Raw genomic sequence first — 55767 nt, 5'->3', positions numbered from 1 at the left:
CGTCACCATCCGCCGCGTCACGCCGCTGGTGCGCCCGGTCGCCGCCAACCAGTAAATACAGTTGCCCCTCTCCATCCGTGGAGAGGGGCAACTGGCTTTCTCCCTCTTCTCCGCTGCGGGGTCCGCAGGGGAGAAGAGAGTCGAGGCTCTACTCGCCGACCTTCTTCGCCGCCTTTTCGATGACGTCGGCGACTTTTTCCGGTTGGGATGCGAAGACGGCGTGGCTGGCCCTGATCTCGGTCACATCGCTGCCGGCTCGTTTTGCCATGTCGCGCTCGAGATCCGGGTTGATCGCGCGATCCTGGGTGGCGACGATCGACCAGCTCGGCTTCGTCCGCCATGCCGGCTCTGCGATCTTGGCCGCGAAGGCCTGTTTCGCGGCGAAGACCTGAGACTTTGCCAGGAAGTCGGCCTCGGCTTTTGGAAGGTCGGCCGCAAAGTCCGCCGCGAAGGCGCCGGGGTCGAGATAGAGATATTTTCCGTCCTTTGTTTCCTTGATGTCCATGCTGCCGGCCGGCTTCGAACTGGCGAGGCGCAGCAGGCTTTCGCCCTTGTCGGGCTGAAAAGCCGCGACATAGACGAGACCGGCGACACCCGGATCGTTGCCGGCTTCGGTGATGACCATGCCGCCGTAGCTGTGACCGACGAGGAGCGCCGGTCCTTCCTGGAGGTCGAGAACCCGCTTCGTCGCCGCCACATCGTCGTCGAGCGAGGTGAGGGGGTCCTGGACGATGGTGACGTTGAAGCCGCGCTTTTCGAGGATCTCGGTCGCCTTGCGCCAGCCCGAGCCATCTGCCAGTGCGCCGTGGACGATCACGATATTCTTGAGGGCGGTAGCCTCGGCCGCGAATGCGATTCCGGCGGTGGCGAAGGCAATGGCTGCGATGAAAGTCAGATGCTTGTTCATGGGGTTACTCCTTGTGGTCGATGTTGAAGAGCGGGATGTGGAACCGTCTCGGGTTCAGCCGAAGGTGAAGGCGTAGGCCTGGACGCCGGGATCGAGGAAGCGGACTTCGAAGTTGCGGGCGGCGACGGTGCCGGACTGGCGGACGAGCTGATAAAGCCTGGTCGCAGTCACCGTGCCGTTGCCGTCGGCATCGATGTCGGAGCCGTGATCGGGTCCTGGCGGCTTGCCGTCGATCGTTACCTGGAAGCGGATCGGTCTGGCGCTCGCGCCGGGTCCGAGAACGAGATGCAGGTCGCGGGCGCTGAAGCGATAGGCGATCGTGCCGCCCGGCTGGTCGAGTGTCGCTTGGTCCTTGCCGACGGTCCAGGTGCCCGAAAGGCCCCATGCGTTGAGGCCGGGCGCGGCGATCGAATAGGTTTCGGACGTATCGGGCTGCAGTCCTTCGGGCGACACGAAATTCTCCGCCTGCCCATAGCCGAGATAGGTCTCGCCGGAGCGGATATTGCCGAGGTCGGGAGCCGCTTCCACGCCCTTGGCATCCGGTGCGACGGGAGCGGCGGCCGCCATTTGACTGCCGGCCTCGCGCAGCAGATCCTGGATGGCTTTTTCGGTCCGGCCGTAATTGCCTTCGCCGAAATGGTGATAGCGGATCTGGCCCTTGGCATCGATCAGATAGGCGGCCGGCCAATAGCTGTTCTCAAAGGCGCGCCAGATTTTGTAATCATTGTCGATCGCAACGGGATAGCCGATCTGGAAGTCGCTGACCGCCTTCTGGACGTTGTCGACCTTCTTCTCGAAGGCAAATTCCGGAGCGTGGACGCCGATAACGACGAGGCCCTGATCCGCGTATTTTTCTGCCCAGGCCCTGACGTAGGGAATCGTGCGGATGCAGTTGATGCAGGAATAGGTCCAGAAGTCGACGAGCACCACCTTGCCCCGCAATTGCTCCGTGGTCAGAGGCTTCGAATTCAACCATTCGACCGCGCCGTCAAGTGAAGGCGCATAACCTTCCATGGGCAGATCGCTGCGGAAGGGCTTCTTCGCATCGGCAGCGACGACCGTCGCGTCGCTGCTTGCCAACTCGGAGGGCGCGCCGCTGAGGGGTTTGGCATGCAGCCTGTCCAGCACGGCCTGTTCCAGCGATGCGGTGCTGGCATAGGAAAGGCGCGCCAGCAGGCTGGTGTCGAGACCGAGCGCGATGACGGCAACGCCGGCGAGAACAGCGGCGCCGAGAAGCTGGCGAATGCGGTCGCCGAAGCCGAGCGAGCGTTTCATGGCGGCGAAGATCTTGCCACCGAGGAGCAGGGCGACGGCTAGCGAGGTCGCAGCACCGCCGGCATAGGCGATCAGGAGGAAGGTGGTCTGCAGATTGGCGCCCTGCAATGCCGCGCCCGTCAGGACGAGGCCGAGGATCGGCCCGGCGCAGGGCGCCCAGAGGAGGCCTGTGGCGACGCCGAGAATGAGGGCGCTCCTGACCGTCGGCGCGGCGCGGCCCGCGCTGTTCGCATTCACGAGGTTGTTGCCGAGGTCGACGATCGGCCGGGCAAGCGTGCTTGCAAAGCGCGGCGAAAGCAGGCTCGCACCGAAGAGCGCGAGCATGACGATGGCGGCGAGGCGGCCGTATTCGTTGGCGCGAATGGCCCAGCTGCCGCCGACGGCGGCAAGGGTAGCGACCAGCGCAAAGGTCGCGGCCATGCCGGCCAGCATCGGCAGCGTGCTCCTTATGAACGGCTGTCCGGCGCGGGCGAAAACGAAGGGGAGGATGGGCAGGATGCATGGGCTGAGGATGGTCAGCACGCCTCCGAGATAAGCAATGATCAGAAGTGTCATCATCGTTTCCTTTGAAACCGATTGATCGGGCTCTGGACGGCGATGGGCCCGAACCAGCAACGGCGGCGACAAGGCCGGGCTGACGTATCTCCGATGTGTCCGGTTTTCGGGAAAATGTACCGTACTATTGCAATGGGGCGCGGGTGATACAGAGCGATACAAACTTCCGGCGCGGCCGCGAAAACGGCGGCGGCGGTGCGATTGCTTGGTCGGGAGGTCCGATTGTATCAGAGTGTATCCAGGTGGGCGTACGCTACATTCCCATTCAAAAACGACGGGTCATGACATACCGGTGATACAAGCGGAACGTTTTCTGCCGACTGTGATCCATGCGACAGGAGAGACTGATGTCAGAGCAAATCAACCACAACCGCCGCCGCTTCTTCGGTATGACAGCCATCGCGCTTGCTGCGGTAGAATTTGGCGTGGCCGACGCGGCCGCTGCCCAGACCGCGCCGGCTTCGCCGGCAACCTTGCCTGACGTGAAGAGGGGAACCAATACCTCCTTCGAAGCGCTGAAGCAGATCAAAACCGATGTGCTGGACATCGGTTATGCCGAGGCGGGCAGGGCGGATGGACCGGTCGTGCTGCTGCTGCATGGCTGGCCCTATGACATCTATAGTTTCGTCGATGTCGCGCCGCTGCTGGCGTCCGCCGGCTATCGGGTGATCGTGCCTTATCTGCGCGGCTATGGCACGACCCGTTTCCTCGACGACAAGACGTCTCGCAACGGCCAGCCCTCGGCTCTTGCCGCCGATATGATCGCCTTGCTCGATGCATTGAAGATCGAAAAAGCCGTCATCGCCGGCTATGACTGGGGCGGGCGGACCGCCAACATCATGGCTGCTCTCTGGCCGGAGCGCTGCAAGGCGATGGTTTCGGTCAGCGGCTACCTGATCGGCAGCCAGGAGGCCAACAAGAAGCCGCTGCCGCCAAAGGCGGAGCTTGCCTGGTGGTATCAGTTCTATTTTGCCACCGAACGCGGCCGCTTGGGATATGCGAGCAATACCCACGATTTCGCGAAGCTCATCTGGCAAACGGCCTCGCCGAAGTGGAATTTCGACGATGCGACATTCGACAGATCCGCCGCCGCTTTCGACAATCCCGACCATGTCGATATCGTCATTCATAACTACCGCTGGCGCCTGGGGCTTGTCGAAGGCGAGGCCAAGTATAATGCCTATGAGAAAAAGCTAGCCGTCCTGCCGATGATTTCGGTGCCGACGATCACCATGGAAGGCGATGCGAATGGCGCGCCGCATCCGGAGCCTTCCGCCTATGCCGCAAAGTTCTCCGGCAAATATGAACACCGTACGATCGGCGGCGGCATCGGCCACAATCTGCCGCAGGAAGCGCCGCAGGCCTTTGCACAGGCGGTCATCGACGTCGATCGCTTCTGATCGGGTCACAAGCCTGGGAGTTCGTTGCTCCGGCCGGCGGAATATGCGTAGGTCGCGTCAAACGCTTCGACATCATGAGCGAGGCGGTGGGCGCGGCCAATCGTTGAGGGATAGGCACATATGGATCATGTCGATCACATTCTGATCGTCGACGACGATCGCGAAATCCGCGAGCTGGTCTCCGGCTATCTGCAGAAGAATGGGCTGAGAACCAGCGTCGCCGCGGACGGGCGCCAAATGCGCAGTTTTCTCGACGCCAATGCCGTCGATCTGATCGTGCTCGACGTGATGATGCCCGGCGATGACGGGCTGGTGCTGTGCCGTGAACTCCGCTCCGGCCGGCACAAGGCGATCCCGATCCTGATGCTGACGGCGCGCACGGACGAGATGGACAGGATCCTCGGGCTGGAGATGGGCGCGGACGACTATCTTGCCAAGCCCTTCGCCGCGCGTGAACTGCTCGCCCGAATCAAGGCGGTGCTGCGGCGCACGCGCATGCTGCCGCCAAACCTGCAGATCAGCGAAGCGGGACAGCTGCTCACGTTCGGCGAGTGGCGGCTCGACACGGTCGCCCGGCATCTGCTCGACAAGGACGGGACCGCGATTGCGCTGAGCGGAGCCGAATACCGCCTGCTTCGCGTCTTCATCGACCATCCCCAGCGTGTCCTGAACCGCGATCAGCTTCTGAGTCTGACGCAGGGTCGCGACGCCGAACTCTTCGACCGCTCGATCGATCTTTTGGTCAGCCGGCTGCGTCAGCGGCTGGGCGACGATGCGCGCGAACCGACCTATATCAAAACCGTGCGCAGCGAAGGTTACGTCTTCTCGGTTCCGGTCGAAATCTCGGAGCTGCGCCAATGAGGGCTGCGATCGCTATGCTGCCGGGCTTGATGTGGCCGAAAACCCTGCGATCGAGGATATTTCTTATCCTGCTGATCGGCCTGGCTTTCGCCTACGGGCTTTCCTTCAGCGTTCTCTACATGGAGCGTTACATGTCGGCCAAGGCGGTGATGCTCGGCACGCTGGAGAACGACGTCGCGACATCGATAGCCGTTCTCGACCGGCTTCCGTCGGCCGAGCGCGGCGATCTTGTGGACTGGCTGAGCCGCGGCAACTACCGCTTCGAACTCGGCCCCGGCTTAGCCGGCGTACCCGACGGCTCAGCCAAGGGCAGGGAGATCGCGGGAAAGATAGAGGCGGCTGCGGGGCACCGATTCCCGATCCGCATCGAACGGATTCCGGGCGAGGTGAACCGGCTGCAGGCGCATCTCACACTGAGCGACGGCAGCCCGCTCACCATCGATGTGACGCCGAGGGGCGTCATGCCGATCGCCGCATGGCTGCCTTATGTCCTTGCCGTCCAGATGCTCCTCCTCATCCTGTGTTCCTGGTTTGCGGTGCGCCTGGCGATCCGGCCGCTCGGAAGGCTGGCGGCTGCCGCCGATGCGCTCGATCCCGATAAGGACGGTCCCGCCTTGAGCGAGGCCGGGCCGAGCGAGGTCGCGCATGCGGCAAGGGCGTTCAACGCGATGCGGGAGAGGATTGCCCATTACCTCGAAGAGCGGGTGCAGATACTGGCGGCGATCTCGCACGATCTGCAGACGCCGATCACCCGCATGCGGCTGCGCGCCGAAATGGCGGAGGATTCGCCGGAGAAGGACAAGCTGGTGAATGATCTCGGCGAGATCCAGCGCCTGGTGCAGGACGGCATAGCCTATGCGCGGAGCGCCCACGGCAATGGCGAAAAGAACGCCCGCATCGATCTCGCCTCGTTCATCGACAGCATAGCCTATGACTATCAGGACACCGGAAAGGCCGTCACGGTCGTCGGGTTGGTTCAGGGCGCGGCCTTCACCAAGCCGCACGCGCTTCGCCGCATCCTGTCGAACTTCATCGACAATGCGTTGAAATTTGCAGGCGCCGCCGAAATCAGTGTCGAACGCAACGCGGAAGACGACATCGTCATATCGGTCATGGATCGCGGGCCGGGCATCCCCGATGAAATGCTCGAAGCCGCGATGCAGCCTTTCTTCCGGCTGGAGCAGTCCCGCAACCGGGAGACCGGCGGCACCGGACTCGGCCTTGCGATCGCCCAGCAGCTGACGGCCAAGATCGGCGGATCGCTGAAGCTCTACAATCGTGTCGGCGGCGGGCTGGCGGCGGAAGTCACCATTCGGTGACGGGCGCCGGAAATTTCCCGCGGTTTTTGTATGTCAAAATGTCCTGGATATCCGTTGCTACGCTTTGTGACATTTCGGGCCCGTTTCGGAAACATGCCGGATATATCCATCGGTCAAACCACACTCCGTTCAACCCGATCGCCTGAGGTGATCCGGTCGCGAACGGCGACCATTACAAGGAGTGTACCCATGACCAAGATCGACAAGGTTCTCTATACCGGCAAGACCCGCACCACCGGCGGGCGCGACGGGTCTTCGCAAAGCGATGACGGACAGCTCGACATCAAACTCTCGTCTCCCGGCAGCACGCGGCCCGGCACCAATCCCGAACAGCTTTTCGCCGCCGGCTGGTCGGCCTGCTTCATCGGCGCGATGGGCATTGCGGCCGGCAAGCTGAAGATCAGGCTTCCCGCGGAAACTGCGGTGAATGCCGAAGTCGATCTCGGGACGACGGACGGCGATTATTTTCTGCAGGCCCGTCTCAAGGTCAGCCTGCCCGGCATCGAGCCGGATGTCGCCAAGGCGCTTGTCGACGAGGCGCACCGGACCTGCCCGTATTCGAAGGCCACGCGTGGCAACATCCACGTCGAGCTGATCGTTGCCTGACCGGACGATCATCCTTGTGATGGAGGATTTGATGAGACTGATGATCATCTGCATTCTGGGAGCGACGGTCTTCGCCGCGCCCTGTATCTACGACTTAAACTCGCGGGAGCCTTCGCCGCTGGCCGGCCTCGTGACGGCGGTTTCCCCTTCACGCCAATAAGGAGAAAGTCAGTGAAACTCTACCAGAACGAAATTTCCTCTGCGACTTCGAGAGTCCGGATTGCGCTGGCGCTCAAGGGACTGACGGCCGAGGCGCTGCCAGTGAGCATTCTCGGAGAGGACGCGGAAAGCCGGCAGTCCGCCTATCGCACCGTCAATCCGCAGGGGCTGGTGCCAGCCTTGCTGACGGATAACGGCGTCCTCATCACCCAGTCGCTGGCGATCGTCGAATATCTCGATGAGGTTCAGCCCGAGCCGCCGCTACTGCCCGATACGGCTGAAGACAGGGCGCAGGCCCGCTCGATTGCGCTTGCAATCGCTGCCGAGATCCACGCGCTGCTGCCGCCGCGGATCGGCCTGCATCTCAAGGCAGCCTTTCAGGCGGATGCCGATGCTGTCGCTGCTTGGAGCCGTCACTGGGTCGGTGAGGGGATGGCCGCGGTCGAGGCTATTATTGCCGGCCGCAGGCAAGGGGCTTTTGCCGTCGGCGACCGGCCTGGTATTGCCGATATCTTCCTCTTCCCGCAGGCGATCAGCGCCCGCCGCATGGGCTTCGATCTCTCCCGGTGGCCGAATATCGCCGAGATTGTCGGCAGGTTGGAAGCCATACCGGCTTTCCAGGAGAATGCACCGGCGCCGAGGAAATGATCCGGTTGGCGAAGACGCAGCCACAAAGGGCTGCGCTGCTTCAGCTTTTCGTTGTTTCGTTCTCCACTCCACGTCATCCTCGGCCTTGCGCAGCCTTGTGCCGAGGATCTGCTGCCTTTTCGACCGAAAGCAGATGCTCGGGGTAAGCCCGAGCATGCCGCAAAGTCCTGTTACCGGTTGACCCTCGCCTGCAAATGCGGGGGGTAACGATCGCCTTCGACCTTAATGGTGGCCAGCGCGCTTTCGATCCTGGCAAGATCATCGGCGGTCAGTTCGACTTCGGCAGCTCCGATATTCTCTTCGAGGCGGTGCAGCTTGGTGGTGCCGGGAATCGGCACGATCCACGGCTTCTGCGTCAGAAGCCAGGCCAATGCCACCTGAGCAGACGTCGCCTTCTTTCGTGCGGCGATCTTCGCCAGCAGATCGACGAGCGCCTGGTTGGCTTTTCGCGCCTCCTGAGAAAAGCGCGGCACGATGTTGCGGAAATCCTTGCTGTCAAAGGTGGTTGTCTCGTTAATCGCACCGGTAAGGAAGCCCTTGCCGAGCGGGCTGAACGGAACGAAACCGATGCCAAGCTCTTCGAGCGTTGGCAGGATTTCCTGCTCCGGCTCGCGCCACCACAGCGAGTATTCGCTCTGCAGCGCCGTCACCGGCTGGACCGCATGAGCGCGGCGGATCGTCTGGGCGCCCGCTTCCGAAAGGCCGAAATGCTTCACCTTGCCCTCTGATATCAACGCCTTGACCGTGCCGGCGACATCCTCGATCGGAACATCGGGGTCGACGCGATGCTGGTAGAAGAGGTCGATGACGTCGGTCTTCAGGCGCTTCAGCGCCTGATCGGCGACCGTGCGGATATGCTCGGGCCGGCTGTTCATGCCGCTCTGGCCGCCATTGGCGTCGAAACTGAAGCCGAATTTCGTGGTGATCACCACCTCGCTTCGGAAAGGCGCGAGCGCCTCTCCCAGAAGCTCTTCGTTCTTGTAGGGGCCATAGGCCTCGGCGCTGTCGAAGAAGGTGACGCCGCGTTCGTAGGCCCGGCGGATCAGCTTGACCGCTTCCTGGACGTCCGTCGCCGGCCCATAACCATAACTCAGCCCCATGCATCCAAGGCCTAGGGCCGAGACTTGAAGGCCGCTCTTTCCGAGTTCTCGCGTCTGCATCGGTATTTCCTTTCAGCCTTGATATTCGGTGTCCGTAACATGCTCCATCCAGTCGACCGCCTTGCCGTCGAGTTGTTCCTGGATGGCGATATGGGTCATTGCCGTCGTTGGCGATGCGCCGTGCCAGTGACGTTCGCCCGGTGCGAAGCGAACGACATCTCCGGGACGGATTTCCTCGATCGGACCGTCCTGGCGCTGAACGCGGCCGCAGCCGGCAGTGACGATCAAGGTCTGGCCGAGGGGATGGGTGTGCCAGGCGGTGCGGGCGCCGGGCTCGAAGGTGACGCTGGCGCCGGCAGCGCGGGCAGGGTCGGTGGCCGTAAACAGGGGATCGATACGCACTCTGCCGGTGAACCAGTCTGCCGGCCCCTGGGCCGAAGGTTGCGAGCCGTTTCGTTTGATATCCATAGTCGTTCTCTCGAATGTCGGATGAGACCGTTTCGGCGGACACAGTCAGCGCCGGTGAACGTATTCATTCCCGGCGAACATGTTCACCTGGGATGCCGGGATATTTAGCGCGTGCGCGCAATTTCGATTAGATGGTATAAACGGCAAGAACCTATGAGAGAGATTCATGAATGCCACGTTCGTCCGTCGACGACCTCATCGCCTTTCTTGCGGTTGCGCGGGAACAGAGCTTCACCAAGGCAGCAGCGAAGCTCGGCGTATCGCAGTCGGCACTCAGCCACACCATCCGGGGGCTGGAGGCGAGGCTTGGATTGCGGTTGCTTACCCGCACGACGCGTAGCGTCTCACCGACAGAGGCCGGCGAACGCCTGCTTGTCTCGATCGGCCCCCGCTTCGACGAGATCGAGAGCTCGCTGACTGCGTTGAGCGCATTCCGGGATAAGCCGGCGGGCACGATCCGCATCAATGCCGGCGAGCATGCGGCCAATTCTGTTCTCTGGCCCGCTCTGGAGAGGTTCCTGCCTGAATATCCCGATGTCAGGATCGAGATCATCGTCGATTATGGTCTGACCGACATCGTCGCCGAGCGTTACGATGCGGGGGTGCGGCTGGGTGAACAGGTGGCGAAAGACATGGTCGCGGTGCGCATCGGCCCTGACATGCGCATGGCGGTGGTCGGCGCTCCCACCTATTTCGACGGCAGGCCGAAGCCTCTGACACCCCATGACCTCACGGATCACAATTGCATCAATCTGCGTCTCCCGACCTATGGCGGTGTTTACGTCTGGGAGTTCGAGAAGGACGGGCGTGAGCTGAATGTTCGGGTCGAAGGGCAATTGGTCTTCAACAATATCGCGCTCAGACTGAAGGCGACGCTTGCTGGCGCGGGGCTCGCCTATCTGCCAGAGGACGCCGTGCGGGCGCATCTTGAGAATGGGCAGTTGGTGCGCGTGCTTGAAGACTGGTGTCCGCCGTTTCCCGGCTATCATCTCTATTATCCCAGCCGCCGGCATGCATCGGCAGCCTTTGCGGTCATCGTCGATGCGCTTCGATATCGGGGGTAGAGACTTCTATTTCGCCCTATAGAAGACGCGCTGAAGCGGCGCGAATTCATCCAGCGCCAGCCGTTTGACATTCCATCCTTCGCCACTAATTCAAAGTGAAACTGAAGGAAACAATGAATGAATACTGCTATTCCTGCCGCGAAAGCTCGGACCGGAGTGTCCGGTTTGGACACAATTCTGGCAGGCGGCCTTTCCGCAGGCCATGTGTTTCTCCTCGAGGGGAATCCAGGAGCTGGAAAGACCACCATTGCATTGCAGTTTCTGATCGAGGGTGCGCGCCTTGGCGAGCGGGGACTCTACATCACGCTCTCGGAAACAGAGAGTGAATTGCGAGCCGGAGCCGCGTCGCACGGCATGGTCATCGATGGTAATATCGAAGTCTTCGAGGTCGTGCCTCCCGAGAGCCTGCTGGATGCCGATCAGCAGCAGAGCCTGCTTTACTCGTCAGATCTGGAACTTGGGGAGACGACCAGAGAAATCTTCGCCGCTTTCGAAAGGGTGAAGCCCAGCCGGGTGGTTCTCGACAGCCTGTCGGAGATAAGGCTGCTGGCGCAAAGCTCGTTGCGATACCGCCGGCAGATCCTCGCCCTCAAGCATTATTTCGCGCGGCAGGGGGCGACGGTGCTTCTGCTCGACGACCTGACATCAGACGTACTCGATAAGACTGTCCACAGCGTCGTGCACGGCGTTATCCATCTCGAGGAACTGACGCCCGGCTACGGCTCCGAACGGCGACGTTTGAGAATCATGAAATATCGCGGGCAAGCCTTCCGCGGCGGCTACCACGACTTCACGATCCAGACCGGCGGCCTCGTCGTATTCCCGCGTCTCGTTGCTTCCGAGCACAGGACGAGTTACTCCCGCGACAACGTTTCGAGCGACATTGCGGAGCTCGACCTTCTCTTGGGTGGCGGACTGGAGAGCGGCTCCAGTACGTTGATCCTCGGGCCCGCCGGCACCGGAAAAAGCACCTTCTCATTTCAGTTCCTGGCAGCAGCGATCGGGCGTGGAGAGAAGGCGGCGGCCTTCGTTTTCGATGAGGAGCTTGGGCTGCTTTTCGGACGGCTCAAGGCGCTCGGAATGGATCTCGAGGCGATGGTGGACGCAGGTCTCGTCCACATCGAACAGGTGGACGCCGCCGAGTTGTCGCCCGGCGAATTTGCGCACCGCGTGCGCGATTGCGTCGATAAATCCGGCGCCAAGACCGTCATCATCGACAGCATCAACGGATATCAGGCTGCGATGCCCGATGAAAATTCGTTGATCCTCCACATGCACGAGCTGCTGCAATATTTGAACAGGCAAGGCACAAACACCTTCCTGACGGTGGCTCAGCACGGGCTTGTCGGTGACATGAAAGCTCCCGTCGACGTCACCTATCTTGCTGATACGGTTATTCTGCTGCGTTATTTCGAGGCGGCGGGACGGGTCCGCCGCGCAGTCTCGGTGATCAAGAAAAGGACCGGCTTCCACGAGGATACAATCCGGGAATATCGCATCGAGGCGTCGGGCCTGACATTTGGAGGGCCACTTATCGGATTTCAGGGAGTGCTGCGCGGCGTTCCGGAGTTTGTTTCAGACACGACATCCCTGATGTCGCGCGATAGCGGGGATGGCGGCAATTCCTAGTTCCGGCAAACCAAAGGCGCTGATCTACGCACCCGCCGGTCGCGATGCTCTGGTGGCGATATCCCTGGTGAACGAAGCCGGAGCGACAGCGGTTACCGCCCCCGACCTCCCGATGTTCGCGGCTCTGCTCGATGACGACGTGGCGTTCGGCGTGCTGACGGAAGAGGCGGTTCGTTCAAGCGATTTGAAACCGGTCGCGGCCTGGATATCGGCGCAGCCGAGCTGGTCGGACCTGCCTTTTATCGTGCTCACCACGCGGGGCGGCGGGCCGGAACGAAATCCGGCCGCTGCCAGCCTTTCCGAGGTCCTCGCCAACGTTACCTTTCTGGAACGGCCTTTCCACGCGATATCCTTCATCAGTATCGCCAGGACCGCGTTAAGGGGGCGTCTGCGCCAATACCAGGCGCGCGCCCAGCTCGAGGCCCTCAGCGAAGGTGAGCGGCGGCTGCAAACGGCACTCGCCGCGGGCCGTCTCGGAGCCTGGGAACTGGAATTGTCGTCGATGCGGTTGTCCGCGTCCGATACCTGCAAGGCCATCTTCGGCCGAGGTGCGGACGAGGAATTTGCGTATGGCGACCTGATCGCCAGCATTCATCCCGACGATCGCGGCCTCGTTCAGGCAAGCCTGGACCTGACGATCGAGATTGGCCGCGAGTATTCGGTCGAACACAGGACGATCTGGCCCGACGGATCGCTTCACTGGGCGGAGATGCATGCGCAGCTCTATGCCGATAGATATGGTTCGGCGAAGAAGCTGGTTGGCGTTTCCTCCGATGCCACAGCCCGCAAGACCAGCGAGGAGAACCTCCGACGGCTCAATGAGGGCCTTGAAGAGCGGGTGAGAGAACGGACCGGCGAGGTGCATGCTGCCCACCAGAGTCTGCTTGAACAGGTCGCTCAACGGGAAAGGGCCGAGGAGCAGCTTCGTCACTCGCAAAAGATGGAAGCGATCGGCCAGCTGACCGGTGGCGTCGCGCATGATTTCAACAATCTGCTGATGGTCGTTCTCGGCAATCTCGAACTGCTCGGCAAGCATGTGACAGGAGACCCGAAGGCGACCCGCCTGGTCGATGGCGCGCTTCAGGGCGCACGCCGCGGGGCCGCCCTGACCCAGCGTCTGCTGGCTTTCGCCAGACGGCAGGATCTGCAAGTGAAGCCGGTCGATCTGGCCGAGCTGGTATCCGGCATGAACGATCTGTTGCGTCGCTCGGTGGGATCCTCCGTCAGCATTGAAACCGCGCTCGCGCCGGCGCTGCGGCCGGCATTGGCCGATGCCAACCAGGTCGAACTGGCGCTGCTCAACCTTGCCGTCAATGCGCGCGATGCCATGCCGGATGGAGGAGCTCTGTCGATTTCGCTGCGTGAAGAACAAGTCGCGGGTGGCGGCGATCTGGGCGAGGGGACCTACCTTGTTCTCAGCGTGACCGACAAGGGCACCGGAATGGATGCAGAGACGCTGAAGAAGGCCATCGATCCTTTCTTTTCGACAAAGGAACTCGGAAAGGGCACGGGCCTCGGGCTATCGATGATCCACGGCCTTGCCGTGCAGCTCAACGGCGCGCTGCGCCTGACGAGCAAGCCCGACGTGGGAACGACTGCCGAATTGTGGCTTCCCGCGACCGAACGGCGCCCTGAACAACCGGCCGAAACCGATCTACCTCTCGCGCAATCAACATCGAGGCTGAGGATCCTTCTGGTCGACGATGATACCTTGATCGCCATGAGCTCGGTCGAGATGCTTGAAGATCTCGGCCACGATGTCGTCGAAGCAAACTCCGGCTCACAGGCGCTGGAGGTGATCAGAAGCGGCGGGCATTTCGACGTGATGATTACCGACTATTCGATGCCTGGCATGACCGGTGCGCAGCTGGCCCAGGCGGTACGGGCCATTCGACCGGCGCTGCCGATCGTGCTGGCAACGGGCTATGCCGATCTTCCCGCCGGCGCAGAGGTCAATCTTCCCAGATTGGGAAAACCGTATAACCAGGACCAGCTTGTCAGAGAAATTCACAAGGCGATCGCAAGTGAGACGGACCTGCCCCTCAGATCGGCTAGCTAACGCCGAGCTTCAAGACCGACAATCTCAGCAATGAAATCGGCGATGGCGGCGGTGTCGTCGAGATCGAAGACGGGCAGGGCCGTATCGGTGACGGGATGATCGGCGGCGATCGCCGCGATGTGAGGATCGTCCGGCGCGAGCGGTGTACGATTTGCGGCTTCCAGGCGGCGGGCTTCGATTTTCGGGATCGGCTCGCGCTTGTAGCCCTCGATCAGCACGAGATCGCAGGGGGCGAGACGGGCGAGGATCTCCTCGAACGCGGGCTCCGGCGCGCCGCGCAGCTCGTGCATGATGGCGTAACGGGTGCCGGAGACGATCGTGACCTCATGTGCGCCGGCCTGGCGATGGCGGTAACTGTCGGCGCCGACCTTGTCGATATCGAAATCATGATGGGCATGCTTGATCGTCGAGATCTTGTAGCCGCGGCGGGTGAATTCCGTCACCAGCCGGACGGCGAGCCCCGTTTTGCCGGAGTTCTTCCAGCCGGCGATGCCGAAGACTTTCGGTGCGGTCATGTGCGAAGGGCCTCCAGCCAGCGTTGCGCCTCGACGAGATCATCAGGCGTGTTGATGTTGAAGAAGGGATCGAGCAGGCTGGCGCGGGTAGGATGCAGCGGGAAGGCTACTTCCTTAACGTCATGTCGTAAGAGGAAATCGCGCACACGGCGCTTTTCGTCGGTGGCAATCCAGGATTCGAGGTCGGCAGCCAGCGTCACCGGCCACAGACCGAAGACGGGATGGCTGCGGCCTTCGGAGGCGGCGATGGCGATCTGCGACGGGCGCTCGAGCGTTGCTGCCAGTCGGGCGACGAGATCGGCCGGGAAGAAGGGGCAATCGACCGAAACGGTGGCGACGTGGGTGACTGAGGGGATCGCGGCTGCATGGGTCATTGCGGCATGAATTCCGGCCATCGGCCCGGCCTTGCCGGAAATACGGTCCGGAACGACGGGCACGTCTTCCTCGGCGGCATCGGCGTTGACGGCAATGGACGAGACCTGCGGCGACAGGCGGGAAAGCACATGGCGGAGCAGGCTTTCGGCGCCGAGCATTACGCTTGCCTTGTCACGGCCCATGCGCTGCGAGCGGCCGCCGGCGAGCACCACACCTGCGATGTCGGACTTTGTGAGCGAAAATTCTGCCATCATCCTGCCTCGGCGCTTTCGTCACACCGGCACGCGCGGCTCGGATTCCTGCGCGATCGGCGATAGGTGGCGCTTGGCCTCACGATAGAACGTATAGAGGCCGGAAGCGATAACGATCGCAGCGCCGAGCAGCGTCCAACCGTCAGGCACTTCGGCAAAGAAGAAGAAACCAAGCAACGAGGAGAAGATCAGGCTGGTATAGCGGAAGGGCGCGACGAAGGAGATTTCGCCGGTGCGCATGGCGAGGATCACCGACTGGTAGCCGACGAGCACCAGCACCGAGGCGAGCAGGAGATGGCCGAGCGAGGTGGCGCTGACAGGATGCCAGCCGCCGAGCACGGGGATGAGAAGCGCGCCGAAGAAGGAGATCGAGATTGCGGTGATGACGGTGATCATCAGCGCGGGAATCTCGGGATCGATCGAGCGGGTGGCGAGATCGCGGCCGGCCGTCGTCAGCACCGCTGCGACACAGAGAAGGGCGGCGGCGGTGAAGCCTTCGGGGCCGGGGCGGATGATGATCATGACGCCGACGAGGCCGACGACAATCGCCGACCAGCGCCGCCAGCCGACGGGTTCCCGGAAGAAGAGCGCGGCGCCGAAGGTGACGACCAACGGCAGCGATTGCAGGATGGCCGAGGCATTGGCGATCGGCATCATGCCGAGCGCGGTGATGTAGGTGACGGCCGAGAACATCTCGCAAATGATGCGGAGGATGATGATCGGTTGCAACACAACGCGCCAGGAGCACAGAGCGCCCATTTTCCTGGCGATCAGATAGACGAGCAGGCTGGTGAAGAGGCCACGCAGAGACATGATCTCGCCGGCGTTCATAGAGGCGACCACTGATTTGGAGAGAGCGTCGCTCGCGGAAAAGCCGGCCATCGCCATACTCATATAGATGGCGCCCTGAGTGTTGCGTGACCGCGGCATGACGAGATTCCTTTACCTGTGCGTCCCTTCTTAGTCGGGAAGGTGGATGAAAGGAGTGAGATGAATGCCACACCCGATATAAATCGACGATGCAACGCACAATAGTGCTGACCTAAGCGTAAGCACGCGAGGGGAAGTTATTGCAACCCGCTCTTTTACAATGGGAATTTCGATATTCGCTCGACGGTAATCGCGCCTTTGGCCTGATTCGCCATGGAGATGCTGTCGTCTCTCTTGTTCGCGCGCAGGAAACGGGTGGCTGCCCCGCCGGATGTCTGAGATTTGAGGTGCCTCGACAACTGAGGAGAAATCGACATGGCACTTCTGAACGACAAGGCCGCGATCATCACCGGCGCAAGCTCCGGCATCGGCCGCGCGGCGGCGAAGGTATTTGCGCGGGAAGGCGCAAAGCTGGTTATCACAGGAAGGCGGCAGGAGGCGCTCGACGCCGTCGTGGCCGAAATCGAGGCCGAGGGCGGACAGGCCGTTGCGGTGTCCGGCGATATCAGGGACGAGACGCTGCAGATAAGCCTCGTCGAAACGGCTCTTGGGCGTTTCGGCAAGCTCGATATCGCCTTCAACAATGCCGGCGGACTTGGCGAAATGGGGCCGGTCGCCGGGCTGTCGCTGGATGGCTGGCGCGAGACGATCGAGACCAATCTCACCGCCTCCTTCCTTGGCGCCAAGCACCAGTCGGCAGCGATGGGCGAGGGCGGCGGATCGCTGATCTTCACCTCCACCTTCGTCGGCTATACCGCCGGCATGCCGGGCATGGGAGCGTATGCGGCGAGCAAGGCGGGATTGATCGGCCTCGTGCAGGTTCTTGCCGCCGAACTCGCGTCGCGGAAGATCCGCGTCAATGCCCTGCTGCCCGGCGGCACCGATACGCCGGCCGCCATCACCAATGCACCTGACGCGACTGAGGAATTGCTTGCTTTTGTCAACGGGCTGCATGCGCTGAAACGTATGGCGCAGCCGGAAGAGATCGCCAATGCGGCGTTGTTCCTGGCCTCCGACCTGTCGAGTTTTGTGACGGGGACGGCGATGCTCGCCGATGGCGGCGTTTCGATCAGTCGGACGTAAGCGAAGGCGGAAATCTGATGAGGATGAGTCACCCGCCCTCGTCCTTCGAGGCCCCTTTCGGGGCACCTCAGGATGAGGGCTGATCGTGGTGCCTGCCGCGTAGCAACATTGCGGGTGTGAATTGCGCCTGCGCCTCCTGCTGAGCTGGGCGGCCATCTATCTCCGACCTCATCCTGAGGTGCCCCCGAAAGGGGCCTCGAAGGACGGGTTCGGCCACTGTCGCTCCTAGGCTCAGGACATGATTAACCCGCCATCGACATTGATCGTCTGGCCGGTGATATAAGCGGCGTCGTCGCTGGCGAGGAAGGTGACCAGGCCGGCGACGTCTTCGCCGCTGCCGGCCCGCTTCATCGGGATGCCCTCGACCCATTCCTTCATCAGTTCGCCAGGGGCGTAATTGCCGAGGAGCTTGCCCCAGGCCTGGTCGTTATAGGCCCACATGTCGGTTTCGATGATGCCTGGGCAGAAGGCGTTGACGGTGATTTTTTCGGTGGCGACTTCCTTTGCCAGGCTCTGGGTGATGCCGACGACGCCCATTTTCGAGGCGGCGTAGTGCGGGGTGTAGATGAAGCCGTCGCGGGCCTGGCCGGAGGCGGTGTTGATGATGCGGCCGCCGCGCTTGTGCTTGCGCATTCTGGCAATGGCCTCCTGGGCGCAGAGGAAGACGCCCTTGGTGTTGACGGCCATGACCTTGTCCCATTCGGTTTCGGTCATGTCCTCGATGCGGGCGATGGTGATGACGCCGGCATTCTGGATCGAGACATCGACCGCCCCGAATTCCTTTTCGGCGGCATCGTAGAGCGCCTTGACGCTCGCCTTGTCTGTGACATCGCCGATGAAGGAGATCGCCTTGCCGCCTTCGGCCCGGATCGCTTCGGCAACGCCGTGGACCAGATCCTCGTTCGCCGAGACGACGAGATTGGCGCCCTCGCGCGCAAAGCGCCTTGCGATGGCGGCGCCGATGCCGCGGCTGGCCCCGGTGATGACGACAGTCTTGTTTTCGAAGCGTTTCATGCTCTTTCCTTTCGGGTGTCCGTCGAGGGACGCAAATTCGGCTCAATGAATTCGCGTTGCCTTTGAGCGCCAATGACGACGCCGTGGCCTCAGCTCGTTCGATCAGCGCGAAGGGCGGGCGGACGGCGATATCGCGCCGTCTTGCCCGTTGGTCCCTTCAGCGCCTCGATCTCAGCCAGGGAGGAAGCGAGATCGGTTCATGTTCCAGGTGCCGGCAACGAGCTTGTCATCCGCATCACCAGCAGCAGAAACCGCCATCGACGAGAAGATCGACGCCGGTGACGAAACTTGCTGCATTCGACAGCAAGAACACCGCCGGACCGACCATCTCGTCGACCGTTGCCATGCGTTGCATCGGTGTTTGCTCCTCGAAAAGCTTGGTCTGGTGGACCATCTCCGCACGGGTGTTCATCGGCGTTGCCGTATAGCCGGGGGAGATGGTGTTGACGCGAATGCCGCGGCCGACCCATTCCATCGCCATAGACTTCGACATATGGATCACGCCCGCCTTGGAGGCGTTGTAATGCGCCTGGCTGAGGCCCCGGTTGACGATCACGCCCGACATGGAGGCGATGTTGACGATGGAGCCGCGTCCATTCTTCAGCATGGCGCGGGCCTCGGCCTGGCAGGAAAGAAAGATGCCTTTCAGGTTGATATCCATCAACGTCTGGTATTGATCTTCCTCCATATCTTCTGCCGGGTTGGCGTTGGCGATGCCTGCAGCGTTGACGGCCAGCGTCAAGGCGCCGAGATCGGCTTCGGTTCGTGCGACGGCGTCTGCCAGCGAAGATTTGTTCGTCACATCGGCCGCGATCTCGATGGAGCGACGGCCGGCGGCGCGAATATATTCAGATGTCTTCGCCTGTCCGTCGTCGGTTCGACGATCGAGCAGCGCCACGTCAGCGCCGCATTGCGCAAGGCCGATGGCAATGCGTTGCCCGATGCCGCTGCCGGCTCCGGTGACGATGGCAACCTGGCCGCTGAGGTCGAAAAGCTTCGGGGCGTTCAGAGTGATGTCAGACACCGCTCTTCCTTTCTCTGTCTGTTTAGATGGTCGCTAACTCCATGACCGAGACGTCATTTGCCTGGTCACGGTCGAGGATGCCTGCCTGCTTGCCCTGGGCAAGCACGAGAATGCGATTGGAAATTCCGAGGACCTCCTCGAGGTCCGAGCTTACGACGATGACGGCCACACCCTGTTTTGCAAGGTTGACGATGATGTCGTAGATGCCCGCGCGGGCGCCGACGTCGATGCCTCGCGTCGGTTCGTCGAGCACGACGACCTTAGGCTCGCGCAAGAGCCACTTGGCGATTACGACCTTCTGCTGGTTGCCGCCGGAAAGATCGGAGGCGAATTGCTCGGCGCGGCCCTTGACGCCGAACTTGGCAACTGCCTTTTCCGCGAAGGAGCGTTTGAGGCGCGGGGTAATCCAGCCGCCACCGAGTTTATCCAGATTGGCATAGACAATGTTTTCGCTGATCCGGTGCCCGACAATCAGGCCTTGCTCCTTGCGGTCTTCCGGAACCATCACGATGCCCTTGGCGATCGCGTCGGCCGGATCCCGCAGCCTGAGTTCTTCGCCTTCGAGCTTGATCGAACCCGCGCTGATCGGGTCTGCTCCCGAAATCGCCCGCACCAGTTCGGTGCGGCCGGCGCCGACCAGGCCAGCGATTCCGAGAATTTCTCCGGCCCGCACCTCGAAAGTAACGTCGCGGAACGAGTTATCAGGCGAGCTCAGCCCTGATACCTCAAGGACCGGACGGTCGGTCGGAACCGGCAGCGTAGGGAACAGGCGATCAAGCGGGCGTCCGACCATGCTCTCGACAATCGTTCGCACCGGCGTGGCGCTGTCTGAGAATTCCTGCACCCGCTCCCCATCGCGAAGAACGACGATCCGGTCGGTGATTTGCTTGATCTCTTCCATGCGGTGGGAAATGTAGACGATGCCCACACCTTCCGAGCGAAGCTTGCGAACCTGTTCGAACAGAGCTTCCGTCTCCGCGCCGCCAAGGGCGGCGGTCGGTTCATCGAGGATCAGCAGCCTGGCGTTGAGAGCCAGCGCCTTGGCGATCTCGATGAGCTGTTGATTTGCGGTGGAAAGGCCGGCGACCATCCGTGTTGCCGGTATATGAAGGTTCAAACGCGCGAGCTGGTCCTGGGCCCGGCGAACCATCTGAGCCCGGTCGACGACGCCGTTCTTCATCGGCCAGCGTCCGATGAAGACGTTTTCCGCGATCGACAGCTGCGGCAGAAGCTGCAGTTCCTGATGGATCAGCACAACGCCCTTGTCGATCGCTTCGCGTGGGGTGGCCGGGGCATAAGGCTGCCCCAGCCATGTCATCGATCCCTCGGATGGTGTGCGGGAGCCGGCAATGATGCCCGAGAGCGTCGACTTGCCCGCTCCGTTTTCACCGAGAAGTGCCACCACTTCACCGGGATAGACGTCCAGGCTGACATTCTTCAGAACCTGGAGCGGCCCATACCACTTGGATATGCCCCTCAGGGAAAGGACTGGATCAGTCACGGCACACCTCCTCAAGACCTCGGCTTCATTACGGGTGGTTGGCGATGAAGCCTGCGACGTTTTCCTTGGTTGTCAGCGTGGCATCCAAGAGCTGTACCGGCGGTACCTTTTCACCGGCGACAAGCTTGGCGGCGTTTTCGACCGCATCGCGGCCCATTTTCTGCGTCTGCTGGGTTGCCGTCACGTTGAAGACGCCCTTGCTGAGCGCTTCGAGAGCCGCAGTGTCGCCATCGAAGCCGCCGACCACGATCTTCTGCGAGGGATTTGCGACCTTGATTGCCTGAGCGGCGCCAAGTGCGAGGCCATCGGCCTGTGCGAAGACGATCGAGACATCGGGATTTGCCTGCAGCATATTCTGCATGATCTGGAAGCCTTCGTCCTGGCTCCAGATGTTGGAATATTGTTCGGCGACAACCTTCACATCCGGATAGGCCTTGAGGGATTCGCCGCAGCCCTTCGAGCGATCGACTTCCGGCGTCGTGCCCTTCTGGCCATGGATGATGACCATCTTCCCCTTGCCGCCGGCTTCCTTCAGGATGTAGTCGCACACCGCCTTGGCAGACGCGACGGAATCGGTTGCGAGGAATGTATCGCCCGGCGCGCCTTCGGCGTTGCGGTCGACGTTGACGACCGGAATGCCGGCGTTCTTCGCGAGCTTGACCGGAACGGTCGCCGCTGCCGCACCTGCCGGAATGTAGATCAGCGCGTCGATTTTCTGGGTCAGAAGATCCTGGATCTGGTTGACCTGCGTCGGCCCGTCACCCTTTGCGTCGACGGTGATGACTTCGATGCCGCGCTTCTTGGCTTCGGCCTCGACCGATTGCTTGATCTGGTTGAAGAAGTTTGCCTGAAGGTTGGCAACGGCCAGGCCAAGCTTCTTCAGTTCCGCGGCGTGTACGGGACCGAGCATGAGGCCGAGCAGTGCAGCGGACGCGAGCATGGTGCGCGCAATTTTCATTGTAGTTCCTCCGTTGTTTGATGGACCCTAGGGTATGTCCTCCCCCTTGGGTTATTGATCCGCCCCGAGTTTCCGAGACGGAATTCCGTGTCCGCCAACGCGGCGGAGCATGCGCGTCAGGCGCGACGCCGACGAATGGTCTCCGCGCCGACCGCGAGCACGATGACGATCCCGATGATCACCTGCTGCAGGAAGGGTGAGACGTTGAGAAGGTTGAGGCCGTTGCGAAGCACACCGATGATCAGGACGCCGATCAGCGTTCCCCCGATACCGCCCGCGCCGCCGGAGAGCGAAGTGCCGCCGATGACAACGGCAGCGATGGTGTCCAGTTCATAGCCGAGGCCGCTGGACGGCTGGACGGAATCCAGTCGAGCGGCGAGCACGATGCCTGCAAGTCCCGCAAGGACGGCGCTCACGACATAGACTGATATCGTCACCAGCGGCACGTTGATGCCGGCCAGGCGCGCGACTTCAGGGTTGCCACCCACCGCATAGAGCATGCGGCCTTCGGAGCGGAAGTGCAGGAAGAGCCACGCCGCAAGAACGACCGCGAGCATGAGGAAGACCGTGGCGGTCATGACGCCGAAATGGCGATCGATTGCCAGCATCATGAACCAGTCGGGGAAGCCGACGATCTGCTGGCCGTCGGTGATCATGTTCGCGACGCCGCGCGCCGCCGACATCATCGCAAGCGTAGCGATGAAGGCTGGAACCCTGAACTGCGTCACCAGAAGCCCGACGATCAGGCCCGAAATGGCCGATGCGATCAGCGCGAAGGCGATCCCGACAGGCAGCGGCAGACCAGCGACGTTGGCGGTCCAGCCCATGACCATCATCGCCAGGGCGAGGGCGGAGCCGACGGACAGATCGATGCCGCCGATCAGGATGACGAACGTCATTCCAACTGCCATGATGCCGAGGACGGTGATCTGGTCGAGAATATTGAGGCCGTTTCGAACCGAAAGAAACGTGTCTGTGCTGAAGCTCAGAAAGATGCACAGCGCGAGCAATCCCACCAGCGGACCGGTAGCTCCCTTGAGCTTTCCGAGCCAAGCGCCGGACGAAAGCCTGTGTTCATTGATATCGAGCGCCACCATTGCTCCTCCCTATGCCTAGGCTTGTATCCGATATTTGTGCAAGCGAGAATAATTATTCACTCATGCTGGAAAATTCATTAACAACTTGCTTTCCGGCTGTCAACTCTATTTGTACCGACATATCCTCATGGGCGCCTCGTTTGGAGGCTTGACTAATCGGTGTGTTGTGCAAAAATATTGATAAGTGAATATTTATGCACCAAGAGGAACCCTATGGATACGACAGAACTTGAGCGCATCGCCCGCGAGATCCGATTGCGCGATCTCCAGGCGGTCTTTGAAGCGGGCGCCGGCCATATTGGCGGCGAGATGTCGGTCATCGACATTTTGACGGCGCTCTATTTTCGTGTGCTGAATGTCTGGCCGGATCAGCCGAAGCATCCCGACCGCGACAGGTTCGTCCTTTCAAAGGGACATACGGCCTGCGCTCTCTATGTGACGCTCGCAAAACGCGGCTTCATCCCGGAGGACGAGATTTCCACCTTCCTGCAGCCGCATTCGAGGCTGAACGGGCATCCGAACTGCAACAAGGTTCCTGGCGTCGAAACCAATACCGGGCCGCTCGGCCACGGCCTTCCGGTCGCGGTGGGAATGGCAAAGGCCGCCAAACTCTCGGGCGCTCGATATCACACTTATGTCGTCACCGGCGACGGTGAGATGCAGGAAGGCTCCAACTGGGAAGCGATCATGGCGGCAGCCCAGTTCAAGCTCGATAACCTGACTTTGATCATCGATCACAACAGGTTTCAGCAGGGTGCCGCGCTTGCCGAAACCAACGATCTCGCGCCGCTTCGGCCCAAGCTCGAAGCCTTCGGCTGGGAGGTCACCGAGATCGACGGCAACGCCATGGGCGAAATCGTTCCGGCTCTCGAACATCGGGGTTCGGGGGCGCACTGCATCGTCGCCCATACCAACAAGGGCCACGGAATCTCCTTCATGCAGGACCGGGTCGAGTGGCACCATAAGGTGCCGAGCAAGGAACAATACGAAATCGCATTGGCAGAATTGTCGGAGGCACTGTAATGAACCCGCCAGTAAACCCACCCAAGCTTCACGATTGCCGCGACGCATTCGCCTCCACGCTCGAGCGGCTGGCAGCTGAAAACGAAATGATCGTTGCCGTCTGCAACGACTCTGTCGGTTCCTCCAAGCTCGGCGGCTTCAAGGCGAAGTTTGGAGAGCGCCTCGTCAATGTCGGCATCGCCGAGCAGAACATGGTCGGCGTCGGAGCAGGCCTCGCCAATGGCGGACGGCTGCCCTTCGTGTGCGGCGCCGCGCCGTTTCTCACTGGCCGGTCGCTGGAGCAGATCAAGGCCGATATTTCCTACTCGAATGCCAACGTAAAGCTGGTGGGCATCTCTTCCGGAATGGCCTATGGCGAACTGGGGCCGACTCATCACTCGATCGAAGACTTCGCCTGGACGCGGGTCCTGCCCAATCTTCCTGTTATTGCGCCTTGCGACCGGATCGAAACCGCCGCTGCCGTTGCCTGGGCAGCGACCTACAACGGTCCCTGCTTCCTGCGCCTGTCACGGGTCGGTGTGCCCGACCTTCTTCCGGAGGGCCACAGGTTCGAACTTGGCAAAGCCAATCTCCTGCGCCAAGGTTCCGACGTCACGCTGATCGCCAATGGCACCTTGACCCATCGCATCGTGAAGGCTGCCGAGATTCTCGGCGAACGCGGCATCGATGCCAGGGTGCTCAATCTCGCAACGGTTCGTCCGATCGACGAGGAGGCCATCATCGACGCGGCTAGGGAAACCGGAGCGATCGTCACGGCTGAAGAGCATTCGATCTTTGGCGGGCTCGGCTCCGCGGTCGCCGAAGTGGTGGTCGATAATGCCCCGGTGCCGATGAAACGTCTCGGCGTTCCCGGCGTCTACGCCCCGACCGGTTCGGCAGAGTTCCTGCTCGACGAATACGGCATGTCGCCATCCGCAATCGCCGACGCTGCACAGGCGCTGATCAAGCGCAAATAACTGGTGATCGTGTGAAGCGGCCGGGGCGCATTTTGCCGCCGCGGCCGCCGCCTGATCTGGGGAGGATAGAATGCGGGCAATTCTGGCAATCGACCAGGGTACGACCAATTCAAAGGCAGTTCTCGTTTCCGAAAAGGGAGAAATCGTCGGCAGGGGTTCGGCTGCTGTCGGCATCTCTTATCCGAGGGAGGGCTGGGTCGAACAAGATCCACGCCGGCTTTACGCCTCGGTCTGCGAAGCGATCGACGCATGCCTGAAGACCAGCCCCGACGTGACGATCGAGGCGGTCGCTATTTCCAACCAGCGCGAGTCCGTTACCGCGTGGGATGCTGAAACAGGAGAACCGCTTGGACCGGTCGTCAGCTGGCAGTGCCGTCGAACGGCGCAGGATTGCGAACGTCTGATTGCCGACGGCCACCTCGGCCGTGTGCAGGCGCTGACCGGCCTGCCATTGGATCCGATGTTCCCGGGTTCGAAATTCCGATGGCTGCTCGACCGGATTCCTGCCGGGCGGCCGGTGCGGCTGGGAACGATCGACAGCTGGCTCATCCACTGCCTGACGGGCGGGCGCCGGCATGTCTGCGACGCTTCGAATGCCGCCAGGAGCCAGTTGTTCGACCTGCGGGAACAGAAATGGCGCGAGGAACTCGGCGGGATCTTCGGCGTCGACATCGCGCTCCTGCCTGATGTGCTCGACAGTTCTGCCGATTTCGGCAGGACGCAAGGATTGTCTGGGGTGCCGGACGGCACGCCTATAATGGCCGCGATCGGAGACAGTCACGCAGCCCTGTTCGGCCATGGCGCATTCAAGCCGGGCGACGGCAAGGTGACCTTCGGAACCGGCTCTTCGGTCATGACGACGCTGCCGCAATTCATTGCCCCGCGCAACGGCGTTACAACCACTGTCGCATGGCGGATCGGGGGGGAGCCGACTTTCGCTTTCGAGGGCAATATCCTCGTTTGCGCCGCCAGCCTTCCCTGGATGGCGGACATTCTCGGCCTGGCTGACGTCGCCGCGCTTGTGGAACTTGCGGCGAGCGCCGAGCCGGGCGCGCCTGGTTTCGTGCCGGCGTTCGTGGGGCTTGGTGCGCCTCATTGGAATTCCGATGCCCGTGCTTTGTTCTCCCAGATCAACTTCAAGACGACACGCGCGCAGATGGCACGGTCGGTAACCGATTCCATCGCCTTCCAGGTGCATGATGTGATCGCGGCCATGCGGACACAGAGCGGCGGCGCGCTCGGCGCGCTCTATGTGGATGGCGGGCCGAGCCAGAACCGCTTCCTGATGCAGTGCGTTTCGAACCTCATCGAGCATCCCGTGATCCAATGCGAAGCACCCGAGGCGTCGGCTCTCGGCGCTGCTTATCTGGCGGGGCTGTCACTCGGTTTGTGGAGCGATCTCCATGTTGTCTCGGAGCTGCCGCGAACCACCCGAACCATCGAGCCGCAAGCCGTGAATCGAGCGGCCCTTCTGGCGACCTGGAATGATGCGCTTGCCCGCTCGACGTCCCGCGAAACACAGGCTAAAGGTGAATAAAAATTCACTCCGGGATCAGCGATGACTCGCCTGAACGAACTCCGCCTCATTTCAAGGGTCGCCCAGATGTACCACATCGAGGGGCGGCGGCAGGCGGAGATCGCACAGCACCTTCGCCTGTCGCAGGCGACGGTATCGCGCATGCTGAAGCGCGCCGAGGCTGAAGATATCGTGCGAACCAGCGTGATCCCGCCCGTCGGCACCTACAGCGAGCTCGAGGCCGCGCTTCGCGCGAAATACGATCTGCCGGAGGCGATCGTCGTCGAATGCACGGAAGACCGGGACGGAGCCATCATGGCTCGTATTGGCGAGGCGGCGGCGCATCTCCTTGAGGTGACGCTTGCACCGGGGGAGATCATCGGCGTTTCGAGCTGGAGCCAGACCATCTTCAAGATGGTCGAGAACATTCACCCGCAGAAGAGCGCTCAGGCGAAGTATGTCGTCCAGACTCTTGGCGGCATGGGTGATCCTTCCGTGCAGACGCATGCGACGCAGCTGACCACGCGGCTTGCCCGGCTGACCGGCGCCGAGCCGAAACTGCTCCCCGTGCAGGGTGTTACGACATCAAGAGAGGCAAAACTTCTGATGCAGGCCGACCCGTTCGTCCGCGAGACGATGGACCTGTTCGGCAGCATTACGCTCGCGATTGTCGGAATCGGGGCCGTCGAACCGTCCGAACTTCTCGCCCGGTCCGGCAATATCTTTTCCTCGCGGGAACTCTCCGATCTGGCCGAAGCGGGAGCCGTCGGCGATATCTCGCTGCGCTTCTTCGATAGGAACGGCAAGCCGGTCAAGACGCCTCTGGACGACCGGGTCATTGGGCTGCCACTTGAGGATCTCGAGCGGGTGGACCGGGTCATTGCTCTGGCCGGCGGCGCCAAAAAGACCGACGCTATTGCAGGTGCGCTGCGCGTCGGGGTCATCGATATGCTGGTTACGGACAAGTTTACGGCGCAGCGATTGATCGATTGAACAGGCAGGCTGATTGCCAGCCTCAATGCGCCGTCCCGTCGACGATCACGTGATCGTGGTCCAGCGAGCATTTTTCCACCCGCGCCTCGACCCTATAAATCTCCCGCAGCATTTCGGCGGTGACGACGTCCCTGGGAGCGCCGCAGGCGCGCATGCGGCCGTTGGCGATGAGGAGGACTTTGTCGGCGAAGCGGAGCGCCTGGTTGAGGTCGTGGATGGCGATGAGGACGATCATGCCTTTGGCGCGGGCGCGGCGGCGCATGAAGTCGAGGACTTCGACCTGGCGGTGGAGGTCGAGGGCGCTGGTGGGTTCGTCCATCAGCATGATTTCGGGTTCGCGGACGAGCGCCTGGGCGATCGAGACGAGCTGGCGCTGGCCGCCGGACAGCGCCCCGAGATCGCGGAAGGCGAGCGCAGTGATATCGAGCGCTGCCATGATCTCGTCGATGAAACGCAGGTCGCCATCGCCGACCGCCCAGGACTGGCCCTGCTTGCGGGCGAGCAGAATGGATTCGTAGACGGTCAGCACCGCGTTAGCCGAGGTATCCTGCGGCATATAGCTGATGGCGTTCTTCGCCTTCGAACCTTCGACGACGACATCGCCCGGTCCCTTGAGCAGACCGGTGATGCGCTTGAACAGCGTCGACTTGCCGGCAGCGTTCGGGCCGATGACGGCGACGATCTCCCCCGATTTCAATACCGGCGTGGTCACATCTTCGACAAAGAGCCTGCGGCCGTGATAGGCGCCAACCGACTGTAACTGAAGGGCTACCATGACCGGCTCCTGTTCGAGAGGATGAGGGAGAAGAAGAAGGGCACGCCGACCAGCGCGGTGATAATGCCGATCGGGAAGACGACGCCGGGGATGATCGACTTCGAGACGATCGAGGTCAGCGACAGTAGCAGCGCGCCCGAGAGGATCGAGCCCGGCAGGAAGAAGCGCTGATCCTCGCCGAGAATCATGCGGGCGATATGGGGGCCAACGAGGCCGACGAAACCGATGGTGCCGACGAAGCTGACGGGGACTGCGGCCAGCAGCGAGACGACAAGCATGGTTTCCAGCCGAATGCGACGGACATTGACGCCGAAGCTTGCGGCCTTGTCCTCGCCGAGGCGGATGGCGGTCAGCGCCCAGGCATTGCGGGCAAAGAGCGGAAGGGCAATCAGCAGAACGGCGAGCGTCACCCAGATCTTCGGCCAGGTGGCTTTTGTGAGGCTGCCCATCGTCCAGAAGACGACTGCCGACAGCGCCTGTTCGGAGGCGAGATATTGCAGGAAGGCGAGGGCTGCATTGAAGGTGAAGACCAGAGCGATGCCGAGCAGCACCACCGTTTGCACCGAGACGCCGCGGGCCTGCGAGACGAAATGGATGAAAAGCGTGGCGATCAGCGCCATGACGAAGGCATTGACCGGCACCAGCAGGCCGGCGGCCACAGGCAGCAGCGGAACGCTAGTGACAATCGCCAGGGCCGCGCCGAAGCTTGCCGCCGCCGAGATGCCGAGCGTGAAGGGGCTGGCGAGCGGATTGGCAAGGATCGTCTGCATCTGCGCGCCGGCGACGGAAAGCGAGGCGCCGACGACGATCGCCATCACGGCGACCGGCATGCGGATATTCCAGACGACGGCCCGCACCTGATCGGAAACGGAAGACGGGTCGAGGAGGGCGGCCACCACTTCAATGAGGCTGTAGCGAGCCGGCCCCCAGGCGAGATCGATGGCAAAGGACAGGCAGAGCGCTGCCGTCATGGCGGCAAGGATCATCAGCTTGCGCCGGGCAAGAGCGCGGTAACGCTCTCTCCCGGCTTCGGCTTCAATCGATAGGGCGGCGATCTCGGCCATTCCGTTTTACTCAGCCGCCTTGGCATCGACCCAGTAACCCGGCTGATAGGCGACCGGCAGGAATTTCTCGTGGAATTCCTTGAAGGTGGCATCCGGATCGAGATCGGCAAAGAGGTTCGGGTGGAACCATTTGGCGAGCTGCTGGACGGCGACGAACTGGTATGGGCTGGTATAGAACTGGTGCCAGATCGCATGGACGTTGCCGCCGGCGACTGCCCTGGAGCCGGTGAAGGCCGGGTTTTCCATCAGGGTGTTTAGCGCCCTGCGGCTGTCGCCAAGGGTGGAAGCTGCATTCGGCCCGACATTGACGAAGTCCTTGGCATCCTTGGTCTGGCTCCAGTTGGAGCCGGTGACGACGATGACATCGGGATTGGAGGCGACAACCTGTTCGGCATTGATGGAGCCGGTATAGCCTGGCAGAAAATCGGAGCCGAGATTATGACCGCCGGCCAGATCGACCATCAGGCCGAAGTTGTCGGGGCCGAAGGTGCCGCAGCATTCCACCAGGCCGGCGGCGCGGTACATGAAGACATTCGGCTTCGGCGGAGTGGCCGTCTTCAGTTTATCGGTGACGCGCGCCATCTGCTCTTTCCAGTAGGCGGCGACGGCTTCGGCGCGGTCCTCATGGCCGAAGAGCTTGCCGAGGATCTTCAGGCTCGGCTCGGTGTTGGCGAGGATATGCTCGCGGAAATCGATGTAGACGATCTTCACGCCGATGCCGGCGAGCATGTCTTCGAGTTTGACTTCGTCAGCCGCCGTCTTGTTGCCGATTGGCAGCAGCAGCACATCGGGATGAAGCTTGACGACCGTCTCGGTCTGCAGCGTGCCGTCGGTCAGATTGCCGAGGAAGGGCAGATCCTTGCCTTTCGGAAACTTCTGGACATAGGCATTGAAACCGTCCTTGTCGGTGGTCCAGAGATCGTTGCGCCAGCCGACGATCTTGGCGAAGGGGTCTTCCTTCTCGATCGGCGCGACGGCGTAGAGCATGCGGCCTTCCCCGAGGATCACACGCTCGACCGGCTTGTCGAAGGCCACTTCGCGGCCGGCGACATCCTTGATGGTGAAGGACTGCGCCCAGGCCGAAAGCGGCATCAAGCCGGCAATCGCAGCTGCGGAGACTGCGAGCATTTTCACGAAATTCATATGGAAATTTCCCTGATGTCTGAATAATGTCCGCAGGCATAAGAAATATGACTTTGTGAATCAAGTTATATGTTTTAGAGCATTTCCAAACTGATGCCATTCCGGGGTGCCTGCGATGAATTCGATGAATACAAATTATTCCATCCGCGATGAAATCCGCGATTTCTGGTCGGAAAGGGCGGCGACGTTCGACCAGAGCGTCGGCCATGAAATCTTTTCGGAGGGAGAGCGGAAAGGCTGGCAGCGACTGATCCGAAAGCATCTTGGCGAAGGCCAGGGGCGCGCAGCGCTCGATCTTGCCTGCGGCACGGCTGTGATCTCGCATCTGATGAACGATGTCGGCTTCAAGGTCACCGGGCTGGACTGGTCGGATGCGATGCTGGCGCAGGCGCGCGCCAAGGCGAAGAAGCGCGGCACCGATATCCGTTTTGTTTCCGGCGATGCCGAGAATACGATGGAGCCGCGAGACAGCTACGACGTCATCACCAACCGGCATCTCGTCTGGACGCTGGTGGATCCGGCTTCCGCCTTCAAGGAATGGTTCGCGGTATTGAAGCCGGGTGGCAAAGTGCTGATCCTCGACGGCAATATGGGTCGGGAAACTTGGGTCAAGGGGCTGCAGAAGCTCTGGACCAAGATCACAGGCAAGCCTGCGGCGAGCCATATGTCCCCGGAAATGATGGCGCGGCACCAGAAGATCCGCTCACGCGTGCATTTCTCCCATGACATGCCGGCCGAAGCGGTCGTCGAGCTTCTGCGCCAGGCCGGCTTTACGGATATCGTGGTCGACCGCAAGCTCGGAGATATTCATTGGGCGCAGGCGCGCAAGATGCCGTTTCTGCGCGGGCTGGAGCGCATGGTGCAGGAGCGGTTTGCGATTTGTGCGCGTAAGCCTGGGTGAGGGGGCCCGGTGCGCTAGGCGATGTCCTCTCTCCGACCTCATCCTGAGAGCTTGTGAAGCTTTTGAGTTGGTGCGGTTCTGGCCGGTCTTGGCTGACCGATGCAATCGAACGTTAGACGATTGCGCGGTGCGTGCGGATGGTCGCTAGTTGGCGTTTGGGTGATGGCACTAGCTATCCATTGGCAAGCCGACGGCCTTGCAAGATATTGTTGGTGAGTGCGTAGCAGAGCACGACGGCACGGACCTTTTCGATACCGCGGACCGTCAATTGTCGCAGATTCCAGTTGCGCCAGCGGGCATGGATGCATTCGCAGATCGATCGGGGTTTGTACTGAGCCTTGCCCGCCTCGCTTGCCATGCGGGCCCGCCAGGTCGACACACCCGGACCGTCGCCGCGCCGCGGCAAGAAGGGATCGGTTCCGTGCTTGGACTGAGTGGGCGGACAAAAGACCTCAACCCCTTCGCCGTGCGCCCACTCGATATCTTCAGCGCTGCCAAAGCCGCCATCGGCGAGATAGCGCCGCGGCAGATGGCCGCTTAACGCGCGCAACCGCTCCAGCATCGGCCGCATGAGGCCGCGATCGGAGCCGGCATTGGTCACCTCGAGCCCGACCACGAACTGCTCACCGGCCGTGCTCGCAACCTGCACATTATAACCCGGACGGAAGCCGCCGTCGGCCATCTTCATCACCCGCGCCTGTGCATCCGTGCTGGAGGCGCGCGGCTCCTTCGGCTTTTTGCCATTGCCGCGCTTTTCTTCGCGCGCCTGACGCTGGCGCTGGATCTCGTCAAGAGCGACCTGGGCTGCTCTGACCCGCTCACCACGCTCGCGCGCCGCTCGTTCCCTGGCCGCTTTGATACGCCGAGTGCTGGCATCCGAACGCGCATCAACCTCGTGCTTGAGCTGATCCACAACCGCCTCGGCAATCGAAAGATGTCGATCAAGCTTCGCCTTGCGGCCGAACGAGGCGGCCCCCGCGCTCGCCCGGATCCGCACGCCATCCTGCGCCAGACTGTCGAGAGTGACGAGGCCGGCATCGGCAAGCGCCGCCAGATGCTCGGCCAGCAGCCGGTCGAGCAGATCGGCGCAACCAACCCGAAAATCCGACAGCGTGTGATAGTTCACCGAGACACCGCCGCACAGCCAGCGATAGACGTCGTGGCTCTCGCACAGCCGTTCCAGAGCCCGCGCGCTGCCTACACCGTCGCTGCTGGCATAGAGCCACAGCGCCAGCAAAAGCCGTGGCGAAATCGGCGGATGGCCCGGCCGGTGCTCGCGCGCTTTGATCCGACCTTCAAGCGCGCTCAGATCCAGCCCCTCGACATAGCTCCAAATGACGCGCACCGCGTGATCCTGGCCGATCAAGCTGTCGATATCGACGGCACGCAACTCGATCTGATCGCGCACCGGCTCACGCATGCGCGCCGCTCCGCGTCCCACCTGAGCACTGCGCCGCGCTCCATGCACCGGCAATCCTTCGAACAGGTCGTCGCCCACCATCATCCCCCAAGCAAATCAACGACCAAACAGAATCACAATCCAATCGCCTCCGCTACAAACATTCACAGGCTCTGAGGTGCCCCGCAGGGGCCTCGAAGGACGAGGGCGGCCACCGATGCGCTGTCCAATATTGCGGATGCGGCTGTCAGTGCGCAGCCATCCGCCCCCGTCCTTCCAGGCCCCTACGGGGCACCTCAGGATGAGGGTTGATCAGTGTGCCGTGTGGCTGATGGGCTGATCGATGGTTCTCTTGAAGCTTCGTTCGACGGTATGCTCTACGGCAGAAGATCTAGCGCAGGCATCAACCTACTCTCCCTCATTCCTGTGCTTGTCACAGGAGTCCAGCGCGCCCAAGTCCTTGGGTGCGAAAGACTTTTTGAATCCGTCGTATTGAGTCAATCACCGCGCGGACGCGCGGTGGCTGGATTCCTGTGACGAGCACAGGAATGAGGGAGGGCGAGGTGAGCGTACTCGTCAACTCGAACGCCGAATTAGATTACGCCCAGCCCTTCGCTTGGGCTAAGGGTGTTCGGCCCTGCGATCGATTCACTGGATCGATCGCTCCCCGCTTTGCGGGGACCGGGCCTCACCCACCAGTGACACTCATGTGCCGGGCCACGGCCGGGCGATTATGCGTGCGGTCGATGATGAAGTCGTGGCCCTTGGGTTTGCGGGTGATGGCCTCGTCGATGGCGGTATGGAGGAGGGCGTCGTCTTCGGTGGCGCGCAGTGCGGCGCGAAGATCGGCGGCGTCGTTCTGGCCGAGGCACATGTAGAGCGTGCCGGTGCAGGTCAGGCGCACGCGATTGCAGCTCTCGCAGAAATTATGGGTCATCGGCGTGATGAAGCCGAGGCGGCCGCCGGTTTCTTCGACCCTGACGTAACGCGCCGGGCCGCCGGTCTGGTAATCGATATCGGTCAGCGTGAACTGTTTCTCCAGATCGGCGCGGAGCTCGGAGAGCGGCAGGTATTGGTCGGTGCGATCCTCGTCGATCTCGCCCATCGGCATGGTCTCGATGACGGTCAAATCCATGCCGCGGCCGTGGGCGAAGCGCAGGAGATCGGGTATCTCGGCGTCGTTGAAACCTTTAAGCGCCACGGCGTTGAGCTTGATCCTGATGCCGGCCTTCTGCGCCGCGTCGATGCCTTCCATGACCTTGGAAAAATCGCCCCAGCGGGTGATCTTGCGGAATTTTTCGGGATCGAGCGTATCGAGCGAGACGTTGATGCGGCGCACGCCGCACTCATAGAGTTCTTCGGCATGGCGCGACAGCTGTGAGCCATTGGTGGTCAGCGTCAGCTCGTCGAGGCCGGCGCCGATCTTTTTGCCGAGCTGGCGCACGAGATACATGATGTTCTTGCGCACCAGCGGCTCACCGCCGGTCAGCCTGATCTTCCTCACGCCCTTGGCGATAAAGGCGGAACAGAGCCGGTCGAGCTCTTCGAGCGTCAGCAGATCCTTCTTCGGCAGGAAGGTCATGTTCTCGGCCATGCAATAGGTGCAGCGGAAATCGCAGCGGTCGGTGACGGAGACGCGGAGATAGGTGACTGCCCGGCCGAAAGGGTCGATCATCGGATATGCATCCGCCGCGAGCGGCGATGCGTTGCCTGTCGTTCCTATTCTCGTATTCACCAATTCCTCCGCAGCCGGATCTGAGGCGTGCCAGACCGAATGCCTGCCTGTTTTCAAGCGATATCTGTCTATTTGTGCATATGTGATTGCGCCGTCAAGGGAAACGGATTTCGCACACGCTAATTTGCGCTTGCCACGAAAAAGGCGAACGCCTACTTCTCCAGGGAAAGAGGGTGATAGAGATGAGCGATACCTGGCCGAGCGAACTTCGCGTTTCGAAAGACCGGCAGAGGCTGGCAATAACCTTCGACGACGGCCAGAGCTTCGATCTGTCGGCCGAGCTTTTGCGCGTGCTGTCGCCGTCGGCCGAGGTGCAGGGCCACGGGCCGGGGCAAAAGGTGACGGTGCCGGGGAAACGCAACGTCGCAATCATCTCGATGACGCCGACCGGCAATTATGCCGTCAGGATCGGCTTCGACGACATGCACGATACTGGCATCTATACCTGGACCTATCTGCGGGAGCTCGGCGAACGGGGCGCGGAGCTGTTTTCGGCCTATGAGGACGAGCTCAGGGAAAAGGGCATGAACCGCGATACGGCGGAAAAGCCGCGCTGAATTTCAAACAGACAGCCATCGGGGGCCACATGGCGAAAGCGAACGGAAAGAACTGGCTGCGCGCCAAGGGGAGTGCGGCCGGCAGCAAGGTGACCTTCCTCGAACTGTTCTTCGACCTGGTCTTCGTCTTTTCGATCTCGCAGCTTTCGCATGCGCTTGCCGCCCATTATACGCCGCTCGGCGCCGCCGAAGCAGCGCTGATGACCTTTGCAGTGTGGTGGGTGTGGATCTTCACCGCCTGGGTGACGAACTGGCTCGACCCGGACAAGATGCCGGTGCGCGGCATGCTGGTGGCGCTGATGATGCTGGGCCTGGTGCTGTCAGCCTCCATCCCAGAGGCATTCGGCGACAAGGGGCTGCTTTTTGCCGGCGCCTATGTGGCGATGCAGGTCGGGCGCTCGCTGTTTACGACCTATGCAATGACGCGGGTCGATCGCGCCAACACAATGAATTTTACCCGCATCACCGTCTGGCTCGCGGCGGCCGGCATCTTCTGGATCGCCGGCGGGCTGCTCGAGCATGAAGCCCGTCTGATCGCCTGGGTGATCGCGCTGGCAATCGAATATGCCGGACCGGCCGCGGGCTTTGCGGTACCAGGCCTCGGCCGCTCCGTTCCAACCGACTGGGATGTGTCCGGCGCGCATATGGCCGAGCGTTGCGCGCTCTTCGTCATCATTTGCCTCGGTGAAGCGATTCTTGTTTCCGGCCGCACCTTTTCCGAACTGTCGATCTCGGGCCTGACCAGCCTCGTCTTCGTCACCGGCTTTATCGGAACGGTCGCCATGTGGTGGCTTTATTTCCGCTTCGGCCACGGGCGCGCCGCCCATCGCATCGAACATGAAGAGACGCCGGGAGCTTTGGCGCGGCTCGCCTTCACCTACGGTCATATTCCGATTCTTGCCGGCATCATCGTGCATGCGGTGGCCGTCGAGTTCATGTTCTCGCATCCGCATGAGACAGGCGATCTCGGCATCGCTGCGGCGGTGCTTGGCGGCTCCGGCCTGTTCCTGATCGGCAATCTCTGGTTCAAGGGCGCGATCAGCGGAAAGCTGCCGCTGTCGCATCTCGCCGGTCTGGTCTTCTTGATCCTGCTCGCCTTCGCAGCGCCCTTCATCGAGATCTATCTGCTCGGGATTCTGGCGACGCTGGTGCTGATCATCGTCGCGGCCTGGGAATACCGCTCGCTGACCGGCACGGCGGCGGCACCAACGCTGCTTTGAATATCAGTCCTCGTCCCTGAGGTCCTGCAGCAGCACGCCGATGATCCGCTCCATTGAGGTCGCGGTCGCCATGCATTGCTCGATCGGCTCGTCGGAGAGCGTGCGTTCGATGAGGTCGGTCTGGATCGCCATCGCCGCTTCGGTCAGCCTGCGGCCTTCCACGGTGAGGTAAAGGCGCAGCACGCGCTTGTCACGCGCGTCGTCGCGACGCTCGATCAGTCCGCGTTTTTCCATCTGCGGCAGTAGCATGCTCATGTTGGAGCGGCCGACCAAGAGCTTGCGGGCCAGCTCCTGCTGCGAAATGCCTTCGAAACGGTAGAGATTGACGAGGATGTCGAGGTGCGGCGGCTTGATGTCGAGATCGGCGAGCGAGCGGGTCAGCGACTGCTGCATCAGCTGGCAGGCGCGCGCCACCGCGATCCAGCTGCGAAAACGCGGATGATCCCAAGGCAGGGATTGATTTTTGTTCATCGTTGTACTTTATTGTTCAGTGTTGAACAGTCTTTTGGATTCTCACTATGGCAAATTTTGCGCTTGAGGTCACCCGCCTGGGTTTTTCGGTTCTGCAGGCGGTTTCACCGGAGCTGGCCGGCAGAGCGGCGTTCCGGCTGTTCTGCCGCACACCGTCGCCGCGGCCGAAGGGAGCAAGGGCGAAGGCGGCGCATGCCGCGGGCGCCGCCCGGCTTGCCGGCGCCGAGCGCTTTACCCTCAAGCTTGCCGGCGGGGCGAAAGCGCATGCCTATCGGCTGAATGGCGGCGCGCGGGGAAAACGCAAGCGTTTCCTGGTGACGCATGGCTGGGGCTCAAGCGCCGAATATATGGCCGAGCTCGTCTCGATGCTTGCGGCGGGGGGCGCGGAGGTGGTGGCGCTCGATTTTCCCGGCCATGGGCGCGCCAGTGGACGCTTCCTGCATATGGGGCTGGCTGTCGAAACGATCCTGGCGGCCGAGGCGCGGTTCGGCGCTTTCGATGCGGCGATCGGCCATTCCTTCGGTGGTGCGGCGCTGATGGTCTCGGCGTCAGGGCTGCTCCCCAGTGCGGCAGCTCTCAATGTCGAGCAACTGGCCTTGATCGGCGCGCCGAGCGAGATGCGCTGGCTGTTTACCGGTTTCGGCCGGATGGTTGGCCTTCACCCCGCCGCACAGGCAGCCCTCGAGAATGAGGTTCATCGCGTCACCGGTCGGAGGCTTGATGATTTCGATGCTGGCGGGGCGGCGGGGAGCCTCGGCCGCCCGGTGTTTGTCATCCACGCAGAGGACGATAAGGAAGTGTCGCCGGACCATGCCAGGCGTTATGCGGCGGCAGGCGAGGGCGTGCGGCTGTTGTGGGCCAATGGTTTCGGGCATCGGCGCATCGTGAGCGCCGCGCCGGTTCTCGAGGCGATCGCGATGTTTCTCGATGACAGTCGGCCCGAGGAAGACGTCTCCGATGAGAGCATCAAAAAAGATGCGGAAATCATTCCGATTTTTGAGCTTCCGGCACGGCGCGCGGCGTTGTAGCGTCCGGCGCGAAGATCAAGCCGCGGCGGGACGCTCATGAAAATCATCAGCAACATCGAAGAGCTCAATACGATCTATGGCGCAGGCCTATCGCAAGCCTCCGTCGACAAGGTGACGAAGCGACTGACGCCGCTTTACCGTGAGATGATCGAGATCTCGCCTTTTGCCGCGCTTGCGACCGTCGGGCCGGAAGGCCTCGACTGTTCGCCGCGCGGCGATCTCGGCGGCGTGGTGCGTGTCGTCGATGACGAGACACTGCATCTGCCGGACTGGCGCGGCAACAATCGCGTCGATTCGCTCTCCAATATCGTGCGCGATCCGAGGCTTGCGCTGATGTTCCTGATCCCTGGCTCGAACACGACGATGCGCATCAATGGCCGCGGCGTCGTCTCCAACGACGAGGCGCTGCTTTCGAGTTTCGTGATGGACGGCAAACATCCGCGCACCGTCGTCGTCGTTTCGATCGACGAGGTCTATTTCCAGTGCGCGCGCGCCGTGATGCGGGCCGAACTCTGGAATGCCGCGCATTTCGCAGATCCGACGGGCCTGCCGACGCCCGGGCAGATGCTGAAGGCCGCCGTCGGCGATTTCGACCAGGAAACCTACGACCGGGAATGGCCCGGTCGCGCGGCGAAGACGATGTGGTGAAGACCGTCAGGCCTTGTAGATCAGCCAGCTCTTGCTGAAGTCCTTCTGCATCCCGTCCTGATAGAGGACAATGCAATTGCGACCGGCATTCTTGGCGCCGTAAAGGGCAATGTCGGCCCTGCTGTAAAGCTCGCCGGCATCCTCGGCATTCGAGGCCATGCAGATTCCGATCGAGACGGTGATCGGGCCGTAATTCACCCGTGTGCGGGAGTTTTTGAACGGGGTGGTTTCGAGCGTTCGGCGGATGCGCTCAGCGATCGCCGTCACTTCCTCGGCTGTGTTGCCCTCGATGATCAGCGCGAATTCCTCACCGCCGGCGCGGGCGACGAAGACGTCGCGCCGGACATTGCTGCGGATCACGGAGGCGACGGTGGCGAGAATCTTGTCGCCGACTGGATGGCCGTAGGTGTCGTTGATCTTCTTGAAATTATCGATGTCGGCGAGCAGCAGGGCCGTCACCGGCCGCATGCCCGGATTGTTGAAAACGGCGGCGAGGCGGTCGTCGAAGGCACGGCGGTTGGAAAGGCGCGTCAGCGAGTCGGTGTTGGCGATGCGCTTATATTCATCGAGTTCCTTGCGGACTTGATCCATCTCCTGAGAACGCTGGACGACGTCCTCGACGGTGCGTTCGCCATGCGCCATGGTATCTCCGGTCGCTTGGCTTAACAGTTCAATGGCGTTTTCGATCAGTTCGACGCTGGCATTGCTCTTGGAGGTGATGCGCTTGTGGGTCTCGCCGAGCAGTCTGGTATAGCTTTCGAGCGAGCTCTGCTCCTGCTTCAGGATCCGCAGCAGCCCGTCGAGCTCGCCTGATATGCGCGTGTGGGCGTCGTCGAAGACCCGGACTGGGCTCGTGTTGAAATATTGTGCGCCAAGCGCGTCGAGTTCGGCCTGTGTCGCATGCGCGCCGAGCGCCGCCAGTTCTCGGGTAAGGGCGGGATTGGAGCCGATATAGGCCTCGTAGAAGAGTTCGTAGTTGCGGGGTATCGGGGCAACGCCCATCGAGCGCATGGCATAGGTGATCTGACCCGCGACATCGGGAACCTGCACCTTGGGCGCGACAGCCGTATTCATCCGGCGATACTCCTCATATATTCAAAGGCAATAATTTAGTTGTTAGCTTAGATTTCTTGGGAAAAGATTAAAGCGACATATACCAAAGATTACATACGACAAGTTCCCAGGAGAGCAATACTTCCGGCAGGCCTATGATTTTTCATCAAAAAACGTATATTTGGCGGGATAATCCATACCCGCTGCACGGGAATGGTGTTTGAAAAACTTACAGTTCTTCTTGCTTTGGGGTTCATATTCATCTTGTCGACAGTTGGTTTTGGGTGCCGGCTATTTCAGAACGAGCATTTTGCAAGGATACTTCCTGACGGCCGGGCCGGTCGCAGTCTGCGAGTTCGGGCGTAATGAAAAGGTCTCGTTACACGTCCTTCGCCATCATCGCCGTCACCGTCATTGCCGTTGGCACCCTGCTGCTGGAAAATACAGGCTTCCTCACCGGAGCTTTCCGCACGGAAATCCTGGCCCGGGTGGATGACGGCGATGTGGTGAATGCTGCGGATATTGCAGGCGGAACAATGCGGTAGAAAGTCCGCCCGCGGCCATCGAGCCTGCCGCAATCACCCCAGGTTCAGTTCCTGGAAGAAATCATTACCCTTGTCGTCGATGACGATGAAGGCGGGGAAGTCTTCGACCTCGATCTTCCAGACCGCTTCCATGCCGAGTTCGGGATATTCGAATACTTCGACCTTGCGGATGCAGTCCTGCGCGAGGCGGGCTGCGGGGCCGCCGATCGAGCCGAGGTAGAAACCGCCATGTTTCTTGCATGCCTCGCGGACTGCGCGCGAGCGGTTGCCCTTGGCGAGCATCACCATCGAGCCGCCGAAGGACTGGAATTGGTCGACGTAACTGTCCATGCGGCCGGCCGTGGTCGGGCCGAAGGATCCGGAGGCGTAGCCGGCCGGCGTCTTGGCCGGGCCGGCGTAGTAGACCGGGTGGTTTTTCAGGTAGTCGGGCATGCCTTCGCCCTTTTCCAGCCGCTCGCGGATCTTGGCATGCGCCAGGTCGCGGGCGACGATGATCGTCCCGGTCAAGGACAGGCGCGTCTTGACCGGATGCCGTGACAACTCGGCAAGCACATCGGCCATCGGCCGGTTGAGGTCGATTCGGACAGTCGATTCCGACAGTTTGGCCTCGTCGATCTCGGGCATGTATTTCGACGGGTCGGTTTCGAGCTGCTCGATGAAGATGCCGTCGCGGGTGATCTTGCCCTTGGCCTGGCGGTCGGCGGAACAGGAGACGCCGAGGCCGATCGGCAGCGAAGCGCCGTGGCGGGGCAGGCGGATGACACGCACGTCATGACAGAAATACTTGCCGCCGAACTGGGCGCCGACGCCCATCTGCTGCGTCAGCTTGTGGATTTCCTTTTCCATCTCGAGGTCGCGGAAGGCATGGCCGCTTTCCGAACCTTCGGTCGGCAGCTCGTCGAGATAACGGGTCGAGGCGAGCTTGACGGTCTTCAGGTTCATTTCGGCCGAGGTGCCGCCAATGACGATCGCCAGATGGTAGGGCGGACAGGCTGCCGTCCCCAACGTCAGGATCTTCTCCTTGAGGAAGTCGATCATTCGGTCATGGGTCAGAAGCGAGGGGGTGCCCTGGTAGAGAAAGGTCTTGTTGGCCGAGCCGCCGCCCTTGGCGACGAAGAGGAATTCGTAGGCGTCGGTGCCCTCCTCATAGATATCGATCTGGGCCGGCAGGTTGTTCCTGGTGTTCTTCTCCTCGAACATTTTCACCGGCGCGAGCTGCGAATAACGCAGGTTCTTCTTCTCATAGGCATCCATGACGCCGCGGGCGAGCGCGGCCGAATCCCCGCCCTCGGTCCAAACCCTGCGGCCCTTCCTGCCCATGATGATGGCCGTGCCGGTATCCTGGCACATCGGCAGCACGCCGCCGGCGGCGATATTGGCATTCTTCAGGAGGTCATAGGCGACGAAGCGGTCATTGTCGGTTGCCTCGGGATCGTCGAGGATTGAGGCGAGCTGCTTCAGATGGCCGGGGCGCAGTAGGTGGTTGATGTCTGCGAAGGCGGTTTCGGCGAGCAGGCGGATGCCTTCCGGCTCGACGGTCAGGATCTCCTGACCCTTGAACGTATCGACCGACACATGATCGCTGCTGATCTTGCGATAGGGAGTGGCATCCTTGCCAAGGGGAAAGAGATCGTCAGCCATCGAAGTGACCTTTCTGGTGGGCGCGTCGCTAAATTGGAACCGATCTAAATCCCCTGTCGGGCAAAAGCAATCTGCATGCGGCGGAGTTTGGCGTTGCGGCCTTGTCGTGCCGGATTTCGCAATCAGCCTGTCACACGCATTAAGCGAGTGAACACAAGGCGAAATCGTCCTTTGTCGCAAAACAACGACTTCAGGTTGCCTTCAGCTTCAGCCCGGTTCATATTCCCGGCAGCGTTAACCTGCCGGGGCGTCCAATGACGAATGCAAAGCCAACTGCTGTCGACGACCTTCTCGTTTTTTTCGAACATGACTGGATCAGGGGTGATCTGCTGCGCCTCGCCAGCGATCCCGAAGGGGCGGACATGTATGTTCGCTTCGTCAATGGCATCCGCATCGATGCCAAACATGGGCCCGACCATGAAACGATCATTGAAGGCAGGTACGGAACCTTCAAGGTGAAACCCGACGGTCACTTCACATATGAGCTGGACCAGACGCTCGATGTGGTGAAGAATTTAGGCAAGTACGATCAGCTCATCGAAAAGCTGAGCTACAAGATGTCGGACGGCTCGGGGGGCACGGACCTCGGCGTGCTGACCCTTGCGATCGACGGCGTCAACGAAGGTGAAAAATACCACGAAGTTCTGGATTTCGATGATATGGGCGTTTTGACGAGGGCGGATAATTTCCCGCTTCCCAATTACCGGGGCTTTGCGCTCTCCGTGAACGGCAGCCACGACCTGACGCTTCTGAACGGCATCGTCTATGATACCATTCCTGGTGTCGACGCCATTACCGAGGATGGTTTCAGCGATACTGTCCTGTCCCCGGGTTCTGCGCCCGTAACCCTGAAAATGCTCGACGGCGGGGAGTTCACCTTTCAGAGCGTCTCGATCGCCGAACTGTCCGTATCGTCCTTTCACCTGACGCTTACTGCCCTGAACGACGGCCAGATCGTCTATCAGCAGGAGCTTGAGGTCACCGGTCCCAGTCTCGAGGTGAATCTGGAAGATATCGAAGAAATCCGTTTCGATTTCATGGGCAATTCGGTCGTGATGGACAATTTTTCGCTGCTGGTATGAGGGCTGGTCAGTCGCTCTTGCTGCGTTTTGTTACGCCCCGTTCTGTCTCTTTTTTGCATGAGCCAGCCCGACGTCTCGGCATCGCGGCAGCGCGGGAAGTGCTGTCGCAACAGCGTGGCGTGCACGACCATCGCCGGGGCGATAAGGTGCATCTGGTTGATAGCGCGCTATTTAAGTTTTCGAAACTTTGATTGAATCCACAACTCTCTCGTGTCATGTTGCGACGCACAAAGCGAGGAGCTCATGGTTTATTCTGTACAATACCTCCGTGCTGTTGCGGCGATCGCGGTCACTATCTTTCATGTTGCGTTCATTTTTGGTTGGAATTTTGTTCCGCTGGCAGCTGGTGTAGACCTGTTTTTCATAATCAGCGGCTTCATCATGTGGACTATTTCGGACGCGAAACCGACCGCGCCTTTGCAGTTCATCCGAAACCGCATTCAGCGGGTTCTGCCGATCTATTGGATCTGCACACTGCTATTTGTGGTTGCGGCTACCGTCTCGCCCAAAAATTACGACAATGCCGTCTTTGGCGCCGCTGATATCATCCGGTCACTGCTGTTTGTCCCTTATGCAGACGGCACCGGTGTCGTTCAGCCGGTTCTCGTTCCGGGTTGGACGCTGAATTATGAGATGTTCTTTTACACCGCGTTTTGCCTTGTCCTGTTCTTGAAAGGAAGAACGGAGCGTCTTCTGGCGATAACGGGTTTTCTTATGCTTTGCGTGGCAATCGGCCTGTTCGCGCCAGTGACCCCATATTCTATCGTTTACGCATCGCCGTTGTTGCTGGAGTTTCTGGCCGGCATTGTCATCGCGTTCGTCATGTCGAGAGCGGACGTCACTTCGACCAAGCTGTCGGTGGCATTGATGGTGCTGGGACTCGTGTCCATCGCCGCTTCCTCCTTCCTTGACAAGCCAAACGGTTTCATTCGGGTTCTCGTATGGGGCGTTCCGTCGGTCCTTATCGTTCTGGGTGCCCTGGTCGCCGAACGTGCAAGCCTTTTTCCGAAATTGACATGGTTGAAGATATTGGGGGATTCGTCCTACTCGCTCTACCTGACTCATATGATTGCGATCGGTGTCGCAAAACTCGCCATCTATATCGCTGGGGTCGAACGCTGGACCGCGCCGCTTGCCCTTCGAATTCCATTGCTCGTGGTCACGACGATATTCTGCGTTTCCGTTGGACTCGTCTTTTATTTCTGCGTCGAGAAGAAGATTGCCCAGTTTCTCAAACGGTTGGAGAGAGACAGAAGGGCCGCTTCATACATGCCTGCTGAATAGGCTGCGGCCGCGCCGGAGCTTATTTCAGCTTTCAGACCTTCAAGCCGGGCCGGCGTCGGTTTCTCCATTTACAGGATGGAGGGGCGGGTCGAACCCGTGGCTCAACCCGACACTGTTTGGGGCGGGATGGCAAACGCCAGCCTATTTCGGGCCGATCATCGTTTCCGGGCGAACGATCGCGTCATAATCCTCAGCTGATACGAGGCCGCTTGCCAGCGCCTCTTCCTTGAGTGTCGTGCCGTTCTTGTGGGCCGTCTTGGCGATCTTGGCGGCGGCGTCGTAGCCAATCTTCGGGGCGAGGGCAGTGACCAGCATCAGCGAGCGTTCGAGGCCGGCCCTAATATTGTCTTCGCGCGCCTCGATGCCGACGACGCAGTTGTCGGTGAAGGAGACGGCGGCGTCGGCAAGCAGCTGTACCGACTGCAGGAAATTATAGGCCATCATCGGATTGTAGACGTTGAGCTCGAAATGGCCCTGGCTGTCGGCGAAAGTCAGGGCGGCGTGATTGCCGAAGATGTGGATGCAGACCTGCGTCAGCGCTTCGCATTGCGTCGGGTTGACCTTGCCGGGCATGATCGACGAGCCGGGCTCGTTTTCCGGCAGCGCCAGTTCGCCGAGACCGGCGCGCGGGCCGGAGCCGAGCAGGCGGATATCGTTGGCGATCTTGAAGAGGGCTGCGGCCGCCGCGTTGATGGCGCCGTGGGAAAAGACCATGCTGTCATGCGAGGCGAGCGCTTCGAACTTGTTCGGTGCGGTCACGAAGGGCATGCCGGTGATGGCGGCGATCTCTTCGGCCACCTTCTCGGCAAAGCCCACCGGCGCGTTGAGGCCGGTGCCGACCGCCGTGCCGCCCTGGGCGAGTTCGCAGAGGCCGGGCAGGGTCATCTCGATACGTCTGATGGCGGAGCCGAGCTGGGCGGCATAGCCGGAAAATTCCTGGCCGAGGGTCAGCGGCGTCGCATCCTGGGTGTGGGTGCGGCCGATCTTGATGATGTGGCTGAATTCGATGACCTTCATGTCGAGGGCGGCATGCAAGTGCTTGAGGGCCGGCAGCAGATGATGGGCGATCCGCTCGGCGCAGGCGATATGCATGGCCGTCGGATAGGTGTCGTTGGATGACTGGCTCATATTAACGTGATCGTTCGGGTGCACCGGCTTCTTGGAACCCATGACGCCACCAAGCATTTCTATGGCACGATTGGAGATCACTTCGTTGGCGTTCATGTTGGACTGCGTGCCCGAACCGGTCTGCCAGACCACCAGCGGGAAATGGTCGTCGAGCTTGCCGTCGATCACTTCCTGGGCGGCATCGATGATGGCTTCGCCAAGAGCAGGATCCAACTGGCCGAGCGACATGTTGGCGCGAGCGGCCGCCTGCTTTACGATGCCGAGCGCACGTACGATCGAGAGCGGCTGCTTTTCCCAGCCGATCTTGAAATTGCCGAGTGAACGCTCGGCCTGGGCGCCCCAATATCGGTCGGCGGCGACATCGATAGTACCAAAAGTATCGGTTTCGGTGCGGGTTGCGGTCATGGCTCTTGCCTTCCCTTTACATACTGTTTTCGGGCATCTTCGAAAGATGTGGTCTTATAGGTCGGAAACCAGATCTAGAAAACCGGACTTTGCCGGAAATATTGAATATGTCAGTCATGTTTGTTCCTCGCCAAAGGCGTGCCTTTTCAGCCACTTTGGAAATTTTATGCGCCCGTACGTTTTTGCCCGACTGGTCTGTCGGCGAAAATTCGGTAAAAAATTAACTAATAATTTCATAATTTTGTGTGAACTGCTGCGCGGCGCCGTGCAGGATTCTTCTCACATGAAATTGAGTCCGCCGGCGCTGGCGGCGCAGGCCGGTTTCTGATCAAGAAGCCGGACGCTGCTTGAGTTTCGCGGGATTTGAGCTTGAGCTTTGTGCTCGTGATAAAACAGCATGACACCGGGACTGGAAGATATATGACGTTCGTTTTTAAAAGCGCGGTATCCGCAATGGCAATTTCCTGCGGCGTAGCAGTGATGAGTGCCGCTCCCGCGCATGCCTATACGCTGATGGATATGCTGCGCGGCGACAGGCAGCGTTCCCAGAGCACCATCTTCATGGACCAGGCGCCCGGCCGGCCGGTGCCGCGTGGTGCCGATGGCAGTTCGCTCGGCGGGCTTGATCCGGAAGCGGCGCTGCCGAAGGTGAGCGGTCCGCGGTACTACACCTATAAAACCGAAACGCTGCAGTTCGTCGATACGAGCAAGTTCGCCGATCCTATCGTGACCGGCGCCGTCGCCGATGTTTCTGCCAATGGCGATACCGGCGCCGAACCGGCCGTACAGCGCCGCTTCCTGGCGCAGGCCAAGGTGCGCGCCAATGCCGATGTCGCCAAGGCACTCGAAGCCTATTACAGCAACAGCAGCAATCCGCTCGTCTGGGTCGAGGGCAGCCAGATCAACGATCGCGCCAAGTCGGCGATGGCAGCGCTTGCCGATGCGGCGGCCGTCGGTCTCGATCCTGCTGATTACGTAGTCCAGGCGCCGATGATCGACCCGGCCAATCCCGATCCCGCCACCCGCGACCGGGCGCTGACGCAGTTCGAGCTCGAGCTTTCGTCCAAGGTCCTCGCCTTCGTGCAAGATACGGTTCGCGGCCGCATCGATCCGAACAAGATTTCCGGCTATCACGACTTCCAGCGCAAGGTGGTTAATCTGGCGCCGGTGCTGAAGCTTGCCCGCATGAGCCCCGATGCCGGTGCCTATCTCACCAGCCGCTCCCCCGATGGTCCGCAGTTCGAGGCCCTGAAAGCGGAGCTCGCCAAGCTGCGCGCCGCCGACGGCGGCAACGAAGAACAGATCGTCATTTCGCTCGATAAGCTGCTTCGGCCGGGCGACAGCTCGCCGGAGGTCGCCAATATCGTCAAGGCGCTTGCCAAGCACGGTTCCGAAACGCTGAAGACCAATCATGCGGCGACGCTTGCTTCCTATGCGGGCGGCAGCGATTATTCGCCCGAGATCGTCGCGCTGGTTGAGGATTTCCAGAAGGAGCGCGGGTTGAAGGCCGACGGCGTCATCGGTCAGGCGACGGTGCGCGCCATGACCGGCGGTGACACAAATGCCTCCAAGATCGACAAGCTCGTCGTAGCCATGGAGCAGGCGCGCTGGCTGCCGGAGGATCTCGGTTCGCGCTACGTCATGATCAATCAGCCGGCCTACATGGCCTACTACCACAATGACGGCAAGGAACAGCTGTCGATGCGTGTCGTCGTCGGCGGCAAGAACAATCAGACCTATTTCTTCGACGACGAGATCGAGACGGTCGAGTTCAACCCGTTCTGGGGCGTGCCGCAGTCGATCATTATCAACGAGATGTTGCCGAAGCTGCGCTCGGATCCAAACTATCTCGACCAGCTCGGCTATGAGGTCGAAGTGAACGGCCACGCCGTCGCCTCGTCCAGCGTCGACTGGTACGGCTCAACCGACAATGTTTCGGTGCGCCAGCCGCCGAGCAGCGACAATGCGCTCGGTGAACTCAAGATCCTGTTCCCGAACAGCCATGCAATCTACATGCACGACACGCCGTCGAAGAGTTTCTTCAAGCGCGACATGCGGGCTCTGAGCCACGGCTGCGTGCGTCTTTCCAATCCGCGCGCGATGGCAGCCGCCGTGCTAGGCACGACGGTCGACGACGTCGCCAAGCAGATCGCCTCCGGACAGAATCATGCGGTGAGGGTGCCGCAGAAGATCCCGGTTTACGTGTCCTATTTCACCGCCTGGCCGAACAAGGAGGGCGTCGTGGAATATTTTGACGACGTCTACGGCCGCGACGCCTATGTCGAAAAGGCCTTCGACGCGACGACCAAGGCGCGCGGCGCGCAGATCTGACGCAGGTATATTTGGTTTCGGAACGGGCGGCCTTCAGGTCGCCCGTTTTGTTTTGGGAGTGAGGGAGCGATGCGTTTGGCAGACTGGAGCCAAAAAACTCGTCCCTCATTCCTGTGCTCGTCTCAGGAATCCAGCAGCCGCGTGTCTACGCGGCGGGGAATTGCAGCCCCGTCGACAAATGGTCCCATTGCAGGAGCAATGTCCTCTTCAAGTGAAGGATGCTCGTCTCAATGTGAGAGTCTTTTCGGCTTGCGGACGCAAGCCGGCTGGATTCCTGTGACGAGCACAGGAATGAGGGAGGGAGAGGAGAAATGAGCGGAGTGCTCAGACCGCTACCTTCTCCGCATACTCCCGCAACAACCGCTCCACCAGCTCCGGCGTCAGCTCATCGTAATGCCGGATGATCACATCCGGATCGAGGCTTGAAACCGGCACATCCGAATAACCGAAAGGCACGGCGATCGACGGCACGGCAGCGTTCTTCGCCACGGCGATGTCGTTGATGCTGTCGCCGATCATCACGGTGCGGGCGATGTCGCCGCCGGCGCGATCGATAGTGCCGGTGAGATGGCGGGCGTCAGGTTTGCGGTATTCGAAAGTATCGCCACCGGTGATGGCGTCGAAGTAGCCGACAAGGTCCAGCTTGTCGAGCAGACCGAACGCCAGGCTTTCCATCTTGTTGGTGCAGACGGCAAGGCGGTAGCCGGCCGTTTTCAGCCGGTCCATCGCGGCGACCAGGCCGGGATAGGGTTCGGTGTGGCCTGGCATATTGCCGGCATAATGGGCGACGAAGCGTTCGAGCAGCCGCGGGACGGCGGCGCTTTCGAGCGGATGGCCGCGCAGCCGGCAGGCACGCTCGATCATCACCCGCGCGCCCTGGCCGACGAGATGGGTGAGGTCGTCATAGCTGACCGGTTCGAGGCCAAGGTCTGCGATCGTATGGTTCAGGCTTTCGACCAGGTCTGCATGGGTATCGAGAAGGGTACCGTCGAGATCGAAGACGATCAGCGCTGGGCGAATGGGGGCAGGGGTCAAGGGCTTGCCTCTTTGAGCGATGGGTCGTCCCAGAAAGCGACGGGGCGCGCCAGGGGACGAGGGATCGTTCCTGAGGTAGGCGATCACGCGGCGGAAAGCAACGTTAGGATGCCGGCCGGGGCGGCCGCAGGCATTTGTTTCGGCTTTTCATTTTCCGTGATGATTTTGACTTTCGTTTGCCAGGCGAGCCGTGTAAACAGCACATCCAACGCAATAAATCGGAGCTGGCGGCGCATGGATGCCCGCGAAATGAAGATCAAGGCCGCCGAGGCCGCACTCGCCCATGTCGAAGACGGGATGCGCCTCGGGATCGGGACAGGCAGCACGGCGGAAGAATTCGTCCGGCTGCTGGCGGAGAAGGTGGCGGGCGGCTTCAGAGTCGAAGGCGTTCCGACGTCCGAACGGACCGCGCGGCTCTGCGTCGAACTCGGTGTTCCGCTGAAGTCGCTCGACGAGCTGCCGGCGCTCGATCTGACGGTCGACGGCGCCGACGAGGTCGATCCGGCGCTCAGATTGATCAAGGGCGGGGGCGGCGCGCTGCTGCGCGAAAAGATCGTTGCGGCCGCTTCTGAACGGATGATTGTCATCGCCGACGAGAGCAAGCTGGTCGATACGCTTGGCGCCTACGCGCTGCCGATCGAGGTCAACCCGTTCGGTCTGGTTTCGACGCGGATCGCGATCGAGAAAGTCGCGGCCCGGCTCGGCCTTTCCGGCGAACTCAGCCTGCGCCAGTCGGGTGACGGAGAGTTTACCACGGATGGCGGCCATCACATCATCGATGCATCTTTTGGCCGCATTCCTGATGCAGAGGCGCTTTCGAGCGAGCTGAATTCCATACCCGGCGTCGTCGAACACGGGCTCTTTATCAATATGGCGGCACTTGCGATCATTGCCGGTCCTGCAGGTGCGCGCACGCTGCAGGCAAACAGATAACAGGAGCATACACTCATGATGAACATTGCAGGTCTTGGCCGTTTTGCCGCTGCGACCATCGTTCTTTCCGGGCTTGCCTTCGGCTCCGCCGTCAAGGCGCAGGAAGTCTCCGAGGAACAGCTGAAGGCGTCTCGCGCCGCGATCGACGCCATCGGCGCCACTGCCCAGTTCGACAACATCCTGCCCGGTCTCGCCGAGCGTCTGAAGGCCGGCCTGATTCAGGATTCGCCGAATTACCAGGACATCATTTCCTCGACGGTCGACGCGCAGGCGCTGAAGCTGGCGCCACGCCGCGGTGATCTCGAAAAGGAGGCGGCACTTACCTACGCCAAGACCTTCACGATCGATGAGCTGAAGGCGATTGCGGATTTCTATAATTCCGACGTCGGCAAGAAGCTGCTGCACGACGGCCCGGTCGCCTCCCGCGAAACGGCCAAGGCTGCCGATATTTGGGCGCAGGGCATTTCGCGCGACTTGGAAAAGCAGAGCAATGCCGAGCTTTCCAAGGTTATCAAGGCACCGCCGCCGGCAACCGACAGTCCGGTCGCTCCGGCACCGGCCGCCCAGCAGTAACGGCTGCCCGCCAGAATTCGCGAAAGCCCGGCATCGTCCGGGCTTTTTTGTTATGATGAAGCAGACCTGGCGGCGAAGGTTGGTGAGGCAGATATGTCCGATCGTTATGAGGCTGTGCGAGTACGAATATCAGGCAGGGTCCAAGGGGTGGGTTTTCGCATGTGGACGCGCGATGAGGCGCTGCGGCTCGGGCTGACCGGCTGGGTGCGCAACGAAGCAGACGGATCCGTCGCCGCCTTGGTCGCCGGCCCGGACAATGTGATCTCAACGATGATCGAGCGTTTGAGGCGCGGGCCGGCAGGGGCATCGGTTTCTGGCATCGAGACGGAAGCGACGCGGCTTGAGAAGATGCCGACGGATTTCCGTATCACCTGATGACAGCGGCAATCCGCCAAGGGACGGGCTCTGCGGATGCGTATGACGCTCAGCCCCAATCCTTCGAGCTCTTGGCCAATTGCCAGGCGCCTGTCTCGTCCGGCTCGACGCGCTTGTTGCCGCGGTAGAAAATCGGCAGTCCGGTTTTCTTGTCTATCGCAAAGCGGCTCGGCGTGAATTTCTCGTCTTCATGGCCCGCGATGGCGAGATTGAGAGCCTCTTTGAATTTGCCGGCCTTGCACAGCTTGGCGAACAGAGTTTGATCCATCTTTTGCTCCGGCATCCTTTTGCGTCTCAAGCATTGCCCTGCCAGCCGCAGCGGACCGGGTCAACCGCAAATCGGTGACCGGGTCAACCGTCGAACGGTGATCGAGCTCAACCATACCCGGTGACCGGTTCAGATGAAGATTCGGCAATGGGGGTAGGAAGAGGCAGGGGCGGGGCTTTTGTTTTCATGAGGATCGCCCCTATATCAGGAACGTCCTTTCCTGCGATTCCCTTCCGGAGTTCCTCATGTCTTCCTACGACTACGACCTCTTCGTCATCGGCGGCGGTTCCGGGGGCGTGCGCGCCGCTCGCGTGGCTGCCTCGCTCGGCAAGAGAGTGGCGATCGCCGAGGAGTATCGCTATGGCGGCACATGCGTCATCCGCGGCTGCGTGCCGAAGAAGCTCTTCGTCTATGCCTCGCAGTTTCACGAGCATTTCGAGGATGCGGAAGGCTTCGGCTGGACGGTCGGCGAAAGCAGCTTCGACTGGAAGAAGCTGGTGGAGGCCAAGGATGCCGAGATTGCGCGGCTGGAAGGGCTCTACAAGAAGGGGCTCGCCGGCGCCAATGCCGAGATCCTGGAATCGCGCGCCGAGCTGGTCGATGCTCATACCGTCCGGCTTGCGAAAACAGGGCAGACGGTGACCGCAAAAACGGTCATCATCGCCACCGGCGGAAGGCCGAACCCGCATGCGGCCCTTCCTGGTCACGAGTTCTGCATTTCCTCCAACGAGGCCTTCCATCTTGAGGAGCTGCCGAAATCAATCGTAATCGCCGGCGGCGGCTATATCGCCGTCGAGTTCGCCAATATTTTCCATGGCCTCGGCGTCGAGACGACGCTGATCTACCGCGGCGCCGAAATCCTGTCGCGTTTCGACGAGGATCTGCGGCGCGGGCTGCACGAGGCGATGGTCGCCAAGGGTATCCGCATTCTCTGCCACGACACGCTGCAGAAGGTCTCCAAAGGCGAGGATGGGCTCACCCTCGAGACGATGAATAACGGCACGCTGCAGGCTGGCGTCGTCCTGCTGGCGCTCGGGCGCGATCCGAACACGGAGGGCCTCGGTCTGGAGGCGGCCGGCGTCGCCGTCGACGAGCGCGGCGCCATCATCGTCGACGACTATTCCCGTACCAACGTCGAAAACATCTATGCCCTCGGCGATGTTACCAACCGGGTGCAGTTGACGCCGGTGGCGATCCATGAAGCGATGTGCTTCATCGAAACCGAGTACAAGAACAACCCGACCCGGCCGGATTACGAGCTGATCCCGACCGCCGTCTTCTCGCAGCCGGAGATCGGTACCGTCGGCCTCTCCGAAGAGGAAGCGGGTAAGCGTTACGGCGAACTCGAGGTTTATCGCGCCCAATTCCGGCCGCTGAAGGCCACGCTTTCCGGCCGGGCCGAGCGGATGATCATGAAGCTGATCGTCGATGCGGCGAGCCGCAAGGTGGTTGGCGCCCATATCCTCGGCCACGATGCCGGCGAGATGGCGCAGCTGCTCGGCGTCACGCTGAAGGCGGGCTGCACCAAGGATGACTTCGACCAGACGATGGCGCTGCACCCGACGGCAGCCGAGGAGCTCGTCACCATGTATGCGCCGAGCTATCGGATTCGCGAGGGAAAGCGCGTCTAGCTCTAAGTCCGGTACTTTAGCTGGTGATCCGTGGCGCGCGGATGACCTTGAGGAAAAGCGCCTTCATCGCATCGGTGATACCTTCGGTCGGCGACACCTCGAAATAGAAACCGGGCGAGGCGCATGCCTGCATTTTCGTCGGGATCTCGCTCTGGAAGGGCTTGATCCAGGTATTGTACCAGCTGTTGCTCGGCAACGGCAGATAGGTGGTATAGAGCACGGCGATCTTGACGCCGCGATCCTTCAGGGGCTTGCAGAACGAGGTGTCGATCGGCTCCTGACAGCGGCCACCGGTTGTCTTCTTGGTGCATGTGGACGGCTTGTAGCTGTCGCCGACGCCATCGGATACGAAGAACAGAATCTTTTCGGCGCTGGTGTTCGACGTGCCGTCACCGGCCGGGTCGATGATCGTGTTCATCTGCGTCATGGCGCTGTCGAAGTTGGTGATCTGGTCGCTGTTGTAGTTCTGATAGGGAATGGTCATCAGATCGACCGCGTCTGTATAGTTCTTCACCTTCGTCAGGTCGGAGGTCAGGCCGGAGATCGTCGTCAGCTTGGCGTCCTCGGCCTTGGTGCCGAAAGTGTAGACGCCCATACGGAACTGGTCGCTGCTGACGCGCTCGGTCTTGGCCGTATCGGTCAGCGCCTGGGTCGCCTGGCGCACCACGTCGATGCGCATGGCGACACCGAGGCTTTTGGCGATGGTATAGTTGTTGGTGCTCTTGTCCATCTGGTGGCAGGCAAAGGCGCAGCCTACCTTGGCCTCCAGCTTTGAAACGTCGCTCGGGGTCGCGCCGACGCCCATGGAGGGCGTATTGTCGAGCAGGATATAGAAATCCATGAAGGCGGCGGTCTGGTATTCGGCAGTCGCCGTGCCGGAGATCGTAATCGAGTCCCGGCCAAAAATTCGCATGAAGGTCGTCGGCACCGTGGCGGTGAAGGAAACCTGCGAATTCAGCTTGTTGGCGGTCTTGGTCACGTCGATGCCGAGATCGACATGAACCTCGGCCAGTTCCCCCGACACTTGGGACATGAAGATGTCGCGCGCATCGGTCTTGCCGAGCGAGATCGTGCCGTTGCCGTTCATCGCCATCGCTGCCGCGACCGCGCCGGATTTTTCGGCGATCGAACCGACGGCGGCGGCGTCGGCTGCGGCATAAAGCTGGGTTCTCAGGCTCAGCGCATGGGCGAAATCCACCGCCATGCCTGCCGTCCCGACAAGCGGTACCATCAGCAATGCCGTCATGATGCCGAAATTGCCCGAGCGGTCCGATATGAAACCGGGCGGAAGGATCGCCATGCCATGTCCCCGATGTTGAAACTCTTTCCGCTTCTACATTCAAAGTCTAAAATATGGGGAAATCGACATGGTATATGCCGGTTTAACCGGGCAATGGGCGACTGCGGCGGGCAGACGAGACGCTTTGGGCGATTGATCTTTGCAAGCCGGATCTAAAGGTCTATAAGCCCCCGGATTATCAAGGGTAGTCGCATTCCAGGAACTGGGGCGAGAACAGGTGAGTGAGATGGCAGAGAATTGGACCCCGAGCAGCTGGCGGCAGAAACCGATCCTGCAGGTTCCCGAATATCCGGATGCAGCCGCATTGGCGGCAACGGAGGCCACGCTCGCCAGCTATCCGCCGCTCGTCTTTGCCGGCGAGGCGCGCCGGCTGAAGAAGCATCTCGCCAATGTCGCAGAAGGCAACGGCTTCCTGCTGCAGGGCGGCGACTGCGCCGAGAGCTTCGCCGAACACGGTGCGGACAATATTCGCGACTTCTTCCGCGCGTTCCTGCAGATGGCCGTCGTGCTGACCTTCGGCGCGCAGCTGCCGGTCGTCAAGGTCGGCCGCATTGCCGGCCAGTTCGCCAAGCCGCGTTCGTCGAATGTCGAGAAGCAGGGCGACGTGACGCTGCCGGCCTATCGCGGCGACATCATCAATGGCATCGAATTCACCGAAGAGTCGCGCATTCCGAACCCGGAACGCCAGGCCATGGCCTACCGCCAGTCGGCCGCGACGCTCAACCTACTGCGCGCCTTCGCGATGGGCGGCTATGCCAACCTCGAAAACGTGCATCAGTGGATGCTGGGCTTCGTCAAGGACAGCCCGCAGGGCGAGCGTTACCGCAAGCTCGCCGACCGCATCAGCGAAACCATGGATTTCATGAAGGCGATCGGCATCACCTCGGAAAATCACCCGAGCCTGCGCGAGACCGATTTCTTCACCAGCCACGAGGCGCTGCTGCTCGGCTACGAGGAGGCGCTGACCCGCGTCGATTCCACGTCGGGTGACTGGTACGCCACATCGGGCCACATGATCTGGATCGGCGACCGTACGCGCCAGGCCGACCATGCGCATATCGAATATTGCCGCGGCATCAAGAACCCGATCGGCCTCAAGTGCGGCCCATCGCTGCAGGCCGACGATCTGCTGCAGCTGATCGACATCCTGAACCCGGCTAACGAAGCCGGGCGGCTGACGCTGATCTGCCGTTTCGGCCATGAGAAGGTCGCCGAAAACCTGCCGCGCCTTATCCGCGCCGTCGAGCGCGAGGGTCGCAAGGTCGTCTGGTCCTGCGACCCGATGCACGGCAACACGATCACGCTCAACAACTACAAGACCCGTCCTTTCGAGCGGATACTGTCGGAAGTCGAAAGCTTCTTCCAGATCCACCGCGCCGAAGGCACGCATCCCGGCGGCATCCATGTCGAAATGACCGGCAAGGATGTGACGGAATGCACCGGCGGCGCCCGCGCCGTCACCGCCGACGACCTGCAGGATCGCTACCACACCCATTGCGATCCGCGCCTCAACTCCGACCAGGCGCTCGAACTCGCTTTCCTGCTTGCCGAGCGCATGAAGGGCGGCCGCGACGAGAAGCGCATGGTCGCCAACGGCTGAGACTGAGCCAGACGGATGACGAAAAGCCCGGTTCTCCCGGGCTTTTTTGTTCACAAGGCTGACCTTTCGCTCGGCGTCATCCTCGGCCTTGTGCAGCACAAGGCCGAGGATGACGGAGCGTGTGATGGCCAGCCATAAAGACGCTCTGATGGTCGAGCTGCCAGATTTCAGATGCTGGCCTGAACACTGTGCAGGTTGGCGTAAACGCCGCCTTGCGTCATCAGATCGTCATGCGTGCCCTGTTCGACGATGCCGTCGCCCGTCAGGACCAGGATGCGGTCGGCATGGCGGACGGTCGACAGGCGATGGGCGATGACCAGCGTGGTTCGCCCATTCGCCAGGCTCAGCAGCGCCTG

General features: G+C 61.3%; 56 protein-coding genes (2 of these 56 cut by a window edge). 30 read left to right on the top strand and 26 right to left on the bottom strand.

The window, feature by feature from the left end; genetic code table 11:
• Positions 1 to 55: the end of an OmpA family protein gene (locus AMC88_RS12335; protein WP_064825340.1), read on the top strand. It extends 2114 nt beyond the left edge of the window; the window shows 55 of its 2169 coding nt (coding positions 2115–2169); its start codon lies beyond the left edge, outside the window; its stop codon occupies positions 53 to 55.
• Between the two features lie 93 nt (positions 56 to 148).
• On the opposite strand, the gene AMC88_RS12330 is transcribed toward AMC88_RS12335, so the two are convergent.
• Positions 149 to 907 carry an alpha/beta fold hydrolase gene (locus AMC88_RS12330; RefSeq protein ID WP_064825339.1) on the bottom strand — a complete coding sequence of 253 codons (759 nt, stop codon included), beginning with the start codon at positions 905 to 907 and terminating at the stop codon, positions 149 to 151.
• A gap of 54 nt (positions 908 to 961) precedes the next feature.
• Complete coding sequence (locus AMC88_RS12325) at positions 962 to 2737, bottom strand: cytochrome c biogenesis protein DipZ (protein WP_064825338.1); 1776 nt, start codon at positions 2735 to 2737, stop codon at positions 962 to 964.
• 347 nt (positions 2738 to 3084) lie between these two features.
• Here AMC88_RS12325 and AMC88_RS12320 point away from each other — a divergent pair, with 347 nt between their 5' ends.
• The 6 genes from AMC88_RS12320 to maiA all read left to right on the top strand — a co-directional run bounded on the left by AMC88_RS12320 (position 3085) and on the right by maiA (position 7730).
• Positions 3085 to 4137 carry an alpha/beta fold hydrolase gene (locus AMC88_RS12320; RefSeq protein ID WP_012484087.1) on the top strand — a complete coding sequence of 351 codons (1053 nt, stop codon included), beginning with the start codon at positions 3085 to 3087 and terminating at the stop codon, positions 4135 to 4137.
• Positions 4138 to 4257: 120 nt separating this feature from the next.
• Positions 4258 to 4998 (top strand): response regulator, encoded by a 741-nt coding sequence (locus AMC88_RS12315; RefSeq protein ID WP_012484086.1) that lies wholly within the window; start codon positions 4258 to 4260, stop codon positions 4996 to 4998.
• Positions 4995 to 6317: an ATP-binding protein gene (locus AMC88_RS12310; protein WP_064829959.1), complete on the top strand. Its 1323-nt coding sequence runs from the start codon at positions 4995 to 4997 to the stop codon at positions 6315 to 6317. Before AMC88_RS12315 ends, AMC88_RS12310 begins: the two co-directional genes overlap by 4 nt.
• A gap of 189 nt (positions 6318 to 6506) precedes the next feature.
• A complete protein-coding gene (locus AMC88_RS12305; protein ID WP_016733273.1) occupies positions 6507 to 6923 on the top strand; it encodes an organic hydroperoxide resistance protein in 417 nt (138 codons plus the stop codon).
• 31 nt (positions 6924 to 6954) lie between these two features.
• Positions 6955 to 7083 (top strand): hypothetical protein, encoded by a 129-nt coding sequence (locus tag AMC88_RS34500; protein ID WP_257784655.1) that lies wholly within the window; start codon positions 6955 to 6957, stop codon positions 7081 to 7083.
• An 11-nt stretch (positions 7084 to 7094) separates the two neighbouring features.
• Positions 7095 to 7730, top strand: a complete 636-nt coding sequence (gene maiA, locus AMC88_RS12300; RefSeq protein ID WP_010022367.1) for a maleylacetoacetate isomerase — start codon at positions 7095 to 7097, stop codon at positions 7728 to 7730.
• Between the two features lie 170 nt (positions 7731 to 7900).
• On the opposite strand, the gene AMC88_RS12295 is transcribed toward maiA, so the two are convergent.
• Positions 7901 to 8890: an aldo/keto reductase gene (locus AMC88_RS12295; RefSeq protein ID WP_064825336.1), complete on the bottom strand. Its 990-nt coding sequence runs from the start codon at positions 8888 to 8890 to the stop codon at positions 7901 to 7903.
• Positions 8891 to 8902: 12 nt separating this feature from the next.
• A complete protein-coding gene (locus AMC88_RS12290) occupies positions 8903 to 9298 on the bottom strand; it encodes a (R)-mandelonitrile lyase (RefSeq protein WP_016733270.1) in 396 nt (131 codons plus the stop codon).
• Positions 9299 to 9468: 170 nt separating this feature from the next.
• Here AMC88_RS12290 and AMC88_RS12285 point away from each other — a divergent pair, with 170 nt between their 5' ends.
• The 3 genes from AMC88_RS12285 to AMC88_RS12275 all read left to right on the top strand — a co-directional run bounded on the left by AMC88_RS12285 (position 9469) and on the right by AMC88_RS12275 (position 14050).
• Positions 9469 to 10362 (top strand): LysR family transcriptional regulator, encoded by an 894-nt coding sequence (locus AMC88_RS12285; protein ID WP_064825335.1) that lies wholly within the window; start codon positions 9469 to 9471, stop codon positions 10360 to 10362.
• 117 nt (positions 10363 to 10479) lie between these two features.
• Positions 10480 to 11991: an ATPase domain-containing protein gene (locus AMC88_RS12280; protein ID WP_064825334.1), complete on the top strand. Its 1512-nt coding sequence runs from the start codon at positions 10480 to 10482 to the stop codon at positions 11989 to 11991.
• Positions 11975 to 14050, top strand: coding sequence for a PAS domain-containing hybrid sensor histidine kinase/response regulator (locus tag AMC88_RS12275; RefSeq protein ID WP_064822169.1), 2076 nt, complete (start codon positions 11975 to 11977; stop codon positions 14048 to 14050). Before AMC88_RS12280 ends, AMC88_RS12275 begins: the two co-directional genes overlap by 17 nt.
• Here AMC88_RS12275 and mobB read toward each other — a convergent pair.
• From mobB to AMC88_RS12260, 3 genes are read right to left on the bottom strand one after another with little or no spacing between them, the layout of a single operon-like run.
• Positions 14047 to 14565, bottom strand: a complete 519-nt coding sequence (mobB, locus tag AMC88_RS12270) for a molybdopterin-guanine dinucleotide biosynthesis protein B (RefSeq protein ID WP_010016465.1) — start codon at positions 14563 to 14565, stop codon at positions 14047 to 14049. The two genes, AMC88_RS12275 and mobB, sit on opposite strands and share 4 nt — an antisense overlap.
• A complete protein-coding gene (gene mobA, locus AMC88_RS12265) occupies positions 14562 to 15191 on the bottom strand; it encodes a molybdenum cofactor guanylyltransferase MobA (RefSeq protein ID WP_064825849.1) in 630 nt (209 codons plus the stop codon). The genes mobB and mobA overlap by 4 nt, the downstream gene beginning before the upstream one ends.
• Positions 15192 to 15212: 21 nt before the next feature.
• Entirely contained in the window at positions 15213 to 16121 is a 909-nt protein-coding gene (locus AMC88_RS12260; RefSeq protein ID WP_064825333.1) for a DMT family transporter, read from the bottom strand.
• A 315-nt stretch (positions 16122 to 16436) separates the two neighbouring features.
• Between AMC88_RS12260 and AMC88_RS12255 the strand changes: the two genes are divergently transcribed.
• Complete coding sequence (locus AMC88_RS12255) at positions 16437 to 17204, top strand: SDR family oxidoreductase (RefSeq protein ID WP_064829958.1); 768 nt, start codon at positions 16437 to 16439, stop codon at positions 17202 to 17204.
• Between the two features lie 231 nt (positions 17205 to 17435).
• Here AMC88_RS12255 and AMC88_RS12250 read toward each other — a convergent pair whose 3' ends face one another.
• The 5 genes from AMC88_RS12250 to AMC88_RS12230 all read right to left on the bottom strand — a co-directional run bounded on the left by AMC88_RS12250 (position 17436) and on the right by AMC88_RS12230 (position 22798).
• Positions 17436 to 18218, bottom strand: coding sequence for a glucose 1-dehydrogenase (locus AMC88_RS12250; protein ID WP_064822166.1), 783 nt, complete (start codon positions 18216 to 18218; stop codon positions 17436 to 17438).
• A gap of 235 nt (positions 18219 to 18453) precedes the next feature.
• Positions 18454 to 19242, bottom strand: coding sequence for an SDR family oxidoreductase (locus tag AMC88_RS12245; RefSeq protein ID WP_064822165.1), 789 nt, complete (start codon positions 19240 to 19242; stop codon positions 18454 to 18456).
• 22 nt (positions 19243 to 19264) lie between these two features.
• Positions 19265 to 20743 (bottom strand): sugar ABC transporter ATP-binding protein, encoded by a 1479-nt coding sequence (locus AMC88_RS12240; protein WP_064822164.1) that lies wholly within the window; start codon positions 20741 to 20743, stop codon positions 19265 to 19267.
• Between the two features lie 28 nt (positions 20744 to 20771).
• Positions 20772 to 21701: a sugar ABC transporter substrate-binding protein gene (locus AMC88_RS12235; RefSeq protein WP_012484069.1), complete on the bottom strand. Its 930-nt coding sequence runs from the start codon at positions 21699 to 21701 to the stop codon at positions 20772 to 20774.
• 116 nt (positions 21702 to 21817) lie between these two features.
• Positions 21818 to 22798, bottom strand: coding sequence for an ABC transporter permease (locus AMC88_RS12230; protein WP_012484068.1), 981 nt, complete (start codon positions 22796 to 22798; stop codon positions 21818 to 21820).
• A gap of 213 nt (positions 22799 to 23011) precedes the next feature.
• Between AMC88_RS12230 and AMC88_RS12225 the strand changes: the two genes are divergently transcribed.
• The 4 genes from AMC88_RS12225 to AMC88_RS12210 all read left to right on the top strand — a co-directional run bounded on the left by AMC88_RS12225 (position 23012) and on the right by AMC88_RS12210 (position 27286).
• A complete protein-coding gene (locus AMC88_RS12225; protein WP_016733259.1) occupies positions 23012 to 23821 on the top strand; it encodes a transketolase in 810 nt (269 codons plus the stop codon).
• Positions 23821 to 24777, top strand: coding sequence for a transketolase family protein (locus tag AMC88_RS12220; RefSeq protein WP_016733258.1), 957 nt, complete (start codon positions 23821 to 23823; stop codon positions 24775 to 24777). The genes AMC88_RS12225 and AMC88_RS12220 overlap by 1 nt, the downstream gene beginning before the upstream one ends.
• A 70-nt stretch (positions 24778 to 24847) precedes the next feature.
• Entirely contained in the window at positions 24848 to 26314 is a 1467-nt protein-coding gene (locus AMC88_RS12215; RefSeq protein ID WP_064825332.1) for an FGGY family carbohydrate kinase, read from the top strand.
• A gap of 21 nt (positions 26315 to 26335) precedes the next feature.
• Positions 26336 to 27286, top strand: coding sequence for a sugar-binding transcriptional regulator (locus tag AMC88_RS12210; protein ID WP_064825331.1), 951 nt, complete (start codon positions 26336 to 26338; stop codon positions 27284 to 27286).
• A 22-nt stretch (positions 27287 to 27308) separates the two neighbouring features.
• Here the strand turns inward: AMC88_RS12210 and AMC88_RS12205 are convergent, their stop codons facing one another.
• The 3 genes from AMC88_RS12205 to AMC88_RS12195 are packed head-to-tail and all read right to left on the bottom strand — an operon-like array spanning position 27309 to position 30268.
• Positions 27309 to 28061 carry an ABC transporter ATP-binding protein gene (locus AMC88_RS12205; protein ID WP_016733255.1) on the bottom strand — a complete coding sequence of 251 codons (753 nt, stop codon included), beginning with the start codon at positions 28059 to 28061 and terminating at the stop codon, positions 27309 to 27311.
• The gene (locus tag AMC88_RS12200) at positions 28055 to 29125 is read right to left on the bottom strand and encodes a FecCD family ABC transporter permease (protein ID WP_064825330.1); all 1071 of its coding nucleotides are present in this window, start codon (positions 29123 to 29125) and stop codon (positions 28055 to 28057) included. The genes AMC88_RS12205 and AMC88_RS12200 overlap by 7 nt, the downstream gene beginning before the upstream one ends.
• Before the next feature lie 6 nt (positions 29126 to 29131).
• On the bottom strand, positions 29132 to 30268 hold the full coding sequence (locus tag AMC88_RS12195) for an ABC transporter substrate-binding protein (RefSeq protein WP_064822161.1): 1137 nt from the start codon (positions 30266 to 30268) through the stop codon (positions 29132 to 29134).
• A 115-nt stretch (positions 30269 to 30383) separates the two neighbouring features.
• Here AMC88_RS12195 and AMC88_RS12190 point away from each other — a divergent pair, with 115 nt between their 5' ends.
• The gene (locus AMC88_RS12190; RefSeq protein WP_029531275.1) at positions 30384 to 31169 is read left to right on the top strand and encodes a class I SAM-dependent methyltransferase; all 786 of its coding nucleotides are present in this window, start codon (positions 30384 to 30386) and stop codon (positions 31167 to 31169) included.
• Positions 31170 to 31341: 172 nt separating this feature from the next.
• Here the strand turns inward: AMC88_RS12190 and AMC88_RS12185 are convergent, their stop codons facing one another.
• Together AMC88_RS12185 and moaA are read right to left on the bottom strand one after the other, a co-directional pair.
• A complete protein-coding gene (locus AMC88_RS12185; RefSeq protein WP_081277729.1) occupies positions 31342 to 32673 on the bottom strand; it encodes an IS1182 family transposase in 1332 nt (443 codons plus the stop codon).
• 583 nt (positions 32674 to 33256) lie between these two features.
• Positions 33257 to 34303, bottom strand: coding sequence for a GTP 3',8-cyclase MoaA (gene moaA / locus AMC88_RS12180; protein ID WP_012484059.1), 1047 nt, complete (start codon positions 34301 to 34303; stop codon positions 33257 to 33259).
• Between the two features lie 182 nt (positions 34304 to 34485).
• Here moaA and AMC88_RS12175 point away from each other — a divergent pair, with 182 nt between their 5' ends.
• Both AMC88_RS12175 and AMC88_RS12170 read left to right on the top strand, forming a co-directional pair.
• The gene (locus AMC88_RS12175; RefSeq protein WP_010012633.1) at positions 34486 to 34860 is read left to right on the top strand and encodes a gamma-butyrobetaine hydroxylase family protein; all 375 of its coding nucleotides are present in this window, start codon (positions 34486 to 34488) and stop codon (positions 34858 to 34860) included.
• 29 nt (positions 34861 to 34889) lie between these two features.
• A complete protein-coding gene (locus AMC88_RS12170) occupies positions 34890 to 36080 on the top strand; it encodes a low temperature requirement protein A (protein ID WP_012484057.1) in 1191 nt (396 codons plus the stop codon).
• A gap of 3 nt (positions 36081 to 36083) precedes the next feature.
• Here the strand turns inward: AMC88_RS12170 and AMC88_RS12165 are convergent, their stop codons facing one another.
• On the bottom strand, positions 36084 to 36551 hold the full coding sequence (locus tag AMC88_RS12165) for a MarR family winged helix-turn-helix transcriptional regulator (protein WP_010017062.1): 468 nt from the start codon (positions 36549 to 36551) through the stop codon (positions 36084 to 36086).
• 47 nt (positions 36552 to 36598) lie between these two features.
• Between AMC88_RS12165 and AMC88_RS12160 the strand changes: the two genes are divergently transcribed.
• A complete protein-coding gene (locus AMC88_RS12160; protein WP_064825329.1) occupies positions 36599 to 37579 on the top strand; it encodes an alpha/beta hydrolase in 981 nt (326 codons plus the stop codon).
• A 36-nt stretch (positions 37580 to 37615) separates the two neighbouring features.
• Positions 37616 to 38227 carry a pyridoxamine 5'-phosphate oxidase family protein gene (locus AMC88_RS12155; protein ID WP_012484055.1) on the top strand — a complete coding sequence of 204 codons (612 nt, stop codon included), beginning with the start codon at positions 37616 to 37618 and terminating at the stop codon, positions 38225 to 38227.
• 6 nt (positions 38228 to 38233) lie between these two features.
• Here the strand turns inward: AMC88_RS12155 and AMC88_RS12150 are convergent, their stop codons facing one another.
• The gene (locus tag AMC88_RS12150) at positions 38234 to 39301 is read right to left on the bottom strand and encodes a GGDEF domain-containing protein (RefSeq protein WP_016733247.1); all 1068 of its coding nucleotides are present in this window, start codon (positions 39299 to 39301) and stop codon (positions 38234 to 38236) included.
• Positions 39302 to 39645: 344 nt separating this feature from the next.
• Between AMC88_RS12150 and AMC88_RS12145 the strand changes: the two genes are divergently transcribed.
• Complete coding sequence (locus tag AMC88_RS12145; RefSeq protein WP_012484053.1) at positions 39646 to 39825, top strand: hypothetical protein; 180 nt, start codon at positions 39646 to 39648, stop codon at positions 39823 to 39825.
• 33 nt (positions 39826 to 39858) lie between these two features.
• On the opposite strand, the gene AMC88_RS12140 is transcribed toward AMC88_RS12145, so the two are convergent.
• Positions 39859 to 41466, bottom strand: coding sequence for a fumarate hydratase (locus tag AMC88_RS12140; protein ID WP_012484052.1), 1608 nt, complete (start codon positions 41464 to 41466; stop codon positions 39859 to 39861).
• A 254-nt stretch (positions 41467 to 41720) separates the two neighbouring features.
• Here AMC88_RS12140 and AMC88_RS12135 point away from each other — a divergent pair, with 254 nt between their 5' ends.
• On the top strand, positions 41721 to 42548 hold the full coding sequence (locus AMC88_RS12135; RefSeq protein WP_012484051.1) for a VCBS domain-containing protein: 828 nt from the start codon (positions 41721 to 41723) through the stop codon (positions 42546 to 42548).
• A gap of 243 nt (positions 42549 to 42791) precedes the next feature.
• Positions 42792 to 43832, top strand: a complete 1041-nt coding sequence (locus tag AMC88_RS12130; protein ID WP_012484050.1) for an acyltransferase family protein — start codon at positions 42792 to 42794, stop codon at positions 43830 to 43832.
• A 141-nt stretch (positions 43833 to 43973) separates the two neighbouring features.
• Here the strand turns inward: AMC88_RS12130 and fumC are convergent, their stop codons facing one another.
• Positions 43974 to 45365, bottom strand: a complete 1392-nt coding sequence (gene fumC / locus AMC88_RS12125) for a class II fumarate hydratase (RefSeq protein WP_012484049.1) — start codon at positions 45363 to 45365, stop codon at positions 43974 to 43976.
• Positions 45366 to 45531: 166 nt separating this feature from the next.
• On the opposite strand from fumC, the gene AMC88_RS33605 reads away from it, so the two are divergent.
• Entirely contained in the window at positions 45532 to 45693 is a 162-nt protein-coding gene (locus AMC88_RS33605; protein WP_167355283.1) for a hypothetical protein, read from the top strand.
• Between the two features lie 92 nt (positions 45694 to 45785).
• Positions 45786 to 47696, top strand: a complete 1911-nt coding sequence (locus tag AMC88_RS12120) for a L,D-transpeptidase family protein (protein WP_064825328.1) — start codon at positions 45786 to 45788, stop codon at positions 47694 to 47696.
• Positions 47697 to 48020: 324 nt separating this feature from the next.
• Here AMC88_RS12120 and AMC88_RS12115 read toward each other — a convergent pair whose 3' ends face one another.
• The gene (locus AMC88_RS12115) at positions 48021 to 48731 is read right to left on the bottom strand and encodes an HAD family hydrolase (RefSeq protein WP_064825327.1); all 711 of its coding nucleotides are present in this window, start codon (positions 48729 to 48731) and stop codon (positions 48021 to 48023) included.
• A gap of 83 nt (positions 48732 to 48814) precedes the next feature.
• A complete protein-coding gene (locus AMC88_RS33600) occupies positions 48815 to 48967 on the bottom strand; it encodes a hypothetical protein (RefSeq protein ID WP_016733239.1) in 153 nt (50 codons plus the stop codon).
• Between AMC88_RS33600 and rpiA the strand changes: the two genes are divergently transcribed.
• The 3 genes from rpiA to AMC88_RS12100 all read left to right on the top strand — a co-directional run bounded on the left by rpiA (position 48966) and on the right by AMC88_RS12100 (position 50612).
• A complete protein-coding gene (gene rpiA / locus AMC88_RS12110) occupies positions 48966 to 49664 on the top strand; it encodes a ribose-5-phosphate isomerase RpiA (RefSeq protein WP_012484046.1) in 699 nt (232 codons plus the stop codon). The two genes, AMC88_RS33600 and rpiA, sit on opposite strands and share 2 nt — an antisense overlap.
• Positions 49665 to 49679: 15 nt before the next feature.
• The gene (locus AMC88_RS12105; RefSeq protein WP_064825326.1) at positions 49680 to 50237 is read left to right on the top strand and encodes a DUF2059 domain-containing protein; all 558 of its coding nucleotides are present in this window, start codon (positions 49680 to 49682) and stop codon (positions 50235 to 50237) included.
• Positions 50238 to 50330: 93 nt separating this feature from the next.
• The gene (locus AMC88_RS12100; protein ID WP_064825325.1) at positions 50331 to 50612 is read left to right on the top strand and encodes an acylphosphatase; all 282 of its coding nucleotides are present in this window, start codon (positions 50331 to 50333) and stop codon (positions 50610 to 50612) included.
• 49 nt (positions 50613 to 50661) lie between these two features.
• Here the strand turns inward: AMC88_RS12100 and AMC88_RS12095 are convergent, their stop codons facing one another.
• Positions 50662 to 50880 carry a hypothetical protein gene (locus AMC88_RS12095; RefSeq protein WP_064825848.1) on the bottom strand — a complete coding sequence of 73 codons (219 nt, stop codon included), beginning with the start codon at positions 50878 to 50880 and terminating at the stop codon, positions 50662 to 50664.
• 245 nt (positions 50881 to 51125) lie between these two features.
• Between AMC88_RS12095 and gor the strand changes: the two genes are divergently transcribed.
• On the top strand, positions 51126 to 52511 hold the full coding sequence (gor, locus tag AMC88_RS12090; RefSeq protein ID WP_064825324.1) for a glutathione-disulfide reductase: 1386 nt from the start codon (positions 51126 to 51128) through the stop codon (positions 52509 to 52511).
• 16 nt (positions 52512 to 52527) lie between these two features.
• On the opposite strand, the gene AMC88_RS12085 is transcribed toward gor, so the two are convergent.
• Entirely contained in the window at positions 52528 to 53811 is a 1284-nt protein-coding gene (locus tag AMC88_RS12085; protein ID WP_064825323.1) for a pilus assembly protein TadG-related protein, read from the bottom strand.
• A 226-nt stretch (positions 53812 to 54037) separates the two neighbouring features.
• On the opposite strand from AMC88_RS12085, the gene AMC88_RS12080 reads away from it, so the two are divergent.
• Entirely contained in the window at positions 54038 to 55411 is a 1374-nt protein-coding gene (locus tag AMC88_RS12080) for a class II 3-deoxy-7-phosphoheptulonate synthase (protein WP_003579666.1), read from the top strand.
• A gap of 167 nt (positions 55412 to 55578) precedes the next feature.
• On the opposite strand, the gene AMC88_RS12075 is transcribed toward AMC88_RS12080, so the two are convergent.
• Positions 55579 to 55767, bottom strand: the end of a protein-coding gene (locus AMC88_RS12075; RefSeq protein WP_064825322.1) for an ABC transporter ATP-binding protein. The gene runs 1650 nt beyond the window's last position; only the last 189 of its 1839 coding nucleotides appear in the window; its start codon lies beyond the right edge, outside the window; the stop codon is at positions 55579 to 55581.

The sequence above is a fragment of the Rhizobium phaseoli genome (assembly GCF_001664385.1).
Taxonomy (GTDB): domain Bacteria; phylum Pseudomonadota; class Alphaproteobacteria; order Rhizobiales; family Rhizobiaceae; genus Rhizobium; species Rhizobium phaseoli.
Note: the sequence above shows the minus strand (reverse complement) of the source record. Positions and strands in the feature narration are given on the sequence as shown.

Coding starts and splice junctions, on each gene's coding strand:
- AMC88_RS33600 (WP_016733239.1), bottom strand. CDS start 48,967: ATGCGCCGCCAGCTCCGATTTATTGCGTTGGATGTGCTGTTTACACGG.
- AMC88_RS12120 (WP_064825328.1), top strand. CDS start 45,786: ATGACGTTCGTTTTTAAAAGCGCGGTATCCGCAATGGCAATTTCCTGC.
- AMC88_RS12310 (WP_064829959.1), top strand. CDS start 4,995: ATGAGGGCTGCGATCGCTATGCTGCCGGGCTTGATGTGGCCGAAAACC.
- AMC88_RS12210 (WP_064825331.1), top strand. CDS start 26,336: ATGACTCGCCTGAACGAACTCCGCCTCATTTCAAGGGTCGCCCAGATG.
- mobA (WP_064825849.1), bottom strand. CDS start 15,191: ATGGCAGAATTTTCGCTCACAAAGTCCGACATCGCAGGTGTGGTGCTC.
- AMC88_RS12330 (WP_064825339.1), bottom strand. CDS start 907: ATGAACAAGCATCTGACTTTCATCGCAGCCATTGCCTTCGCCACCGCC.
- AMC88_RS12145 (WP_012484053.1), top strand. CDS start 39,646: ATGAAAAGGTCTCGTTACACGTCCTTCGCCATCATCGCCGTCACCGTC.
- AMC88_RS12095 (WP_064825848.1), bottom strand. CDS start 50,880: ATGGATCAAACTCTGTTCGCCAAGCTGTGCAAGGCCGGCAAATTCAAA.
- AMC88_RS12135 (WP_012484051.1), top strand. CDS start 41,721: ATGACGAATGCAAAGCCAACTGCTGTCGACGACCTTCTCGTTTTTTTC.
- AMC88_RS12295 (WP_064825336.1), bottom strand. CDS start 8,890: ATGCAGACGCGAGAACTCGGAAAGAGCGGCCTTCAAGTCTCGGCCCTA.
- rpiA (WP_012484046.1), top strand. CDS start 48,966: ATGGATGCCCGCGAAATGAAGATCAAGGCCGCCGAGGCCGCACTCGCC.
- AMC88_RS34500 (WP_257784655.1), top strand. CDS start 6,955: ATGAGACTGATGATCATCTGCATTCTGGGAGCGACGGTCTTCGCCGCG.
- AMC88_RS12105 (WP_064825326.1), top strand. CDS start 49,680: ATGATGAACATTGCAGGTCTTGGCCGTTTTGCCGCTGCGACCATCGTT.
- gor (WP_064825324.1), top strand. CDS start 51,126: ATGTCTTCCTACGACTACGACCTCTTCGTCATCGGCGGCGGTTCCGGG.
- AMC88_RS12150 (WP_016733247.1), bottom strand. CDS start 39,301: ATGAATACGGCTGTCGCGCCCAAGGTGCAGGTTCCCGATGTCGCGGGT.
- AMC88_RS12305 (WP_016733273.1), top strand. CDS start 6,507: ATGACCAAGATCGACAAGGTTCTCTATACCGGCAAGACCCGCACCACC.
- AMC88_RS12230 (WP_012484068.1), bottom strand. CDS start 22,798: ATGGTGGCGCTCGATATCAATGAACACAGGCTTTCGTCCGGCGCTTGG.
- AMC88_RS12255 (WP_064829958.1), top strand. CDS start 16,437: ATGGCACTTCTGAACGACAAGGCCGCGATCATCACCGGCGCAAGCTCC.
- AMC88_RS12275 (WP_064822169.1), top strand. CDS start 11,975: ATGGCGGCAATTCCTAGTTCCGGCAAACCAAAGGCGCTGATCTACGCA.
- AMC88_RS12250 (WP_064822166.1), bottom strand. CDS start 18,218: ATGAAACGCTTCGAAAACAAGACTGTCGTCATCACCGGGGCCAGCCGC.
- AMC88_RS12320 (WP_012484087.1), top strand. CDS start 3,085: ATGTCAGAGCAAATCAACCACAACCGCCGCCGCTTCTTCGGTATGACA.
- AMC88_RS12130 (WP_012484050.1), top strand. CDS start 42,792: ATGGTTTATTCTGTACAATACCTCCGTGCTGTTGCGGCGATCGCGGTC.
- AMC88_RS12155 (WP_012484055.1), top strand. CDS start 37,616: ATGAAAATCATCAGCAACATCGAAGAGCTCAATACGATCTATGGCGCA.
- AMC88_RS12100 (WP_064825325.1), top strand. CDS start 50,331: ATGTCCGATCGTTATGAGGCTGTGCGAGTACGAATATCAGGCAGGGTC.
- AMC88_RS12325 (WP_064825338.1), bottom strand. CDS start 2,737: ATGACACTTCTGATCATTGCTTATCTCGGAGGCGTGCTGACCATCCTC.
- fumC (WP_012484049.1), bottom strand. CDS start 45,365: ATGACCGCAACCCGCACCGAAACCGATACTTTTGGTACTATCGATGTC.
- AMC88_RS12195 (WP_064822161.1), bottom strand. CDS start 30,268: ATGAATTTCGTGAAAATGCTCGCAGTCTCCGCAGCTGCGATTGCCGGC.
- AMC88_RS12315 (WP_012484086.1), top strand. CDS start 4,258: ATGGATCATGTCGATCACATTCTGATCGTCGACGACGATCGCGAAATC.
- AMC88_RS12260 (WP_064825333.1), bottom strand. CDS start 16,121: ATGCCGCGGTCACGCAACACTCAGGGCGCCATCTATATGAGTATGGCG.
- AMC88_RS12190 (WP_029531275.1), top strand. CDS start 30,384: ATGAATTCGATGAATACAAATTATTCCATCCGCGATGAAATCCGCGAT.
- AMC88_RS12160 (WP_064825329.1), top strand. CDS start 36,599: ATGGCAAATTTTGCGCTTGAGGTCACCCGCCTGGGTTTTTCGGTTCTG.
- AMC88_RS12235 (WP_012484069.1), bottom strand. CDS start 21,701: ATGAAAATTGCGCGCACCATGCTCGCGTCCGCTGCACTGCTCGGCCTC.
- AMC88_RS12175 (WP_010012633.1), top strand. CDS start 34,486: ATGAGCGATACCTGGCCGAGCGAACTTCGCGTTTCGAAAGACCGGCAG.
- AMC88_RS12225 (WP_016733259.1), top strand. CDS start 23,012: ATGGATACGACAGAACTTGAGCGCATCGCCCGCGAGATCCGATTGCGC.
- AMC88_RS12165 (WP_010017062.1), bottom strand. CDS start 36,551: ATGAACAAAAATCAATCCCTGCCTTGGGATCATCCGCGTTTTCGCAGC.
- AMC88_RS12185 (WP_081277729.1), bottom strand. CDS start 32,673: ATGATGGTGGGCGACGACCTGTTCGAAGGATTGCCGGTGCATGGAGCG.
- AMC88_RS12085 (WP_064825323.1), bottom strand. CDS start 53,811: ATGGCGATCCTTCCGCCCGGTTTCATATCGGACCGCTCGGGCAATTTC.
- AMC88_RS12170 (WP_012484057.1), top strand. CDS start 34,890: ATGGCGAAAGCGAACGGAAAGAACTGGCTGCGCGCCAAGGGGAGTGCG.
- AMC88_RS12285 (WP_064825335.1), top strand. CDS start 9,469: ATGCCACGTTCGTCCGTCGACGACCTCATCGCCTTTCTTGCGGTTGCG.
- AMC88_RS12140 (WP_012484052.1), bottom strand. CDS start 41,466: ATGGCTGACGATCTCTTTCCCCTTGGCAAGGATGCCACTCCCTATCGC.
- AMC88_RS12080 (WP_003579666.1), top strand. CDS start 54,038: ATGGCAGAGAATTGGACCCCGAGCAGCTGGCGGCAGAAACCGATCCTG.
- AMC88_RS12290 (WP_016733270.1), bottom strand. CDS start 9,298: ATGGATATCAAACGAAACGGCTCGCAACCTTCGGCCCAGGGGCCGGCA.
- AMC88_RS12205 (WP_016733255.1), bottom strand. CDS start 28,061: ATGGTAGCCCTTCAGTTACAGTCGGTTGGCGCCTATCACGGCCGCAGG.
- AMC88_RS33605 (WP_167355283.1), top strand. CDS start 45,532: ATGCGCCCGTACGTTTTTGCCCGACTGGTCTGTCGGCGAAAATTCGGT.
- AMC88_RS12220 (WP_016733258.1), top strand. CDS start 23,821: ATGAACCCGCCAGTAAACCCACCCAAGCTTCACGATTGCCGCGACGCA.
- AMC88_RS12200 (WP_064825330.1), bottom strand. CDS start 29,125: ATGGCCGAGATCGCCGCCCTATCGATTGAAGCCGAAGCCGGGAGAGAG.
- AMC88_RS12280 (WP_064825334.1), top strand. CDS start 10,480: ATGAATACTGCTATTCCTGCCGCGAAAGCTCGGACCGGAGTGTCCGGT.
- mobB (WP_010016465.1), bottom strand. CDS start 14,565: ATGACCGCACCGAAAGTCTTCGGCATCGCCGGCTGGAAGAACTCCGGC.
- AMC88_RS12215 (WP_064825332.1), top strand. CDS start 24,848: ATGCGGGCAATTCTGGCAATCGACCAGGGTACGACCAATTCAAAGGCA.